This window comes from Demequina sp. (assembly GCF_049841215.1).
GTDB lineage: Bacteria > Actinomycetota > Actinomycetes > Actinomycetales > Demequinaceae > Demequina.
In genome coordinates, this window is the sequence record NZ_JASGEO010000021.1 from 1 (window position 1) to 56233 (window position 56233).

General features: G+C 66.5%; 56 protein-coding genes, 1 rRNA gene and 1 pseudogene (1 of these 58 cut by a window edge). 21 read left to right on the forward strand and 37 right to left on the reverse strand.

Features of this window, described 5'->3' with window-relative positions:
- The 6 genes from QM618_RS10115 to QM618_RS10140 all read right to left on the reverse strand — a co-directional run.
- Positions 1-389: ribosomal RNA gene (locus QM618_RS10115) — 16S ribosomal RNA — on the reverse strand; the annotation flags it as partial.
- Between the two features lie 537 nt (positions 390-926).
- A complete protein-coding gene (tyrS, locus tag QM618_RS10120; RefSeq protein ID WP_428098167.1) occupies positions 927-2195 on the reverse strand; it encodes a tyrosine--tRNA ligase in 1269 nt (422 codons plus the stop codon).
- A 7-nt stretch (positions 2196-2202) separates the two neighbouring features.
- A complete protein-coding gene (locus QM618_RS10125; protein WP_428098170.1) occupies positions 2203-2706 on the reverse strand; it encodes a GNAT family N-acetyltransferase in 504 nt (167 codons plus the stop codon).
- Positions 2699-3301: a hypothetical protein gene (locus QM618_RS10130; protein WP_428098173.1), complete on the reverse strand. Its 603-nt coding sequence runs from the start codon at positions 3299-3301 to the stop codon at positions 2699-2701. Before QM618_RS10130 ends, QM618_RS10125 begins: the two co-directional genes overlap by 8 nt.
- A gap of 25 nt (positions 3302-3326) precedes the next feature.
- Positions 3327-3962 carry a uridine kinase family protein gene (locus tag QM618_RS10135; RefSeq protein ID WP_428098176.1) on the reverse strand — a complete coding sequence of 212 codons (636 nt, stop codon included), beginning with the start codon at positions 3960-3962 and terminating at the stop codon, positions 3327-3329.
- A gap of 9 nt (positions 3963-3971) precedes the next feature.
- Entirely contained in the window at positions 3972-5213 is a 1242-nt protein-coding gene (locus tag QM618_RS10140; protein WP_428098179.1) for an MFS transporter, read from the reverse strand.
- A gap of 22 nt (positions 5214-5235) precedes the next feature.
- On the opposite strand from QM618_RS10140, the gene QM618_RS10145 reads away from it, so the two are divergent.
- On the forward strand, positions 5236-5706 hold the full coding sequence (locus QM618_RS10145) for a YbaK/EbsC family protein (protein ID WP_428098182.1): 471 nt from the start codon (positions 5236-5238) through the stop codon (positions 5704-5706).
- A 55-nt stretch (positions 5707-5761) separates the two neighbouring features.
- Here the strand turns inward: QM618_RS10145 and argH are convergent, their stop codons facing one another.
- From argH to argC, 8 genes are read right to left on the reverse strand one after another with little or no spacing between them, the layout of a single operon-like run.
- Entirely contained in the window at positions 5762-7186 is a 1425-nt protein-coding gene (argH, locus tag QM618_RS10150) for an argininosuccinate lyase (RefSeq protein WP_428098185.1), read from the reverse strand.
- Positions 7187-7188: 2 nt separating this feature from the next.
- Complete coding sequence (locus QM618_RS10155) at positions 7189-8394, reverse strand: argininosuccinate synthase (protein WP_428098189.1); 1206 nt, start codon at positions 8392-8394, stop codon at positions 7189-7191.
- A gap of 15 nt (positions 8395-8409) precedes the next feature.
- A complete protein-coding gene (gene argR / locus QM618_RS10160; protein ID WP_428098192.1) occupies positions 8410-8895 on the reverse strand; it encodes an arginine repressor in 486 nt (161 codons plus the stop codon).
- Positions 8892-9836: an ornithine carbamoyltransferase gene (gene argF, locus QM618_RS10165; RefSeq protein WP_428098195.1), complete on the reverse strand. Its 945-nt coding sequence runs from the start codon at positions 9834-9836 to the stop codon at positions 8892-8894. Before argF ends, argR begins: the two co-directional genes overlap by 4 nt.
- Positions 9833-11053, reverse strand: coding sequence for an acetylornithine transaminase (locus QM618_RS10170; protein WP_428098198.1), 1221 nt, complete (start codon positions 11051-11053; stop codon positions 9833-9835). The genes argF and QM618_RS10170 overlap by 4 nt, the downstream gene beginning before the upstream one ends.
- A complete protein-coding gene (argB, locus tag QM618_RS10175; protein ID WP_428098201.1) occupies positions 11050-11961 on the reverse strand; it encodes an acetylglutamate kinase in 912 nt (303 codons plus the stop codon). Before argB ends, QM618_RS10170 begins: the two co-directional genes overlap by 4 nt.
- On the reverse strand, positions 11958-13133 hold the full coding sequence (gene argJ / locus QM618_RS10180) for a bifunctional glutamate N-acetyltransferase/amino-acid acetyltransferase ArgJ (protein WP_428098204.1): 1176 nt from the start codon (positions 13131-13133) through the stop codon (positions 11958-11960). Before argJ ends, argB begins: the two co-directional genes overlap by 4 nt.
- Before the next feature lie 28 nt (positions 13134-13161).
- Positions 13162-14211, reverse strand: coding sequence for an N-acetyl-gamma-glutamyl-phosphate reductase (gene argC / locus QM618_RS10185; RefSeq protein ID WP_428098733.1), 1050 nt, complete (start codon positions 14209-14211; stop codon positions 13162-13164).
- A 90-nt stretch (positions 14212-14301) separates the two neighbouring features.
- Between argC and QM618_RS10190 the strand changes: the two genes are divergently transcribed.
- Positions 14302-14802 (forward strand): GNAT family N-acetyltransferase, encoded by a 501-nt coding sequence (locus QM618_RS10190; protein ID WP_428098206.1) that lies wholly within the window; start codon positions 14302-14304, stop codon positions 14800-14802.
- A gap of 3 nt (positions 14803-14805) precedes the next feature.
- On the opposite strand, the gene QM618_RS10195 is transcribed toward QM618_RS10190, so the two are convergent.
- The 4 genes from QM618_RS10195 to QM618_RS10210 form a co-directional block, all read right to left on the reverse strand.
- Positions 14806-15690, reverse strand: coding sequence for an EamA family transporter (locus tag QM618_RS10195; protein ID WP_428098211.1), 885 nt, complete (start codon positions 15688-15690; stop codon positions 14806-14808).
- A 26-nt stretch (positions 15691-15716) separates the two neighbouring features.
- On the reverse strand, positions 15717-17219 hold the full coding sequence (locus QM618_RS10200; RefSeq protein ID WP_428098214.1) for an MFS transporter: 1503 nt from the start codon (positions 17217-17219) through the stop codon (positions 15717-15719).
- Positions 17216-17818 carry a PadR family transcriptional regulator gene (locus QM618_RS10205; RefSeq protein WP_428098217.1) on the reverse strand — a complete coding sequence of 201 codons (603 nt, stop codon included), beginning with the start codon at positions 17816-17818 and terminating at the stop codon, positions 17216-17218. Before QM618_RS10205 ends, QM618_RS10200 begins: the two co-directional genes overlap by 4 nt.
- A gap of 123 nt (positions 17819-17941) precedes the next feature.
- Positions 17942-18586 (reverse strand): hypothetical protein, encoded by a 645-nt coding sequence (locus QM618_RS10210; protein WP_428098220.1) that lies wholly within the window; start codon positions 18584-18586, stop codon positions 17942-17944.
- Between the two features lie 48 nt (positions 18587-18634).
- On the opposite strand from QM618_RS10210, the gene QM618_RS10215 reads away from it, so the two are divergent.
- The 4 genes from QM618_RS10215 to QM618_RS10230 are packed head-to-tail and all read left to right on the forward strand — an operon-like array spanning position 18635 to position 21701.
- Entirely contained in the window at positions 18635-19660 is a 1026-nt protein-coding gene (locus tag QM618_RS10215) for an NAD-dependent epimerase/dehydratase family protein (RefSeq protein ID WP_428098223.1), read from the forward strand.
- 53 nt (positions 19661-19713) lie between these two features.
- Positions 19714-20406: a hypothetical protein gene (locus tag QM618_RS10220; RefSeq protein ID WP_428098226.1), complete on the forward strand. Its 693-nt coding sequence runs from the start codon at positions 19714-19716 to the stop codon at positions 20404-20406.
- 42 nt (positions 20407-20448) lie between these two features.
- Positions 20449-21042: a hypothetical protein gene (locus QM618_RS10225; RefSeq protein ID WP_428098231.1), complete on the forward strand. Its 594-nt coding sequence runs from the start codon at positions 20449-20451 to the stop codon at positions 21040-21042.
- Positions 21043-21044: 2 nt separating this feature from the next.
- The gene (locus QM618_RS10230) at positions 21045-21701 is read left to right on the forward strand and encodes a metal-dependent transcriptional regulator (protein WP_428098234.1); all 657 of its coding nucleotides are present in this window, start codon (positions 21045-21047) and stop codon (positions 21699-21701) included.
- Here the strand turns inward: QM618_RS10230 and QM618_RS10235 are convergent.
- Together QM618_RS10235 and tal are read right to left on the reverse strand one after the other, a co-directional pair.
- Positions 21685-22929: an Nramp family divalent metal transporter gene (locus QM618_RS10235; protein ID WP_428098237.1), complete on the reverse strand. Its 1245-nt coding sequence runs from the start codon at positions 22927-22929 to the stop codon at positions 21685-21687. The two genes, QM618_RS10230 and QM618_RS10235, sit on opposite strands and share 17 nt — an antisense overlap.
- A gap of 56 nt (positions 22930-22985) precedes the next feature.
- The gene (tal, locus tag QM618_RS10240; protein WP_428098241.1) at positions 22986-24098 is read right to left on the reverse strand and encodes a transaldolase; all 1113 of its coding nucleotides are present in this window, start codon (positions 24096-24098) and stop codon (positions 22986-22988) included.
- Positions 24099-24191: 93 nt separating this feature from the next.
- Between tal and QM618_RS10245 the strand changes: the two genes are divergently transcribed.
- From QM618_RS10245 to QM618_RS10260, 4 genes are all read left to right on the forward strand, one after another.
- Positions 24192-25187 carry a phosphotransferase family protein gene (locus tag QM618_RS10245; RefSeq protein WP_428098244.1) on the forward strand — a complete coding sequence of 332 codons (996 nt, stop codon included), beginning with the start codon at positions 24192-24194 and terminating at the stop codon, positions 25185-25187.
- 31 nt (positions 25188-25218) lie between these two features.
- Positions 25219-26610, forward strand: a complete 1392-nt coding sequence (zwf, locus tag QM618_RS10250) for a glucose-6-phosphate dehydrogenase (RefSeq protein WP_428098247.1) — start codon at positions 25219-25221, stop codon at positions 26608-26610.
- On the forward strand, positions 26610-27632 hold the full coding sequence (gene gnd, locus QM618_RS10255; RefSeq protein WP_428098250.1) for a phosphogluconate dehydrogenase (NAD(+)-dependent, decarboxylating): 1023 nt from the start codon (positions 26610-26612) through the stop codon (positions 27630-27632). The genes zwf and gnd overlap by 1 nt, the downstream gene beginning before the upstream one ends.
- 193 nt (positions 27633-27825) lie before the next feature.
- Positions 27826-28329 (forward strand): hypothetical protein, encoded by a 504-nt coding sequence (locus QM618_RS10260; RefSeq protein WP_428098252.1) that lies wholly within the window; start codon positions 27826-27828, stop codon positions 28327-28329.
- A 37-nt stretch (positions 28330-28366) separates the two neighbouring features.
- Here the strand turns inward: QM618_RS10260 and QM618_RS10265 are convergent, their stop codons facing one another.
- The 4 genes from QM618_RS10265 to QM618_RS10280 all read right to left on the reverse strand — a co-directional run bounded on the left by QM618_RS10265 (position 28367) and on the right by QM618_RS10280 (position 29709).
- Positions 28367-28582: a hypothetical protein gene (locus tag QM618_RS10265; protein WP_428098255.1), complete on the reverse strand. Its 216-nt coding sequence runs from the start codon at positions 28580-28582 to the stop codon at positions 28367-28369.
- A gap of 307 nt (positions 28583-28889) precedes the next feature.
- A complete protein-coding gene (locus QM618_RS10270; protein WP_428098258.1) occupies positions 28890-29189 on the reverse strand; it encodes a hypothetical protein in 300 nt (99 codons plus the stop codon).
- On the reverse strand, positions 29186-29521 hold the full coding sequence (locus tag QM618_RS10275; protein ID WP_428098261.1) for a YidH family protein: 336 nt from the start codon (positions 29519-29521) through the stop codon (positions 29186-29188). Before QM618_RS10275 ends, QM618_RS10270 begins: the two co-directional genes overlap by 4 nt.
- Before the next feature lie 29 nt (positions 29522-29550).
- A complete protein-coding gene (locus tag QM618_RS10280) occupies positions 29551-29709 on the reverse strand; it encodes a hypothetical protein (RefSeq protein WP_428098265.1) in 159 nt (52 codons plus the stop codon).
- A 65-nt stretch (positions 29710-29774) separates the two neighbouring features.
- On the opposite strand from QM618_RS10280, the gene QM618_RS10285 reads away from it, so the two are divergent.
- A complete protein-coding gene (locus tag QM618_RS10285) occupies positions 29775-30671 on the forward strand; it encodes an SDR family oxidoreductase (RefSeq protein WP_428098268.1) in 897 nt (298 codons plus the stop codon).
- 181 nt (positions 30672-30852) lie between these two features.
- Here the strand turns inward: QM618_RS10285 and QM618_RS10290 are convergent, their stop codons facing one another.
- The 4 genes from QM618_RS10290 to QM618_RS10305 form a co-directional block, all read right to left on the reverse strand.
- Positions 30853-31656, reverse strand: coding sequence for a DUF559 domain-containing protein (locus QM618_RS10290; protein ID WP_428098271.1), 804 nt, complete (start codon positions 31654-31656; stop codon positions 30853-30855).
- Positions 31657-32368: 712 nt separating this feature from the next.
- Entirely contained in the window at positions 32369-33994 is a 1626-nt protein-coding gene (locus tag QM618_RS10295; protein ID WP_428098274.1) for a cation:proton antiporter, read from the reverse strand.
- Positions 33995-34028: 34 nt separating this feature from the next.
- On the reverse strand, positions 34029-35102 hold the full coding sequence (locus QM618_RS10300) for an Rv2578c family radical SAM protein (protein WP_428098277.1): 1074 nt from the start codon (positions 35100-35102) through the stop codon (positions 34029-34031).
- 45 nt (positions 35103-35147) lie between these two features.
- Positions 35148-36623, reverse strand: coding sequence for a fibronectin type III domain-containing protein (locus tag QM618_RS10305; RefSeq protein ID WP_428098281.1), 1476 nt, complete (start codon positions 36621-36623; stop codon positions 35148-35150).
- Between the two features lie 195 nt (positions 36624-36818).
- On the opposite strand from QM618_RS10305, the gene QM618_RS10310 reads away from it, so the two are divergent.
- Together QM618_RS10310 and QM618_RS10315 are read left to right on the forward strand one after the other, a co-directional pair.
- Complete coding sequence (locus QM618_RS10310; protein WP_428098284.1) at positions 36819-38708, forward strand: DUF4914 family protein; 1890 nt, start codon at positions 36819-36821, stop codon at positions 38706-38708.
- A 30-nt stretch (positions 38709-38738) separates the two neighbouring features.
- Positions 38739-39641 (forward strand): cation diffusion facilitator family transporter, encoded by a 903-nt coding sequence (locus QM618_RS10315; RefSeq protein WP_428098287.1) that lies wholly within the window; start codon positions 38739-38741, stop codon positions 39639-39641.
- Here the strand turns inward: QM618_RS10315 and QM618_RS10320 are convergent.
- On the reverse strand, positions 39631-40095 hold the full coding sequence (locus QM618_RS10320; RefSeq protein WP_428098291.1) for an AAA family ATPase: 465 nt from the start codon (positions 40093-40095) through the stop codon (positions 39631-39633). The two genes, QM618_RS10315 and QM618_RS10320, sit on opposite strands and share 11 nt — an antisense overlap.
- Before the next feature lie 442 nt (positions 40096-40537).
- Here QM618_RS10320 and QM618_RS10325 point away from each other — a divergent pair, with 442 nt between their 5' ends.
- The 5 genes from QM618_RS10325 (at position 40538) to QM618_RS10345 (ending at position 48570) form a co-directional block, all read left to right on the forward strand.
- Entirely contained in the window at positions 40538-41080 is a 543-nt protein-coding gene (locus tag QM618_RS10325; protein ID WP_428098294.1) for a sugar O-acetyltransferase, read from the forward strand.
- A 63-nt stretch (positions 41081-41143) separates the two neighbouring features.
- Entirely contained in the window at positions 41144-42040 is an 897-nt protein-coding gene (locus QM618_RS10330) for an ABC transporter ATP-binding protein (RefSeq protein ID WP_428098298.1), read from the forward strand.
- On the forward strand, positions 42037-42723 hold the full coding sequence (locus QM618_RS10335; RefSeq protein ID WP_428098303.1) for an ABC transporter ATP-binding protein: 687 nt from the start codon (positions 42037-42039) through the stop codon (positions 42721-42723). The genes QM618_RS10330 and QM618_RS10335 overlap by 4 nt, the downstream gene beginning before the upstream one ends.
- A complete protein-coding gene (locus QM618_RS10340) occupies positions 42716-45892 on the forward strand; it encodes an FtsX-like permease family protein (RefSeq protein ID WP_428098307.1) in 3177 nt (1058 codons plus the stop codon). The genes QM618_RS10335 and QM618_RS10340 overlap by 8 nt, the downstream gene beginning before the upstream one ends.
- Entirely contained in the window at positions 45889-48570 is a 2682-nt protein-coding gene (locus tag QM618_RS10345; protein WP_428098310.1) for a hypothetical protein, read from the forward strand. The genes QM618_RS10340 and QM618_RS10345 overlap by 4 nt, the downstream gene beginning before the upstream one ends.
- Before the next feature lie 32 nt (positions 48571-48602).
- Here QM618_RS10345 and QM618_RS10350 read toward each other — a convergent pair whose 3' ends face one another.
- The 5 genes and pseudogenes from QM618_RS10350 to QM618_RS10370 form a co-directional block, all read right to left on the reverse strand.
- Positions 48603-49094 carry a hypothetical protein gene (locus tag QM618_RS10350; protein ID WP_428098314.1) on the reverse strand — a complete coding sequence of 164 codons (492 nt, stop codon included), beginning with the start codon at positions 49092-49094 and terminating at the stop codon, positions 48603-48605.
- Between the two features lie 12 nt (positions 49095-49106).
- Positions 49107-50441: pseudogene (locus QM618_RS10355) on the reverse strand (DEAD/DEAH box helicase); the annotation flags it as partial.
- Positions 50442-50644: 203 nt separating this feature from the next.
- A complete protein-coding gene (locus tag QM618_RS10360; protein ID WP_428098317.1) occupies positions 50645-51394 on the reverse strand; it encodes an alpha/beta hydrolase in 750 nt (249 codons plus the stop codon).
- 21 nt (positions 51395-51415) lie between these two features.
- Positions 51416-51838, reverse strand: a complete 423-nt coding sequence (locus QM618_RS10365) for a polynucleotide kinase (protein WP_428098320.1) — start codon at positions 51836-51838, stop codon at positions 51416-51418.
- Positions 51835-52608 (reverse strand): nucleotidyltransferase domain-containing protein, encoded by a 774-nt coding sequence (locus QM618_RS10370; protein ID WP_428098323.1) that lies wholly within the window; start codon positions 52606-52608, stop codon positions 51835-51837. Before QM618_RS10370 ends, QM618_RS10365 begins: the two co-directional genes overlap by 4 nt.
- Positions 52609-52669: 61 nt before the next feature.
- On the opposite strand from QM618_RS10370, the gene QM618_RS10375 reads away from it, so the two are divergent.
- From QM618_RS10375 to QM618_RS10385, 3 genes are read left to right on the forward strand one after another with little or no spacing between them, the layout of a single operon-like run.
- Positions 52670-53101: a nucleotidyltransferase family protein gene (locus QM618_RS10375; RefSeq protein WP_428098326.1), complete on the forward strand. Its 432-nt coding sequence runs from the start codon at positions 52670-52672 to the stop codon at positions 53099-53101.
- The gene (locus QM618_RS10380) at positions 53098-53445 is read left to right on the forward strand and encodes a HepT-like ribonuclease domain-containing protein (RefSeq protein ID WP_428098330.1); all 348 of its coding nucleotides are present in this window, start codon (positions 53098-53100) and stop codon (positions 53443-53445) included. Before QM618_RS10375 ends, QM618_RS10380 begins: the two co-directional genes overlap by 4 nt.
- Positions 53442-54047, forward strand: coding sequence for a hypothetical protein (locus QM618_RS10385; protein WP_428098333.1), 606 nt, complete (start codon positions 53442-53444; stop codon positions 54045-54047). The genes QM618_RS10380 and QM618_RS10385 overlap by 4 nt, the downstream gene beginning before the upstream one ends.
- Here QM618_RS10385 and QM618_RS10390 read toward each other — a convergent pair.
- The 3 genes in view from QM618_RS10390 to QM618_RS10400 are tightly spaced (at most 21 nt apart) and all read right to left on the reverse strand, a layout consistent with a single transcriptional unit that may run on beyond the window.
- Entirely contained in the window at positions 54044-55375 is a 1332-nt protein-coding gene (locus QM618_RS10390; RefSeq protein ID WP_428098336.1) for a PQQ-dependent sugar dehydrogenase, read from the reverse strand. The two genes, QM618_RS10385 and QM618_RS10390, sit on opposite strands and share 4 nt — an antisense overlap.
- A 21-nt stretch (positions 55376-55396) precedes the next feature.
- A complete protein-coding gene (locus QM618_RS10395; protein ID WP_428098339.1) occupies positions 55397-56071 on the reverse strand; it encodes a hypothetical protein in 675 nt (224 codons plus the stop codon).
- Positions 56072-56080: 9 nt separating this feature from the next.
- Positions 56081-56233, reverse strand: partial view of a PQQ-dependent sugar dehydrogenase gene (locus QM618_RS10400; protein WP_428098342.1) — the final stretch only. Its footprint extends 825 nt past the window's final position; only the last 153 of its 978 coding nucleotides appear in the window; the start codon falls outside the window, past its right edge — the gene reads right to left on this strand; it ends in the stop codon at positions 56081-56083.

Sequence of the window (56233 nt, forward strand, 5' to 3'; positions counted from 1 at the left end):
ATCAGGCTTGCGCCCATTGTGCAATATTCCCCACTGCTGCCTCCCGTAGGAGTCTGGACCGTGTCTCAGTTCCAGTGTGGCCGGTCGCCCTCTCAGGCCGGCTACCCGTCGTCGCCTTGGTGAGCCGTTACCTCACCAACAAGCTGATAGGCCGCGAGTCCATCCCAGACCGATAAATCTTTCCAGACGCATTCCATGCAGAAGCGTCTCGTATCCGGTATTAGCCCCGGTTTCCCGAGGTTATCCCAGAGTCTGGGGCAGGTTACTCACGTGTTACTCACCCGTTCGCCACTGATCGCCCGGAGCAAGCTCCAGGGTCACCGTTCGACTTGCATGTGTTAAGCACGCCGCCAGCGTTCGTCCTGAGCCAGGATCAAACTCTCCGTTAATGTTTGATAGCAATCCGACCGAAGTCGGTTCACATACATACGAAGTGGTTCCGAGGAACCGGTTTAATCTCTAGCAAATGAACAAATGTCACTGACATTTAATTCTTTACCAAAGGAATCCTGCATCGCTTGGAGCCGAAGCTCTGTCGCGATGCCGGAGATTTGGCATCGACATGTGGCACACTGTTGAGTTCTCAAGGTTCGGACGCGCACCGCACTCAACCCTCTCGGGCCTCGTTTGGGGCAACCCTTCTAACTTACTCCCCTTGATCCTTCTTGTCAACTCGCCTCATCGGCGTGTCTCCAGTCTGGAGGGGCCCTCTATCGTACCTCTGATTGGGCGCGCATGCGACCGCTCATCGTTGCGATGGAGTTGCTGTCTCAGGTGACTCCCGCGGCCTTCTTCAGTCCTGCGGTAAGTGCTTCCGTCGTCGGCAGCAGACAAAACATTACGGGCTGGTTACGCCCAGGTCAAATCGCCCGAATCTCGGGCGTGTCGCGACCATCCTGCCTGGTAAACACGCATTTTGCTACCAGTCACGCGCTCGTGACGCGCACAAGCCCCACAGATTTTTTTCCTCTTCTTACGACGATCCAACCGCCCGCAAGCGTGGCCGCGCCACCCAAGATGAGCTCTTCGTCATCGACACGCTCATTGTTGACGTACGCGCCGCCCTCGGAGATCGCACGGCGCGCCGCCCCACGCGACTCAACGATGCCCGTTTCAACGAGCGCGTCAACCACCGTTGCGCCGGCCGCGAGGTCCGCGCTCGGCACCTCCTTGGCGACACCGTCAAGAGTCACAGCGTCGAGTCCACCGAGCTCTCCCCTACCAAAGATTGCCTGGCTGGCCTCTACAACGGCGCCTACAGCGTCGGGCCCATGAACGAGAGCGGTGACCTCAGCGGCAAGGGTGCGCTGCGCCTCCCTCTTGAAAGGCTCTTCGGCGACGACCGACTCCAAGTGTGCGATCTCGTCTCTAGACAAGAAGGTGAACACCTTGAGGTAGCCGATGACGTCAGCGTCGGCGCTGTTGAGCCAGAACTGGTAGAAGGCGTAAGGAGAGGTGAGCGCGGCATCGAGCCACACGGTGCCGGATTCGGTCTTGCCGAACTTGGTGCCGTCCGCCTTGGTGATGAGCGGCGTGGCGAGCGCGTGCACTGACGTGCCCTCCGCCTTGCGAATCAGCTCGGTGCCCGCGGTGAGGTTGCCCCATTGGTCTGAGCCGCCGGTCTGGAGCGTGCACCCGTAGCGCCGGTACAGCTCCAAGTAATCCATGCCCTGCAGCACCTGGTAGCTGAACTCGGTGTACGAGATCCCCTCGTCCGAGTTGAGCCGCCGCGCCACCGTGTCCTTCGCGATCATCGTGCCGAGGCGGAAGTGGCGGCCGACGTCGCGCAGGAGTTCGATCGCCGACATGTCTTTGGTCCAGTCAAAGTTATTGACCATGCGGGCGGCATTGTCGCCCTCGAACGACATGAAGGGCTCGATCTGCGCGCGGATGCGCTCCACCCATCCGTGCACCACGTCCACCGGATTGAGCGTGCGCTCTCCCGCCATCTTGGGGTCACCGATGAGACCCGTGGCGCCGCCAACGAGAAGGAGCGGTTTGTGGCCCGCGTCCTGGAGCCTCCGCACCGTGAGGATCTGCACCAGGTTGCCGATGTGCAAGCTGGGTGCCGTGGGATCAAAACCGCAATACAGCGTGACCGGGCCCGTGCTGAGGGCGTCGCGCAGCGCGTCATCGCCCGTTGTTTGCGAGACGAGCCCGCGCCAGGTCAGTTCATCAAGAATGTGCTCGGTCATGATGGACCTAGTCTGCCAGCGCGAGGTCCAGTCCCATGCACGTGCGGCCTTCAGCGATGTAGTCCGCGGCTGGCTTGAACCCGATCCCCCTAAACAGCGAGATCGCCTCGCGCCTGCCCGGCAAGAGGCCGATCACTACTCGCCGTACGCCGTGCTCGCGTCCCCAGATGGTGGCTGCGGCGATGAGCGCGCGCGCCACGCCTTGCTCGCGCTCGGCAGGCAGCACATACATGCGCTCGAGCCGCACCACGCCCTCCGCGTGAGGGACCACGAGCACCTGCCCCACCACGTCGTCGGAGCGAAGCGCAAGGAATGTCTCGCCGTGCGGCGGCTGACCATCGTTGGGATAGCCCGCGATGTGCTCCTCGTACTCGGGTGGGAGCGGATCTGGGGCTTCGCCACGAGCCCACGCGTCAGGCAACCCAAAGTATTCGGCGAGGAGCGAGCGCCCGCTCTCCAACAATTGCGGGTGGTCGCTCAGCCGCACAACAGCGGCATGTGGGTTAGCCATAGACGTGCGGCGCTGTCTGTGTGTCGAAGCGGAAGCGCGGCGCCAGGTCCGCACCCCGCACGGAACCGTCGAGGTGATAGGCGATCCCCCACTCCTCGATAAAGCTGCCGTCCGCGAACATGCACGGGGCGAACACCGGGAAGTCGTCGTCGCTTAGGTCCACGAGCCCGCCTCCGTTCGCCCCGGGCCCAAACGAGGACGTTCCGCCAAGCTCCGAGCAAATCGCTGCTGCGGGGTTGCCGCTTGGTGAGAGGTCTTCCGGAAGGCTCGCCTGCGAGTAAGCCAGCGCCGCGAGGGTTGGGTTCTGCGAGTACATGGTGTGAAGGTCAATGAAGATCGCCGTCTCGTCTCCGAGGGTCGATAGCTTGCACGTCCTGATGGGTTGGCCGAAGGGGATCCAGTCGCTCTCGTCGGTGTTGGTGCCGTACATGGGCTGGCGCTCCTGCACCTCGCCTCCTTGCGATTCGCAATACGCCACAGACTCGCCATCGAAGGGATCCACTGGTTCGCCAATCGTTGTCCGCGGTGCCGAACTATCCGTGCAACCAGCGAGTACGAGCACAACAAACGTCGCCGCCGCCACGTGCACTCTCATAGCCCGACGCTAACCCACTCTGGCATCAAACGTCCGGTATTGGCGCGGTTCCGTCGATGATGAAATCGGCCGCGCCGCGAGCACCGGTGAGTTGGTGCCGCGCCCGCTCGTCCCGCTCGAAAGTCTCCCAGAGGTTGATTACGTCGTCGTAGGAGTGTTGGTCCCGTTCCACCCCGCGGGCGAGGCGCGCATCCCATGGCGCCTCCACAAAGACCGTAAGCGAGGCGAGCGTGCGGGCACGCGGAGCCGCAACACCGACTCCCTCGATGATGAGGAACGGACGTTGGGGCACGGCGATTACGTAGGTTCGTTTGTCCTCCAACCAGTCCCACATGCGGAAGTCGCCATCTCCGCCGGCAGCGAGCGGCTCCAGGATCTGCCCCAACAGCACCTCGTCGAGAGTCGCGAGTCCACCCCAGCCTTCGTAGAGGTCGTCTCCATGCACTATCTGAACTGGGGCGTCCGAGGTGAGCGGAGCGTCGGGCATATAGGTGCCCGCCCCCGCAGAGGCCGAGCCGCCGAGCGCCACCGCGAGCCGGTTGGCGAGTGTCGATTTGCCAGCGCCCGCCTGGCCGTCAATCAGGATAAGGCGCGTACGGCCGCACCGCGGCTCGCCTGCGCGTGCGGCGTCGAGGAGCTGCGCAAAGCTGGGATTGGGCATGACGCCACCCTAGCGACGCGTGCGCGCGAGAACCGCGATCGGGATCATCACCGCGGCCAGCAACGCCGCCGCCCAAGCGAGCGTCGAGTAGCCCTGCCAGCTCATCACCACCCCGGCCATGCCCGCACCGGACGCGCCAGCGAGCGTGGTCAGAGCGTCGGACCGTCCCTGGAGCCGCGTGCGCAAGCGAGCGGGAGCGGACGACGTGAGCATCGCAGAGCCGGCAACCATGCCAAGGCTCCAGCCAAAGCCAAGCAGGACGAGGGCGAGCGTCGAGCCCCACACGGACTCAGGATCGACGACGGCCGCAACAACGCCCGAGGCGATCAGCACCCAGCCGGCACCAAACGCCACGAGCACCGAGCCATGCCGATCGACGAGCCAGCCGGACAGCGGAGAGGGCACGTACATCGCGGCGATGTGCGCTGCGATCACCGCGCCAATGGCGCCGATGGCGTGGTGGTGCTCGGTCATGTGCACGGGAGTCATGGTCATGACCGCGATCATTACCGCCTGGGCGATCACCATGATCCCGATAGCGGCAGCGACGCGACCGCGCCACTCGTCGGGGTCTGGATCGTCGGCACTAACGGCCGCGCGTTGACCGTGGAGCTCGCGGACAACGAGCAACGGGTCCGGCCGCAGCGCGAACCACAGGATGGCCGCGCCAACCGCGTAGGCGACACACGCGACGGCGAACGGCCCGAGCAGCGGGTTGAGTCCCCGCTCTTCGACGATGTCCCCGCTCCAACGTGAGGACACCGGACCGAGCACCGCGCCCAGTGTGGTCGCCATAAGCACGATGGACATGGAGCGTGCACGCCGCTCCGGCAGCGCGAGGTCGGCGCCGGTGAAGCGCGCTTGAAGGTTCGCTGCTGAGCCTGCGCCATAGACGAGGAAAGAGAGGAGCATCACGATCGGCCAGTGGTTTGCGACGGCGACGATGATGCCGGCGGCCCCAACCGCGCCGGTGACGTACCCGGCCGCGAGACCTGCCCTACGTCCGTGCCGCTGCGACATCGCGGCGATGCCTAGGGCGGCGACCGATGCGCCGATGGTCATGATGACGGCCGGTGCTCCCGTGAGCGCAGTGCTGTCCCACACGGATGCAGCGAGCAGCGCGCCCACGGTGATCCCCGCGGCGATGCCGAAACCGGAAAAGACCTGCGCAACCGACACCACGGTCAAGGTGCGGCGCTGAACGTGGGGAATGTCGAGACCTTCCTGCGCGGGAGCGCTTGGGTTGGCCACGGGACAAGACTACGGTGAGCCTATGCACCCCTCGAGCGCGCGCATTTTGGACCTGCTGGCCAACTTTGGGCTGAAGAGCGAGGTCAGAACGCTCGCGGACTCCACCCGTACTGCTGCAGAGGCGGCAGCTGCGCTGGGTTGTGACGTTGGCGCGATCGCCTCGTCCCTGGTGTTCCTGGCCGACGGGGTTCCCACCTTGGTGCTGACGTCCGGTTCGCATCGGGTTGACACGGAGCTGCTGGCCGGACAGATCGGCGCGGGCATCATCTCCCGCGCTTCGGCGGAGCAGGTTCGCGAGGCGACGGGGCAGCCCATCGGGGGCGTGGCGCCGCTTGGGCACCCTTCACCTGTTCCTACCTACATCGATGTGGAGCTCAAGAAGCACGGTGAGCTGTGGGCCGCGGCCGGAACGCCAAACTCGGTATTCGACATCTCGTATGACGATCTGAAGCGCGTAACTGGCGCCACCGAGGTGGTTGTCGAGGCGCCTTAGGGGGCCGGACAGGGCGGTCTAGATCCCGGACTCGCGGACCTCTAGCCGCGAAGTGCTAACCGCGCAGCCCAGCGGCAGCAGCGCGCGCCGCCGCGAGTTGCTCCGCAACTCGTTCGGGCGCGGTCCCTCCCACCCCGTTGCGCGCCGCCAGCGAGCCCGGAACCGTGAGCACCTCGAGCACGCCTGGGTTCAGATGTTCAGAGATGGAAGCAAGCTCCGCCGGGGTCAGTTCGCCGAGTTCCTTGCCCGCGCCTTCGCAGAATCGGACGCATGCGCCGGCGACCTCGTGAGCCTCGCGGAACGGCACTCCTTGGCGCACGAGCCACTCGGCAACGTCGGTTGCGAGAGAGAATCCTGCCGGCGCAAGAGATGCGAGCCGCGCGGTGTTGAAGCGCAGCGTGGCGATCATGCCCGTAAATGCAGGGAGCAGCGTCTCGAGCGTGTCGACGGCGTCGAGTGCCGGTTCATGCGCCTCTTGGAGGTCGCGGTTGTAGGCAAGCGGAAGCCCCTTAAGCGTCGCGAGGAGGCCCGCGAGATCCCCGATGAGGCGCCCGGACTTGCCGCGGGCCAACTCCGCGATGTCCGGGTTCTTCTTCTGCGGCATGATCGACGATCCAGTGGAGAACGCATCATCGAGAGCAACGAACCCAAACTCGACGGTTGCCCACGAGATGACCTCCTCCGCGATGCGAGAAAGATCCACCCCGATCATCGCGGCAACCCACACAAACTCAGCGATGACGTCGCGGGAGGCCGTGGCGTCAATGGAGTTCTGCGTGGGCCCACTGAACCCCAGTTCAGCGGCAACGGCGGCGGGATTCAGCCCCAGCGTCGAACCGGCGAGGGCACCCGCGCCATACGGCGACAGCGACGCCCGCTTGTCCCAGTCCGCGAGCCGCTCGGCGCCACGAAGCAGTGGCCATACGTGGGCAAGCAACGCGTGCCCCAACGTGACCGGTTGCGCGTGCTGGGAGTGCGTGCGTCCCGGCATAGGGGCCTCGAGGTGAACCTCCGCTTGGATGGCGAGAGCATCCACGAGGTCCAAGACCAGTGAGGAAATCGCTGCGGCATGGCGTCGCAGATAGCGTCGCTGCAGCGTGGCGATCTGGTCATTGCGCGAGCGTCCGGCCCGCAACCGCCCGCCCAGTTCCGCGCCCACTCGCTCGATGAGAACGCGCTCGAGGGCACCGTGAACGTCCTCATCGGACTCGGCGGCGACAACGTCACCAGACGCGACATCCGCCCGCATCTGCTCGAGCGCCGCAACCATGCGTGACGCCTCGTCATTCGTCAGGAGGCCAGCCGCCAAGAGCGCGTGAGCATGGGCAACAGAGCCCGCGAGGTCGTCGTCGGCGTAGCGCCAATCAAAGTGAGTGGACTTACTCAGCGCGGCAAGGGCCGCATCTGGTCCCGAGGCAAACCTGCCGCCCCACAGCGCTCCTTCAACGGTGCCGCCCTCAACCGTGCCGCCCTCGCTCATCGCTAGAGACCCTGCTGCGCAGCGGCCCGCGCCGCGGCCTGCTTCGCCGCGAGGCCGTAGATCTCGATGAACCCGCGCGCCGCAGACTGGTCAAAGGTGTCTCCCTCGTCGTACGTGGCGAGGTTGAAGTCGTACAGGCCAACCGACGAGCGGCGGCCGGTGACGGTCGCCTTTCCACCGTGCAGGTCCATGCGAATCTCGCCCGTCACGTATTCCTGGGTGTCGTCGATGAACGCGTCCAAGGAACGCTTCAACGGCGACGACCACATGCCGTCATAGACCAGTTCCGTCCACTCGTCAGCGATGCGCTTCTTGAAGCGCGCCTGCTCGCGCTCTATCGTCACGTTCTCGAGCTCGCGGTGCGCCTCGATGAGCGCGATCGCGCCAGGAGCCTCGTAGATCTCGCGGCTCTTGATGCCCACGAGACGGTCCTCGACGATGTCGATGCGTCCCACACCCTGGGCGCCGGCACGGCGGTTCATCTCGACGATCGCCTGGAGCGGCGTCACCGCCTGGCCATCAATGGCAACCGGAATGCCGCGTTCGAAAGCAATGAGCACCTCATCGGGCACCGGCGGAAAGGCCGGGTCATCGGTGTAGTCGTAAACGTCCTTCGTAGGCGCGTTCCAGATGTCCTCGAGGAAGCCCGTTTCCACGGCGCGGCCCCACACGTTCTGGTCAATCGAGAACGGGTTCTTCTTGGTGGTGGCGATCGGTAGCGAGTGGCGCTCGGCGTACTCGATGGCGCGGTCGCGCGTCAGCGCAAGGTCGCGCACGGGCGCGATGCACTTGAGCTCGGGGGCGAGCGAGACAATGCCCACCTCAAAGCGCACCTGGTCGTTGCCCTTTCCGGTGCAGCCGTGGGCAACCGTGGTGGCACCAAATTGCTTGGCCGCCGCAACCAAGTGCTTCACAATCACCGGCCGCGACAGGGCCGATACCAGGGGGTACTTGTCGTGGTACAGCGCGTTGGCCTTGAGCGCCGGCATGCAGTACTCATTCGCGAACTCGTCGCGCGCGTCCGCAACGTAGGCCTCCACGGCGCCACAGTCGAGCGCACGCTGGCGGATGACCTCGAGGTCCTCGCCACCCTGGCCAACGTCAACGGCCACCGCCACCACCTCGGCGCCCGTAGCGTCGGCGATCCAGCCAATCGCCACCGACGTGTCAAGGCCGCCCGAGTACGCGAGCACAATCCGTTCAGTCATTACTTTGGTTACCTTTCAGTGGCCCGACGCTCGGGCAAGAAACTTGGCGGCGAGGCTCTCCCCGCCGTTGGGTTCACGGGAAATCACGATGATGGTGTCGTCGCCGGCCACAGTGCCGAGGATGTCCTCGTCCTCGTGGGAGTCGATGGCCATGGCGAGGAACTGTGCGGCGCCTTCTGGAGTGCGCAGCACGGCGAGGTTCGCGGAGCCTGCCGCCGAATGCAGCAGTTCCGCGCACAAGCGGTTAAGCCGAGTAGAGCCATCCTCAAGCGACTCCACAGTGGCCTGCGTGGCATAGGTGAGCCGGCCGTCGGCCCCGCGCACCTTCACCGCACCCACCTCAACGAGGTCGCGAGACAGTGTGGCCTGGGTGACGTGGATGCCTTCGGCGTCGAGCACTCCCGCGAGTTGCGTCTGCGACTCGACGCCGCCGGCCTCGATGAGGTGGCGCACTCGCGCCTGGCGAGCCGCCTTAGTGTGGGGAATCTGGCCGATTGTCACGGTGTCACCGAACCCCGTGACACCAACCACGTCAGCAGCGCCTTCTGGGCATGCAAGCGGTACTCGGCCTCGAGCCACACGATCGACTGGGGACCGTCCAAGACCTCGGCCGTGATCTCCTTGCCGCGATACGCGGGAAGGCAGTGCAGCACGTTAGCACCGGGGTTCGCGAGCTCGAGCGTGCGGGCGTTCACCTGGTATGCGTCGAATACGCCGGCCCGGGTTCCCGACTGATCCTCGTCACCCATCGACACCCACGTGTCGGTGGCGATGACGTCCGCTCCGCGCACGGCGTCCTCGACGTCCATCGTGACGGTCACGGACCCGCCATTCTCGGCGGCGATGCGCTTGGCGTCGAGCACAACTGCCTCGCTCGGCAGGTAGTCCGACGGCGCGCCCACCCTCACGTGCATGCCCGCCAAGGCGCCACCAAGCAAGTAGCTGTGGGCCATGTTGTTGGCGCCGTCGCCTACGTACGTGAGCGTGAGGCCGGCGAGGGCGTCCACGCCACCCCTGGCGTCGGCCACAGCGGCGAGGTCCGCGAGGATCTGGCACGGGTGGAAGGAATCAGTGAGCGCGTTGACCACGGGGACCCCCGCGTGCTGCGCCATCTCGTCGATGCGCTCCTGGCCAAAGGTGCGCCATACGATAGCGCTCACCTGGCGGCCGAGCACCTTGGCGGTGTCCGCGATCGACTCGCCGCGTCCCATTTGCGACGTAGCGGTGTCGAGCACAAGCGGGTAACCGCCGAGTTCCGCGACGCCAACGGAGAACGAGACTCGCGTGCGCGTGGACGGCTTGTCAAAGAGGATCGCGACACCTTGCGGACCGGAAAATGGCTGGTGCAGCTGCCGGTTTGCGCGGAAGGCGAGGGCGAGCTCGATGACCTCGCGCTGTTCGGCCGCGGTGAGGTCGTCGTCGCGAAGGAAATGGCGCGTCATGAGTTCGCCTCCGAGGCGTAGGCGGCGATGATCGGCGGCACGGCCTGGGTGAACCAGACAACAAAAGTGTCAATCTCTTTGGCGGAGATCGTGAGCGCCGGGACCAAGCGAAGCGAGTCAGCGGTGGGCGCGTTGACGATGAAGCCCGCCTCCAGCGCGGCGGCGGCCACCTGCGCGGCCACGGGAGCGCCGAGTGCGGCACCCAGCATGAGTCCCTCGCCGCGAACCTCGGTGACGAATGGCAGCGCCGCAAGTGCCGAGCGCGTGTGTTCGCCAACATTCTTGACGTTGGTGAGCACGTCCTCTTCCTCAAGGATGCGCAAGGTCGCGAGGGCCGCGGCCGTGGCGAGCGCATTGCCGCCAAACGTGGAGCCGTGCTCCCCCTTGACCAGCAGCGTGCCCGCCCACGGGCCAAACGCGACCACAGCGCCGATCGGCACGCCCCCGCCGAGCCCCTTCGCGAGGGCCATGACATCGGGAACCACGCCGTGGAGTTGGTGGGCGAACCATGCGCCTGTGCGGGCCACTCCTGTCTGCACCTCGTCGAACGCGAGCAGTGCGCCGTGGGTGGTGCAGATGTCACGGGCTAGTTGCAGGTACTCGCTGGACAGCGGGTGCACTCCGCTCTCGCCTTGGATGGGCTCGAGCACGATCGCTGCGAGGTCATCACCCGCTGCCGCGCGCAACGCGTCCAGGTCGCCTCGCGGCACAAACTGCACGCCGGCGGGAAGCGGCTCGAACGGCTTCCGAATCGCCTCCTTGCCGGTGAGCGCGAGCGCGCCCATCGAACGCCCATGGAAGGAACTCTCAAGCGCAACGATCCTGGTACGGCCCGTCTTGCGCGCCATTTTGAAGACGGCCTCCATGGCCTCCGTGCCGCTATTGGTGAGGAACACGCGAGAGCCGGCCGGAGCGTCGGCCAATTGCAAGAGCCGCTCTGCAAGAGCGATCTGCGGCTCCGTGGCAAAGAAGTTTGAGGCCTGCGCGAGCGTTGCCGCTTGCGACGCGATCGCCTGCACCCAGCCGGGGTGGGCGTGGCCGAGCGCGGTCACGGCGATGCCGCCGAGCAGATCCAGGTAGCGGTTACCGTCGGCATCCCACACGTATGAACCCTCGCCGCGAGCGAGGACGCGCTGAGGTGTGCCGAACGTGGCCATGATCGCCTTCTCATAGCGATCGAGGCCCGCCTGGTCCAGGTCGCCGATACCCGCGCTCACGTCCACAGCTCCTTGTCAGGCATGACCATGGTGCCGATACCGGCCGTGGTGAAGATCTCGGAGAGCATCGAGTGCGCCTGGCGCCCGTCGATGACGTGCGCTTGCGGCACTCCCCCGCGCACCGCGCGCAGGCACGCCTCCATCTTGGGCTTCATGCCGCTCTCGAGCGACGGCAACAGCTCTTCCAGCGAGGAGGCGGTGATCTGACGGATCAGCGAGTCGCGATCCGGCCAGTCGCGGTACAGGCCCTCGACGTCGGTGAGCACGATGAGTTTGCGCGCGCGCAACGCCACCGCGAGAGCGGCGGCCGCGGTGTCCGCATTCACGTTGAGCACCGTGGTGGGGTCGTCAATGTCAGGGGCCACCGTAGACACGACGGGGATGCGCCCGGCCTCAATGATGTCCAGCACGGCGGCCGGGTTGACCTTGATGACGTCGCCAACGAGGCCAACGTCGACGGCCTCGCCATCCACCGTTGCGTTGCGACGCTTGGCCTGCAGCAGGCCCGCGTCCTCGCCGGAAAGGCCAACAGCGTGCGGACCGTGGTCATTGATGAGGCCAACGAGTTCGCGCGAAACCTGGCCTGTGAGCACCATGCGCACCACGTCCATCGCCTCGGGTGTGGTGACGCGCAGGCCGCCACGGAACTCACTTTCGATGCCCAAACGCGTAAGCATGTCCGAGATCTGCGGACCGCCCCCGTGCACCACCACGGGGTGAAGTCCCAACAACCGCAAGTGCACGATGTCTTGAGCGAAAGCGCGCTTGAGCGTCTCGTCGATCATCGCGTTGCCGCCGTACTTGATGACCACCACGGCGCCCTTGAAGCGCTCGATCCACGGCATCGCGTCGATGAGCACGCCCACTTTCTGCTGGGGCGTCAGGTCTGGAAGCTGAATCTCGGTCATGTGCTGTACGCGCTGTTCTCGTGGACGTAGTCGTGGGTGAGGTCGTTGGTCCAGATGGTGGCGGTGGCGTCGCCCGCGTGCAGATTGATCTCCACACTCACCTCGCGCTCGGCAAGGGACACGCCATCGCGAGAGTCACCAACGCCTGCCGCACGGCACACCTGCACGCCGTTGATGGCGACGTCGATTTGGGTGGCGTCAAACGGAGCGACGTCCTCGGGCACGGTGCCTGCAGCAGAGATGATGCGGCCCCAGTTGGGGTCGCCGCCAAACACGGCGGCCTTGAAGAGGTTGGAGCGGGCAACGGCACGGCCGACGGCCTCGGCAGCCTCCTCCGATGTTGCCCCAACAACGGTGATCGCGATGTCGTGGGTGGCTCCCTCTGCGTCGGCAACGAGCCCGCGCGCGATCTGCGCGCAGACATCCGTGAGCGCCGCCTCAAACTCGTCAATACCAGGCATAATGCCCGATGCTCCGCTCACCAAGAGCAGCACGGTGTCGTTGGTAGACATGCAGCCGTCGGAGTCCACGCGGTTAAGGGTGGTACGGACGGCCTCCTTGAGCGCGGCATCGGCACGGTCCGGGTCCACGACGGCATCCGTCGTGATGACACACAGCATCGTGGCAAGTCCAGGCGCGAGCATCCCCGCGCCCTTCGCCATACCGCCCACAACCCAGCCCTCACCCTGCGCAACGGCCTGTTTGGTGACCGTGTCCGTGGTGAGGATCGCGTGGGCGGCGGCGTCGCCGCCGTCGGCAGCGAGCGCGGTCGCGGCCCGCGAGACGCCGTCAAGCAAACGGTCCATGTCGAGCCGCAGGCCAATGAGCCCGGTAGAGCACACGGCGACGTCGCCGCTCGAGATGTCCCGGCCGTCGGACTGAAGGACGTTCGCCACGTGCTCGGCCGTGCGGTGCGTGTCCGCGAAGCCCTCCGCACCGGTAGCGGCGTTTGCACCACCGGAGTTGAGAATCACCGCGTCGACGCGGCCGTCCGCGAGCACCTGGCGAGACCACGCCACGGGAGCGGCGAACACCCGATTGGATGTGAACACGCCGGCCGCGACATGCGTGGGACCCTCGTTGACCACGAGCGCGATATCCGGCTTTCCGGACGGCTTGAGCCCAGCCGTGACGCCGGCGGCGATGAATCCTGCGGCAGCGGTGACACTCACTGCGCTGCCTCCACTACTTGCGCGCCGCTCACGGCGCGACTCCAATCGTGGACAACCCGCGAGTCTCCGGCAGCCCAAGCGCGAGGTTCATCGACTGCAGCGCGGCTCCGGCGGTGCCCTTCACAAGGTTGTCGATGGCGCACACCACCACGACGCGCCCGGCGTTACCGTCTACCGCCACCTGCATGAGGGCCGTGTTCGCACCAAGGGTCGCCGCCGTCGAGGGCCACTGTCCTTCGGGCAACAGGTGAACGAAGGGCTCGTCCGCATACGCCTCTTCCCACGCCGCGCGCACTGCCTCAACATTGACGCCCTGAGCCAGCGGTGCCGTGACGGTCGCGAGAATTCCGCGGGCCATCGGCACCAGCGTGGGCGTGAAGCTCAACCGGACCTCGGTGGCGCCTGCGGATTCGAGATTCTGAATGATCTCCGGGATGTGGCGGTGTGACCCACCAACGGCGTACGGAACCGCCGCCCCGAGCGCTTCACTCGCCAGATACGTGGTCTCAAGCTTCTTTCCCGCGCCCGAGTACCCGTTCGCGAGCACGGCAACGATGTCGCTGGCGTTCACAACGCCCGACGCTACGCCTGGCTGTAGCGCAAGCGTCACCGCGGTGACGTTGCAGCCGGGTACGGCGATGCGCTTGCTACCAGGCAAGATGTCCCGCTGGTGGCCCGAAGCGGTGATGAGCTCCGGGAGCCCATACGGCCAGCTGCCCGCGTGCTCGCCGCCGTAATAGGCCGCCCACGCGCCGGGATCGGTGAGACGGTGGTCCGCGCCGCAATCTATGACGAGGGTGTCTTGCGAGAGCTGGGCTGCAATCTGGGCCGACTTGCCGTGCGGCAACGCGAGCACCACCACGTCGTGCCCCGCGAGCGTCTCTGCGGTGGTGTCCGCGATGATCCGATCCGCGAGCGGGACGAGGTGGGGTTGGTGCACTCCAAGTGCGTCCCCAACAGACGAGTGCGCGGTGAGTGCGCCGAACTCGACATCAGGATGCTGGCTGAACACGCGCAGCACCTCGCCGCCCACGTACCCAGACGCGCCAGCTACTGCAACGGAGATCGCCATATGCATAACCATACATCCCCTTGCATATCTGGGCAACGACACGCCACCGTTACATTCGCAAGGCGCCGTTAACATTCGCACGGCACAATGGCGCCCATGCAGAACTTCAGGCTGCGCGTGATGCGGGAATCCGATCTCCCCCAGGTCCAGGAGCTCAACGCCGCCGCTGGCCCCGCGATCAACCCCCTCAGCGAGGACGAGTTGGCGAGCCTGTTCGCCATGTGCGACGTGCGCCTCGTCTCAACCGATCGCAACCACAACCTTCTTGCCTTTCTGCTGAGCATGGGAGGCGGGCAGCCGTATACGTCGGAGAACTACCGGTGGTTCGAGGATCGCGGCGTTCGCCACCAGTACATCGATCGCGTGGTGGTGTCTCCCCTGGCGAAGGGCACGGGCATCGGCAGGGCCCTCTATGAGTCTGTGTTCGAGCGCGCGCGAGAGCGCGGAGCAAGTGAGGTCACCGCAGAGGTCAACGTGCGACCCGTGAATCCTGGATCGATCGCCTTCCACGAGCGGCTTGGCTTCCGGCAGCTCGCCGAGCAGGAGACGCGGGACGGCAGCGTGCGGGTGGCCCTCTTGGCACGACCGGTCTACTAGGGATCAGCTCAACGCCAGCAGCACGCACCCGGCGAGCGCCACGGCGATTCCCGCAATGTGCTTGAGGGTTAGGCGCTCCTCGAGGAAGATCCGCGCAAGCAGGGCCGTGGTCACCGGGTACAGACACAGCACCACCCCAACCACTGCGAGCGGGGCCTCGCGCAACGCGATGAGCAGCAACAAGTTCGCGACCGCGAGGAACAGCCCCGCGAGCATCGCAATGCCGCGCGTGCGAGCGTCCGCCTCTTCGTTCCCTGCACCGATTCCAACCCACGAACTCGCGCGGCGCAGGGACGCCACCCGCGACACCGCGACCGTCAGCAACACCATGAGCACGAGGCCCACCGCTATCTCCACGCCGGCGGTCACGAAGCCAGAATCGGCTGGCGCCGCGTCGAGCGCCACCACGGAGAAGCCGAAGAACGCGCCGGATACCGCTGCGAGCAGCAGCGACCCCCATCGCGCATGAGCTTGGCCGCCCTCGGCCACGCCAATGAGCGCGGCACCAGCCATGGCCACGGCGACTCCGGCCCACGCGAACGCCGTGAGCCCCTCTCGGTACCAGAACACGCCAACGACAACGGGAATCACCGCTTCCGTTGCCCCCACGATGACCGTGGCGACTCCCATCGGTGCCGCCGCGAGGCTCGCGTACAGCGTGAGGAAACCCGCGAGGCCCAGTACGCCAGCCCACACCCCGGCGGAGACCGCGGTGTGTGACCACCCGCCGGGGTACACCACCAGAGCGATCACGGACACGGCCGTCGCGCTCACGAACGACCACAGGTTGGCAACGAGCGCGCTCGACCGTCTCGAGCTCACGCCTCCCGCGAAATCAGAGGCCCCCCAGAAGATGCTCGAGGCGAAGGCAAGCAACACACCAAGCATGCCTCCAGCCTAGCCACGGGAGCCGCTCAGGCCGGGGTGCGCTCAGCCTCTTCGTCGGCGAGAGCCTCACCAGCGTCGGGCGTCTCAAGGTGAGCTGGCCGCACAAACCACAGCGCGATGAGCGCACCAATGAAGAGCACGATCGCGGGCACGATGAGCGTCTGCGTCATGGCCGTGGTGAAGCCCTCCTTGAGAGGCTCCGGGAGCTCGAGGCTCGAGGACTCTCCCTGCGGCGCGCCGCCGATATCGCCAAGGTTTGCGGCGATGCGGTTGACGATGACGGTGGCGATGGCCGCGGAGCCAAGGACACCGCCCACCTGACGGGTGGTGTTGTAGATGCCGGCACCGGCGCCCGCGGCCTTCATGGGGAGGTTGCGCGTGGCGGTGGAACCCAGTGGCGCCCAGATGAACGAACTACCAACACCCAAGAGGAACGGCGGGATCAGCAGCCACCCAATCGCGATGTCCGGGGACAGCATGAGTGACCACGTGACGATCGCCAGCGCACCGATCGCAAGACCGGGCACGGCCACCGCGCGGGGGTGCAGGCGGTCCGCGAGCTTTCCGGCAACCGGGGACAACGCGAGCGTGGCAAGCGCCGTGGGAATGGTCATGAGTGCCGACTGGGTTGGCGTGAGTCCGCGGACCGCTTGGAAGAAGTACACGAGCGGGATGAACATCGACGTGAAGGCAAAGCCGACGGTGGTGATGGCGCCGTTCGCCACGGAGAAGTTGCGGTCCTTAAACAGTTCAAGCGGAACCAAAGGTTCCTTCTTGTTGGCGCGCTGCCACAGCAAGAAGATGCCAAGCACCGCGACGCCGCCGCCGATGCACGCCCACACCCAGCCGTTCCAGTCGTAGGTGTGGCCCTCCTGGAGGCCAAAGACCAGCATGAACATGCCGAGTGCGGACAGTGCAACGCCGAGCCAGTCGAACGAGTGCTGGTGGGTCTCGAGGTGCGGCACCAAGATCTGGGCGGCGATAAAGGCCACCACGCCGATGGGCACGTTGACAAAGAAGATCCACTCCCAGCCCGGGCCATCGACGAGCACGCCGCCGATAAGCGGGCCAACCAGTGTGGCGACGCCAGCAACGGCTCCCCACAGCGCCATGGCGATGCCGCGCCGGGCGGCGGGGAAGGTGCGCGTGATGACGGCCATCGTCTGCGGCGTCATGAGCGCGGCACCAAGTCCCTGCAGTGCGCGGAACGCGATGAGGTTGCCGATGCCGGAACCGGGCAGAGAGTCCGCGAGACCGCACAGCAGCGACGAGACGGTGAAGACAACGAGCCCCGTTTGGTAGACGAGCTTGGGGCCGTAACGGTCGCCGAGGCGGCCCGTAATGAGTAGCGGCACCGCGTAGGCGAGCAGGTACGCGGACGTCACCCAGATGACCTGGTCGATGGAAGCGTTGAGGCCCTGCTGGATCGAGGGATTGGCGACGGCCACGATGGTGGTGTCGATGAGGATCATGAAGAAGCCGATGACGAGCGCCCACAGGGCGGGCCAGGGACTGCGTTCGTGGGTCATGGTTGTTCCTTGAGTGGAGTGGGGACCGGGGTGTCCCAGGACAGATCGCCTGACTCGATGTCGGCGATCACGGAAGAGAGCCACGCGATGTCCGCGCGGGCACGGTTGAGGGCGAACTCGCCGCCGAGGATAAAGCGGCGCGGCAGGCCGCGGCCGTCCGCTCGCTTCATGAGGGCCTCACCGCGAGCGCAATCCGCCTCCAGGATCGCGATGCGCTCGCGAAGAGCGGATACGACCTCGTGGGCCGGCAGGTTGTGTGCCTCGCCTATGGCGACGGTGAACTCTGGATATTCGTCCGACGGCTCGGTCACCATGGACACGACGGATCGCCTCAGCGCGGCGCGCCCTGCGTCCGTGATGGCGTACGTAGTGCGCTCTGGGCGGTTGCCTTCGCGCTCGGTGCCCGTGGCGATCACGAACCCCGCGTCCTCAAGCCAATTGATCGCGTGATACAGCGTGCCGGGCCGCACCTTGACGGTGCGGTCTTGGTTGCGAGCGATGAGAAGTTGGTACATCTCGTAGGGGTGCATGGGGCGTTCCGTGAGGAGCGCCAGAGACACCACGCCAAGCGGACGCAGCGATCCAGAGTGCTTTCCCACAGTCCCTCCCCAGGGTTGTACCGCGTCGATTATTCCAGTTGGAATATTTGGTGTCAACTAGTGCCGAGCGTGCGGCGAAGTTGGCGCAGCTAGCCGCGCTGGAGCAGGAGGAATGGAATGCGGCTACGCGGCGCGAGCGCGAATGAGTTCCCGGATCGCGTGCGACAGGTCGCGATCGTCGAGCGCGAATTTGCGCGCCGTGGGCCGCACCAGGTCGGCGACCTCAGCTGGCGAGAGCTTCTCCCCTACAAGCCGCCCAACAAAGACAACGAACTCTGGATCGGGCCGCAACGGCACCTGGGCAAGCACGCCAATCCAGTCCCACGTGACTCTGCCAAGACCGCGCACGCCGAGTACGGCACCCTCCACAGCGTCGGGCGCCTCGCTGTAGACGCGCCGCAGATCATCGCCGGAGTTCACGCCCAAGCCCACCAGCGCCTGCGCGGCGTCATGGATTACGGCGGCACGCAAGACGGGCACGCCAAGCACGTTGGTGTCTCCCCAGCCTGAGCCGAGCGTCTTCACCACTCCGTCCACGCCGCCCACGATGAGTTCGGGCAGGTCATCGAGCAAGGAGCTAGGACGGGACCTCATCACGTAGTCAACTACTGCGTCCGCGTTCGCCTGCGGAGTCTGCGCGCGAAAAACGCCGGCAATGAGCGCCAACTCCACTTGGTGCGGATAGCCCCACGGCGCAGCGTCTCGCCACCCCGCTGGAAAGAGTTCGGTAAGGCGCTCGTAGAGCAGGCGTGAATGTCCCTCAGTCACAAGCCTCAACTTACCTGCGCCAACACGCGTGCGCCTAGCATCGGACGTATGCGCATCCTCCTGATTGGCGGCACGGGACTCATTTCATCCCAAGTATCCGATTTGGCCCTCGCGGAAGGTCACGATGTCACCCTGGTGAACCGCGGCCGCTCCCTGTTGCCGAGCGCCCAAGGCGCGCACATCATCCACGCAGACGCCACCGATCCGGAGTCGCTGCGCGCGGCTCTGCGGGGGCCGCGCTTGCGCGGAGAACGGTTCGACGCTGTGGTTCAGTTTGTCGCCTACGAACCCCACCAGGTGCTCGACGACATCGAGACGTTCCGCCGCCTCACGGATCGGTACGTCCTCATCGCCACGGCCGCGGCCTACCGCAAATACGACCACCTGCGTCCGCTCACCGAGGACGTTCCGCTCGAGAACCCGTACTGGGAGTACGCACGCAAGAAGATCGCATGCGAAGAGGCCCTGCGCACCTCGAGCGACATCCCGTGGACCATCATCAGGCCAGCGCACACGTACGGTGCGTCGAAAATCCCTGGGTTCACCGGGGTCTCTCGCCACCCGTGGACGCTCGTCGACCGGATGCGGCGCGGCGCGGACATCATCCTTCCCGGCGACGGCACCAGCCTGTGGACCATCACCCACGCTCGCGACGTGGCCGCTGGCATCGTGGGCTTACTCAGCACGCCCGACGCGGTGGGCCATGCCGTGCACGTGACGGGTTCGGAGGCACTCACCTGGCGCGGAATTCACGAGGCGATCGGCAAGGCGGCGGGGGTGCCAGTGGAGCAGTTGCGCGAGCAGTTTGTGTGCGTGCCATCCGACGCGCTGGTAGGGGCGGCACCGTCGCAAGCGGGATCCATCTACGGCGACAAGATGCACCCCGCGGTGTACGACACAAGCAAACTTCGTGCCCTCGTTCCCGCGTGGGAGCAGCGCGTCCCGTTCGCCGACGGTGTTGCGGAGGCAGTGGCGTTCTTCGAGGCTCATGCAGAACTGCGCACCATTGACGACGACGCCAACGCGATGTTCGATGCACTCGGTGCGCGGTATCGGGCGGCATTGCACGCGTAAACCCCCACAAAATGGGGGGTGCGCTCAGATACGTGCGCCGATACCGTTGAGGCATGAAAACCCGCCTTGCAGCCATCGCAGTCGCCGCCCTTGTGCTCGCCGGATGTTCTTCCTCACCCGACGCCACCAGCGCCTCGCCCAGCCCAAGCGATGCGGTGACCACAGCGTCGGCCACTCCAAGCCCTAGCGTCACGCCCTCCCCCACGGAGACGGCTACCGCGATGGACTGCCCCACATGGACGGACGATCCCGACTACACGGCGGCGGCAATTGGACCCAGCAGCTTCGCGGGAGTCTGCATCGGCCAGTCGTTCGCGGAGGCGGAAGCCACCGGCGCCCCGGTGACGGCGCCCGAGTCGTGCCCCTGGTACGGACAGATCGTTGCCCAGGACGACCCCGGCTTCTACGTCACGGCGCTGAGCGACCCCTCTGACCCCGGCGGCCGCATCAACTTCTTCATCATGTACTGGTACGCGGACCCTGCTGACGCCGCGAGCTACGAGATGCCGCGCACTGCAGAGGGCATCACCGTCGGCTCCACGGTGGACGAGGTCATGGCTGCCTACCCCACGGCGTCCGAGGTGTCCTTCGACGACATCGCCCGCGGCGCACGGACACAGCTCATCGTGCCGACGAGCGAGTCCACCAGCTACAACTTCGACATTGTCGACGGCGTGGTCACCGAGGTGTCATGGGGCGAGGGCCTCATGGACGGCGGGCCTAACGGCGATCTGTGCGGAATCTAGCCGCGTACGCTTGGCACAACGGAACCATCGGAGGGAATCATCATGAAGATCGTTGGACTCGCCGCCATCGCGGTGCTCGGAGTCGCCACGCTGGCCGGATGCTCCGGCTCCACTGCGGAAGAGACGAGTGCGGCTCCAAACCCCGCCCCCACGGTTCAGGCGGAGGGCAACACGAGCACCCCAACGCCTACGGTCGGCAACCTTGACGACGCGCTGTGTGCCGCCGCCCAGGAAAGCATCGAAGTCTCCGAGACGCTCGTTGGCCGCACCGACGACCTCACCGCAATGCTGTCCGACCCCTCTTTCCTCACGGCAGAGGACGCCACCGAACTCAACGCGTGGGGCGACGACATGCTGGAACTGTCCAACCAGACGCTCGAGTTCTACACGATTGGCGTCCAGGAAACGCAAGGCGAGGACATCAACGCGGACTTCGCCGCTCTCGAGACCTTCGTCACCAAGTACACGATCACGCTGTCGCAGGATGCCGCAGACGCCGCGTCCCCAGCGGCCTTCGTTGAGAAGATTCAGGTCACGTTCACCGATCCGGACGTCCAGGATGCGGTGAGCGCCGCCCCCGCAGCCAGCGCGCGCGTTGCGGAGTACCTCGCTACCCGCTGCGGCATCACGGGCTGAGCTTGACCGACACCGGAAGCCTCTCGCCGAGTACCCAGGACTACCTCAAGGCCCTGTGGAGCCTCGGCGAGTGGGATCCGGCTGGGATCACCGTGACCGCACTCGCGGAGCGCCTTGGCGTGCGCACCTCCACGGCCTCCGATGGCGTGCGCAAACTCGCGGACCAAGGGTTCGTGGAGCACGCGCCCTACGGGGCCATTGTGCTGACCCCCGCTGGAACGGCTCACGCGCTCGCAATGGTGCGCAGGCATCGACTCATCGAGACCTTCCTTGAGCAGGAATTAGGCTACTCGTGGGACGAGGTGCACGACGAGGCGGAGGCCCTCGAGCATGCCGTGAGCGACACGTTCCTGGCTCGCATCGATGAGCGGCTTGGGCACCCCACCAGGGACCCGCACGGCGATCCCATTCCGCCGGCGAGCGGCCCCCCTCCGGCGCCAGACGCTGTACTCCTGGCATCCGTCACGCCTGGTACCAGGGCAGTTGTGACGCGCATCTCAGACGCTTCACCCGAGCGGTTGCGCGCCTTCGCGGCCGCCGGGATCCTGCCCGACGCTGTGGTGACGTTGCGTACGGACGGCGAGTTGGCCGTCGGGCAGGCTACGTACCTGCTCGCCGAGGGCGACGCGGAAGCCTTGTGGGTTAGCCCCGCACCGTGATGACGACGAGCGCCACGTTGAGGGCGACGATCAGCGCGGTCACGGCGATTGCCACGACCGTCGTGGAGCGGCGGTTGACGTAGTCCCCCAGCACGCTGCGCAGAGCGGTGAGGCGCACGAGCGGGATGAGCGCGAACGGGATGCCGAGGCTCAACACCACCTGTGAGAGCACGAGGGCCCAGGTGGGATCCACGCCGATGGCAAGGATGATGAGCGCGGGGATGAGCGTGACCGCCCTGCGCACGAGCAGCGGGATGCGCCTGAGGAGCAGCCCTTCCATGATCACGGCTCCCGCATGGGCACCCACCGAGGTGGCGGCGAGGCCGGAAGCGAGCAGGCCGACGGCGAAGGCCATCGCGATGCCTGGGCCGAGGTGCTCCACGAGGGCGGCGTGCGCTCCCTCGATCGACTCGGTGCCCTCAACGCCGCGCAGACTTGCGGCAGCCAAGAGGAGCATCGCAATGTTGACACCGCCCGCCGCAAGCATGGACCAGCTCACGTCGAAGCGGGTGGCGCGGAGAAGTCGCTGCGTTGGCTTGCTGTTGGACGTGCCGCGGTGACGATCGCGCGCGAGGGCGGAGTGCAGGTAGATCGCGTGCGGCATGACGGTGGCGCCCAGCATGCTCGCGGCGAGGAGCACGGTTTCGGGCCCCGCGAAGCGAGGTACCAGGCCTGACGCTGCCTCGCCCCAGTCGACCGGAGCCACGAACAGGCCTGCCGTGAAGCCGATGGCGATGATCGCGAGCAGGCCGATGATGACGAACTCAAAGGTGCGCTCTCCACGGCGCGAATGGACGGCGAGCAGCACCATCGACACCACTCCAACGATGAGTCCGCCAAGTGGGAGGGGGATGCCGAACAGCAGGTTGAGGGCGAGCGCGCCGCCGATCACTTCGGCAAGGTCGGTGGCCGCGGCGATCACCTCTGCTTGAGCCCAGAACGCGAGGCGTGACCTCCGGCCCAAGCGCTCCCCGATGAGCTCTGGGAGCGTGCGGCCCGTGACCAGGCCAAGCTTCGCGGAGAGGTACTGAATCAGCACCGCCATCGCGTTCGCCGCCACCAGCACCCACAGCAGCAGGTAGCCGTACGACGCGCCCGCCGTGAGGTTGGCCGCGACGTTTCCGGGGTCCACGTAGGCCACGGCCGCCACGAAGGCGGGCCCAAAGAGACGCCACAGACCCCGCTCCGGACGCGCGGTAGCACGCTCGGCAACGGCATTGTTCGGCATGCCGAACAATTTACTCTTCGTTGCACGTGCCGTTGACCGCGCGTGCGGCAGAGCCGCTACTGCTTGAGCGCCTCGCCCACGATCCCCAGCAGCTCCTCCCACGCCTTGATGAACTTGTCCACGCCCTCTTGTTCGAGCACGCGCGTCACGTCATCGAAGTCGATCCCCACGGCCGCTAGCCTCGCGAACACGGCCCGCGACTCGTCGTAAGTCCCTCGAATCGTGTCCCAACTCGAGGGATCGCTCGGGACGGAGCCGTGGTGGTCGAAGGCATCGATCGTGGCCTGCGGCATGGTGTTCACGGTGCCTGCCGTGATGAGCTCGTCCACGTACATCGTGTCCGGGAACGACGGGTCCTTGGTGGACGTGGACGCCCACAGCGGCCGCTGCGGGCGGGCTCCCTTGGCCGCGAGCGCCTGCCACCGCTCCCCCGCACTCACCTGCTCAAAGTGCTCGAAAGCGAGGCGCGCGTTAGCGATGGCGGCCGTGCCTTTGAGGGCGCTACCAGGGTCTATGGCCTCCAGCCGCTTGTCCACCTCGGAGTCAACCCGGCTCACGAAGAACGACGCCACCGACGCGATGGACGCGAGATCGTGCCCGTTCGTATCCGCCTGCTCCAGCCCGTCGAGGAACGCGTCGAGCACCGCCGCATACCTGTCAAGCGAGAAGATGAGCGTCACGTTCACGGAGATGCCTGCAGCGAGCACATCGGTGATCGCGGGCAACCCCTCCACCGTCGCCGGAATCTTGATGAGCACGTTTGGCCTGTCTACGATCTCCCACAGCTCCTTGGCCTGCGCCACCGTGCCAGCGGTGTCATGCGCGAGCCGCGGATCCACCTCGATCGACACGCGCCCGTCCACGCCATCGGTGCCCTCGAACACGCCCCGCAGCACGTCCGCCGCCGCGCGCACGTCATCCGTGGTGAGCGCGCGCACGGCCTGCTCGGCATCGAATCCCTTCGCGCCAAGGTCCGCGAGCTGCGCGTCGTACTGGGTGGCGCCCTTTACCGCGGCCGCAAAGATGCTGGGATTGGTGGTGACGCCCACGATGTGGCGCTTCTCCACGTCATGCGCGAGCGATCCGGTCTCGAGCCGTTCGCGGCTTAGGTCATCGAGCCAAATGGATACTCCTGCGGCGCTCAACGCACCCAAACGATCGTCGGACATGGCAGTGCCTCCTCGTAGTAGGTGGTTCTCCTCTCACCCTACGTGCGCGCAGCCGCGCACGCGCGCCCAAGAGCGCGCCCCTATAGTGGCGTCATGTTGCGCTCCCAGCGTCCCCTCACCCTGACGGAACTGGAGAGCGTGCTTGCGCCGCTCGGCACCCCCGTGGACCACACCGAGTTGAGCGGCGGCACGTTCAGCGCCGTGCAACTCGTGAACCTCGCGGACGGGCGCGCCGTTGTCGTCAAGACCTCCGTGCCGGACCACAACGATCACAACGCCCTGCTCACGTACGAGCACGACCTCTTGCGCGTTGAGGCGGACATGCTCGCGTTGCTTGGGCCTGTTGATGGCGTACCAACCGCCACGCTGCTGCTTGAGGACTTCACGCGCTCGCACGTTGAGGTGGAGGCCATCGCCACCACATTCCTGGCTGGCAGTCCGTGGGATCGCACCACCCTTTCGCCCGACGCTGAGGCGAGGGCCTCTCGAGACGTTGGCGGGGTCTTCGCTCGCCTTCACCGCCTCACCTCGCCTCGCTTTGGCTACCCGGCTCGCGACTTCGCGCTGGGAGGCGACACGTGGCCGGACGCCTTCAACGCGATCTTCCACGCTCACCTCGCGGACGCCGAAAAGTACGGCGTGGACGTCCGCGCGGACGAACTCCGCGACGTCCTCACGCGCGGACAGGACGCGCTGGGCCAGGTGACCACCGCATGCCTAGTCCACAACGATCTGTGGCCAGGCAACGTGCTACTGGACCCAGCGTCGGGCCGTGTGCAGGGCATCGTGGATTGGGAGCGAGCCCTGTATGGGGACCCACTGATGGACTTTGTTGGCATGGCGGCGTTCAACACAGGGCCGCTCCCGGAGCATCACGTGGCCGGCTACCTCGAAGCCGGCGGCATCCTGACGCTCGACGACGCCGCGGATCAGCGGATCGCGCTGTACCGCCTGGCGCTTGCCACAATCATGCTCGTGGAGGTGCTGCCGCGCGGCTTCGAGGGCGACTGGCTTCCCGAGCACCTGGCCACCACCACTCGCACGCGCGATGAGGTGCTCGCTCACGCGCAAGCCACGTTCCCCGCGTAGGGTGTAAACGGTCACTCATCAGGGAGGTCACGTGTCCACAGTGAAGTCCGACGCCCTCGTGTTCTTTGGCGCGAGCGGCGACCTCGCGAAGAAGCAGATCTTCCCCGCGCTGTACGGAATGGTGGAGAACAGCGAGCTGGACGTGCCGGTGATCGGCGTCGCCTTCTCCCAGTGGACGCTTTCCGATCTCAAGAAGCGCGCCACGGAGTCCATCAAGGCCGCAAGGCCCGACGCTGACAAGGCCACCCTTGACCGCTTGCTCTCCCTGCTGCAGTACGTGGACGGCGACTACGCGGCACCGGCGACCTTCGAGGCGCTCAAGGCGGCAGTTGGGGACGCGCAACACCCCACGCACTACTTGGCGATTCCGCCGTCGATGTTCGAGACCGTCATCAAGGGCCTCAAGACGGTGAAGCTCAACAAGGGCGCGCGCGTGGTGGTGGAGAAGCCGTTTGGGCGCGATCTGGCGTCTGCTCAAGAACTCAACCGCGTGATTTCCAGGGCCTTCCCCGAGGAGGCGGTATTCCGCATCGACCACTACTTGGGGAAGGAGGAGATCATGAACCTGCTGTACTTCCGGTTCGCGAACGCCTTCCTCGAGCCCGTGTGGAACCGCAACTACATCGAATCTGTGCAGATCACTGCGGCCGAGGATTTTGGAGTGCAGGGTCGCGGGGCGTTCTACGAGTCAGCGGGCGCGCTGCGGGATGTGATCGAGAATCACCTGTTCCAGATCCTCGCGCTGCTCGCGATGGAGGCCCCCGCGTATCGCGGATACGCGGCGGTGCAGCAGGCGAAGACGTCCGTGTTCAAGGCGATGCGCCCGCTCACTCCCGACGACCTGGTGCGCGGCCAGTTCGAGGGCTACCGCGACGAGGCGGGCGTGGATCCCAAATCTGACGTCGAGACGTTTGCGGCCGTGCGCGTCTTCATCGACTCGTGGCGGTGGGCGGACGTGCCGTTCTACTTGCGCGCGGGCAAAGCGATGCCCGTCACCGCTGTGGAGATCTTCGTGAGCTTCAAGCGGCCCCCGCAGGCGCTGTTCGAGGACGCCGTCTCTCGCCACCACCACCCCAACTACCTCCGGGTTCGGTTGCAGCCCAACTCGGTGATCGCTTTGGGCGCGCGCGTAAAGGTGCCTGGCGAGGAGTTTGTGGGAGATAAGCGGGAGTTAGTGGTGGATACGGAGCACCCAGACGAGCGCCCTCCGTATGAACGCCTCTTGACGGATGCTCTCGACGGCGACCGCGCGCTGTACTCCACCGAGGACGCCGTGGAGGCAGCGTGGACGGTCGTGGAGCCCGTGCTCACGCAACACCACCGCGCGATTCCTTACGCCGCCGGCACGTGGGGCCCTGAAGAAGCCAATGACCTGCTCATCGGAGACGACACCTGGCGCGTCCCCGTTCTCAAGGAGGACTAATGCAACTCGGAATGGTTGGCCTGGGGCGCATGGGCGCCGGCCTTACGCGACGGCTCATGCGCGACGGCCACGAGGTGGCCGTGAACGACGTCTCGCCCGACGCTATTGCGGCCTTGGCGGCAGAAGGCGCCATCGCGGTGCCTTCGCTTGCGGACTTCGTGACGGCGCTTGAGGCGCCGAGGGCGGTGTGGGTCATGGTGCCCGCTGGCGCGATAACGCAGAAGGTGATCGCGTCGCTCGCGGAGGTGCTCGAGCCTGGCGACACGATCATCGACGGCGGCAACTCCTATTACCGCGATGACATCGCGCACGCGGCAATGCTTGCCGAGAAGGGTCTGCACCTCGTGGACTGCGGCACGTCAGGCGGCGTGTGGGGACTCACGCGCGGCTTCTGCCTGATGATTGGCGGCGAAACCGACGTCGTGGAGCGCCTGGCTCCGATTTGGACCACAATCGCCCCCGGAGTGGAGGGGGCGCCCCGCACCCCGGGCCGATCTGGTGATCCTTCGCCTGCCGAGGAAGGGTGGCTGCACTGTGGCCCCACTGGCGCGGGCCACTTCGTGAAAATGGTGCATAACGGCATCGAGTACGGGCTCATGGCCGCCTACGCCGAGGGTCTCAATGTGCTCAAGAACGCGGGCATCGGGCGGGCGGAGGCATCCTCCGATGCGGAGACCGCGCCCCTGGCGCACCCCGAGTTCTATCAGTACGACATCGACATCGCAGCTGTCTCCGAGGTGTGGCGACGCGGCTCGGTGATCCAATCGTGGCTGCTGGATCTCACGGCAGAGGCGCTCCACGCGGACCCCGAGCTCGAGGGCTTCTCCGGCCACGTGTCGGATTCCGGCGAGGGCCGCTGGACGTCGATCGCGGCGATCGACGAGGGCGTCCCCACACCCGTGCTCACCACGGCGCTGTACTCGCGCTTTGCGTCGCGAGACCTCGACCTCTTTGCGGAGAAGACACTCTCCGCGATGCGCAAGGGCTTTGGCGGACACCAAGAAAAGCCAACGGGCGAGTAGGCTCGCGAACCAACAAGGACGAGGGGGAATGGTGCGGGCGATCATTATTGGGGTGTGCGCTCTCGCGCTTGCCGGATGTACTGGAATGGACTCCGAGCTGTCAGCGAGCACGGTCCCTACCGAGAGCGTCCGCGAATCGCCAATACCAAGCGCAACGCCAAGCCGAGCTCCGAGCCCGACGCCAACGGCGACCATGGCCGTTGCGGACATTCCCTTTGGTGCGATCAGGCTCGGAACCACTCCCGCATCGCTCGCCGATGCACTTGGGATCGAGCCGAACACGTGCGGAGACGCAAGCAACGTGTACTTCGAGTCCGAGGACGGCTGGGAGCTCAACGTCCACACCGACGAGGGCGACGGCACGGGCGACTACCTCGCGTGGCCATTGACGCTCATCGCTGTGAACCAGACGCAGTGGCATGAAAGCGTCGTCGACGAGCCCTTTGGCCCAGTAGGAGCGGGCGGCCTGCAGCTTGGGATGTCGCTTGAGGCTCTGCTCAAATCCGCAGGCGAACCTTCAGCAACGCTGCTCGGCGATACACACGTGTTCCCTTGGGGCGAGGAGACCTTCGATCTCTACGAGTTCGAACGCCTGGACGGCACGCCCTACGTGGTGACAGTCATGGATGGCGCTGTGGTGAGCTTTGTGACGCCTGCGACTGTCGATGACTTCCGCTATTCGCTGTACTGCGATTAGCGCATGGTCGGCGGCACGGCACGAGCCGTGCCGCCCGCTAAGGGGCGACACGGCTGGCCGTAGTAGCAATCGATCGCATACGCGCGGCGCGCGCACGCAGGTAAGCGCGGCGAACCGCCACGTAATACGCGCCGCTGACGCTCGCACGGATTGAGCTCGCGGGCTTGGCCGACGCTCGGGTGGCGTCCTGCACAAGGCGCGCGTGCTCCACGTGATGAAGCGAAAGCAGCGACACAGGGTCGTTGGTGTACATGGTCCTCTCACCTCCCCTCGGCGTGCGAAGGGATGCGCGGGCGCTCGTCAAAGCGCGCTGAAAAGTTGCTTTTGCCTGGTTGGCGGATCGCTCACGCGGTGGGCGTGGAACGGGCGGGCGGCCATGAGGCCGGGGCGGTGTTAGCCGCGCACTCCGCGCTCAAGACGCGAGGGCGCTACGGCGAGATCCGGTGTCATTCCGGTGATGTTCAACATGCCGTGCGCCTCCTTTTCGCGTTGTGGGTTAACTGGACCATCGGAGAACCTATCAGGGGCTCCCGGAGGACAAAAGGGATTTTGCCTAATCGTTACCGGACCCAGAGCCACCACAGTGCCACGAGCCCAAGGAGCCCCGCCAAGCCACACGCCGCGGCGAGCCTAAGTACGGGACTGTGGTCAGCGTCGGGCCGCTTGCCGCCAAGTTCACGGGAGATGTGAATGCTAAGTGCCCCTGACACCAGGATCGTCACGGCGGCGAGCGCTACGGGAATCCAGCCGAGCGCTTCCGCAAAGAGGCGAGCCCCAACCACGGCCACCACCACCCACCGCAGGGAGGTGCGTCGCCACGCGAGCACCGTGAGCTCGCGCGCAGACGTCTCTGGGGTCACGCACCCACCAGCAGGCCAACGCCCACGATGACGACCGCCGCGATGACGCCCGCCACGAGCACGTGCCGCAGTGCGGGCGCGGGCACGGCCTTTCCAGCGCGCGCCGCCGAGTCCGTCGCGCGCCAGCCCACCCATGCCTGCACTGCCGCGGCGATGCCGAGCAGTACAAAGATCGTCGCGGAGGCACGGCGCCAGGTCTCCTGAATGGGGACGTCGAAGGCCTCGAGCGCCACGCCCGTGACGACGAGCGCTAGCGACGTGCGGATCCACGCGAGCAGGGTGCGCTCATTGGCGAGGATCACTTGGGCGCTTGGGGTCTTGTCGTCGGCCACAAGCCTGACGCTATCGCGGGCTGGCGCTTTCAGCCGTCCTTTGTCTCGCCCTTTTCCTTGCGGGTCTTGTTGACGGTGGCTGCGGCGATCTGTTCGGCCTTCTTCTCGCTGCGTCCCTGCTCCAGTTCCGACTCCTTAACGTGCTCGTACTGGCGTTCGCGCTTGTCGGACCATTCCTTGGGGCTCATCTGGCGCCTCCATATGGGGTTGAATAACGTTATCTACGCTAACCCCACGTCCCCTGGAGACACCGATGTCACCCGATCAGCTCACCTTTGACAATCCCGTGACGCGGCACTCGCACATCGTGCCCGAGGTCTCGTGGCAGCCGTTCCCCGGTCTCGACGCCCGCTTGACGCCACGGGCTGATCACGGCGAGACGACGTATCGCGGGACCGGGCGACTTGTGGGGCGCCGAGCGCTCATCACGGGTGCCGATTCCGGGATTGGAGCGGCCGTCGCGATCGCCTTTGCGCGCGAGGGCGCAGACGTCGCCATGTCCTATCTGCCCGCCGAGCAGGAGGACGCGGAGGCCATCGCCGCCCTGGTCCGCGCAGAGGGACGCACGGCGGTGCTGCTGCCTGGCGATATTCAGGATCGCGAGTTCTGCCGTTCCCTTGTGGCCGACGCTGTGGCCGGGTTGGGCGGGCTCGACATCTTGGTAAATAACGCCGCTTACCAGGTGTATCACGAATCCTTCGACTCACTCGATGAGGAGAATCTGGACCAGACCATCCGCACCAACCTCTACGCCATGTTCTGGATCACGCGCGACGCGCTCCCCCATCTTGGGCCGGGGTCCACGATCATCAATTCCACGTCCGTGCAGGGGTACAACCCCTCGCCGATGATCATCAACTACGCCACCACCAAGTTTGGAATCAACGGGTTCACGAAGGCGCTCGCGCACGATCTTGCTCCGCGTGGAATTCGCGTGAATGCGGTGGCGCCCGGGCCCGTGTGGACACCCCTGCAGGTGACCGACGGCCAGCCTCCGGAGAAGCTTGACGGGTTTGGATCCACCTCGTGGCTAGGGCGCACCTCGCAACCAGTAGAGCAGGCTCCGGCGTATGTTTTCCTCGCCTCCCCGGAGTCGTCCTTCGTGGTGGGAGAGGTCATCAACGTCAACGGCGGAGCCAACGTTCCGTGATCTGAGGCGGGTTTCTGCGCGAACTTGGCCACAGCGTCGGGAAGTTTCGCGAAACTTTCCACGCGCGGGCGCGCGTTGCGAGTTCCCGGCCCAGCCACAGCGTCGGCCCGGCCAAGGCTTCGGCCCAGCCACAGCGTCGGCCCTGAGGCGCGAGAAGCGCCCTAGCGGCAACCACCGCGTCCTAAGCGGCTGATGCGACGCGTACGTTGCCGCCAGCGCGCACCGCGATCGCAGCGCGGATGACTTCGCGGCACCAACGCGGCCGCGTCATGACGTCGTCGTAGCCGATTCGGATCGTGAGGTAGCCCATGGTTGCGAGCGCAGCATCGCGCGCATTGTCACGCTTCTTCGCCGCGTGCGTGCCGTGCACCTTGGCCCCGTCGAACTCGATGATGGTGCGCGTGGGCTCGTCGAGCGTGTCGACCACATACTCAGTGCTCATTGCCGGGATGGTCACCTGCCGCCCGAGGTCGCGGAAGTCCGCCGTGTTCAACACTGTGCGCCGGGCGCGGTGCTCGAGGTAGCTCTGGATTCCTTCGCTCGCCGCATGCAGAATCGCGACCAACTCCCGCCGCCGCCTCACTCTCGGCATCTTCGCAAGTTCCCGAAGCACCGCGGATCCCTTGATGCTGCTCCTGCGCATCGCCTCGAGAACAGTCGAGATCTTGTCCACGTCGCGCGCCTCGATCCAGGCGTCGATCAGCGCACGCTCTTTACTGGCACACATGACGCCTCCGCTCACCTGCCGCGTCGTGACCATGCCGCACCTCACCACGCGCAGCCAACTCGGGCCTGTGAGGTGCAAGTTTCTTGGCGTAATCACAGTAACGACGGCGGGTTCAGACTCGCACAGCTCGAAGAGATACAGCGCGGCGAGGCCGCTGACGACGCAACTTCGCGGCAACCACAGCCGCAACGCCTCGACTCGCGTCTCGAAGGAGCGCGCTCTCGCGGGGTGCGCGAAGACCCGCGGAAGGATCTCCACGACATGTCCCTGCGTGACCGCATTTCGAACCACTTTGCGGTCGAAGCGCCGTGCGAGTTGGCGCGATGTCGCGCAGCTCCGCGGGCGATCTAGGTACGCGACGAGCTCGGGGATGCGATTGGGTCTTGGCATCGTCACAGCATTCCGCGCTTCCCAAGCGAGCTGCCGTCGGCTACCTCCGATCTGTGGATGGAGATATCGCGAGGCCGCGCTGTGGATATAACTGCAGTGGAGTCAGGTGCCCTCGGGTGGACTCTCGAGCGCCCCGGGGGGCGCGGATGAGCACCGGGGGCGCGGGTGCGCCCTGGCTGGCACGGATGCGCCCCGGGGGGCGCGGATGCGTCCTGGCGGCAACCACGGCGTCGGAAGAGCCCCTTAGGACCCGCCCCTTGCCGCCAGGAAGCATTCGGGGTGCGGGGGCCGGCGCCAAAGGGCCGACGCTGTGGCTGGCTCGCGTGGGTGGGGGCGCGGATGCGTGCCTTGCGGCCAGGAGGCACGTGGGCGCGGATGCGCACGCGGGCGCGGATGCGCACGCGGGCGCGGATGCGCCCTGGCGGCAACCACGGCGTCGGAAGAGCCCCTTAGGACGCGCCCCTTGCCGCCAGGAAGCATTCGGGGTGCGGGGGCCGGCGCTAAAGGGCCGACGCTGTGGCTGGCTCGCGTGGTTGGGGGCGCGGATGCGTCCCTTGCCGCCAGGAGGCATGCGGGCGCCCTACAGCTCCAACCTCATCTGATCTGCATCCAGGCGCCGCAACTGGTCCTCGAGGGCGGCTGCGCTGAAGGTTCCAAGATCGCGGATGTCGAGCAAGGCCTCGCGGGTGGCCTTCACCAGTTCGAGGCCCGCCGCAACGCGGTCCTCCTTGCTCGCGGTGCTGAGCCGCGCGCGCAGTTCGGCGGTGGCCTCGTTGAGTAGCTCAGCCAACTCGTGGCGCTCACCCTCAAGTTGCTCGGGGGTTGGTCCGGGATCCGGCTTGAGCCACCGCATCACGAGCCCCATGGTGCCGCCCTGGATCCCAAGCGACGCCACCGCCACCAAGAACGCGATCAGCACAAGCATCGCGCGCGAGGGAGCGTCGTGAGGCAACGTCTGCACCGCCGCGATCGTAACCACACCGCGCATCCCCGCCCACACAATGACGGTCCCCTCTCGCCACCCGAGCGGCTGCTCGATCATGTGGGCGATGTCGGCAGACAGCCGGGTAAGGCGCTGGCGCATCTCGTCACGGGACGCCCGCCGCATGCGCCACTTGCCGCGCCGCGGGGGCAGCGGAATGGCTGCGGTGTGCGGCACCGAGTCCACACGTTCGCGGAACTTCTCAATCTTGGGTTGCATCCGTTCTGCGCGGAGCGCGCGGCGATGGAGTTGCCACACCAAGGGCCCTACGAACGCCGCCCTCACGAGCAGCGTCGCCGCGAGCGCCAACGCGGCAATCCACAACGCGCTCGTCACGCCTTGGTGCTTGTCCCTCACCTCGTTGACGACGCCAACAATCTCCAGGCCCATGATGAGATACACGGCGCCCTCGAGCACCATCTCGATCGCCTTCCACGTGGTGCGGTCGGACACCCGCTGTTGCGGAGCAAGCGCCCGCGCCGCACCGGCGCCCGTAACCAGGCCGGCAACCACCGCTGCCACTAGGCCGGAGGAGTTGAGCAGCTCAGCCGGAATTGACGCCACGAACGGCACCGTGAAGGAGATGACAGTGGTGACGACAGGGTCGCTGATACGCCCGCGCACCCACAGATTGAGCCGGCCAATCGCCCACCCGATCGCCGCGGCCACGGCCATCGAGTAGACCAGCTGCAGCGTCACGCCCCACAGGCTCACCGCCACCGCCGCCGCACCAACGGACGCTCTCACGAGCACCAGGGCCACCGCATCGTTCAGCATGGACTCGCCCTCAAGCACCGTGACCACGCGAGGGTTGATGCCAAGACGCCTGATGATGCCCGTGGCCACTGCATCCGTTGGGCTCACAATCGCGCCAAGCGCGAACGCCCACGGAAGCGTCATACCTGGTATTACTGCCTGGAACAAGAATCCGAGCACCACGGTGGAGATGATCACGAGCACAACGGAGAGCCCTGAAATGGACCGGATCTCCCGCCGGAAGTCGGTAGCGGGAATCGACACCGCCGCCGCGTAGAGCAGGGGCGGCAGGATTCCAGCGAGGATGATCTCGGGCTCGATCACGATCTCCGGGACTCCCGGTACGAGGCTCGCCGCCACCCCCAACGCCACGAGCAGCAGCGGCGCTGCGATCCCCAGCCGCGGCCCGGCAAGCGTGGCGAATGCGATGCAAATCAGTCCAAGTACCGCAACTGCCAGCAGTTCCACGCGCGCCTCCTCTCGCGCCATCGTATCGGCGGCGCTAGAACAGCGTGGCGACCTCGTGACGGCCCGACGCTGCGGCCGGCCGGGCACGCCACTCGCCGTCCTCGTTTCTTGCGTGGGAACAGCTGACGGCTCGCGTACCAGTGCCCTCCTGAACCTCCGTGCGGGCCAAGCCGTGTGCGGCGATGAGCGGCCTAATGCGTTCCGCGAGAGCACGCCGGTAGGACTTAGGGGCGTAGGAATCGTCGCGATAGAGCGCTCTGTATTTAGGCACGAGCTCCGGGCGATAACGGTGCAAGAACTGGGCGAACCACTCCTTCACGCCGGGCCGCAAGTGCAGCGCCGAGTACGTCACGGAGGTAGCGCCCGCGGCGCGGATGCGGGACAGCGCGGCATCCAACTGCTCCACCGAGTCCGTGAGGAACGGCAGCACGGGCATCATGAACACCGCTACGTCGAACCCGGCAGCGGCCGCCGCAGAAACAGTGGCCAAACGCGCCGTGGCGGTGGGCGTGCCGGGCTCCACCGCGTCTTGCAGTTCATCGTCAAAGACGGCCACAGACATGGCGAGCGATACGGGAACTGCTGCCGCAGCGTCGGCCAGGCGCGGAAGGTCGCGGCGCAACAACGTGCCCTTCGTGAGAATCGAGAACGGCGTTCCAGACGAGGCGAGCGCGTCGATGATGCCAGGCATGAGGCGGTAGCGACCCTCTGCGCGTTGGTAGGGGTCCGTGTTGGTGCCGAGCGCTACCGGCTCGCCCGCCCAGGTGGAGCGCGCGAGTTCGCGGCGGAGCTGCTCGGCCACGTTGATCTTGACGATCACTTGCGAATCGAAGTCACGGCCGGAATCAAGTTCGAGGTATTGGTGTGAGGGCCGTGCGAAGCAATAGACGCACGCATGCGAGCAGCCTCGGTAAGGGTTCACGGTCCACGTGAACGGCATGGGACCGCCAGCCGGCACCTTGTTCAGCGCGCTCTTGGACATCACCTCGTGGAACGTGATGCCGGCGAACTCCGGGGTTTGCACGGAGCGCACCAAGCCGTGCAGCTTGGCGAGGCCGGGCAGCGCCCCAGCCGCCACCGAATCAAGCCCCTGCGCCTCCCACCTCACCTAGGCATTCGAACACATGTTCGAAGCACAAGCAAGCGCGGCGCCCTACTTGGACTTGATCGCGCTCGAGCTCGCGCTCACCGTTCCCGTGCCCGCCCAGTTCTTGGGGTACACGCGGAAGTAGTAGTACTTCCCGCTGGTGAGGCCCGTGACGGTTGCGGAGCGTGTGGCCGTCACCGAGTCCTTGAACGTCTTCCACGTGGACGAGCCCTTGACTCGGTACTGGACCACGTAGTCCGTCGGCGCCGACGTGCCGTTCGAGGTGGACGGCGCGGACCACGAGATCTTGACCTTCTTGGCGCCCGTCGACGATCCGGAAGGCTTGCCGGGCGCCGAGTTCTTGAGCGGCGCCGTCGTTGGCGTGGCCGCGTAGCCGAAGGACGAGCCCGGCCCAGCCCCCGTGTACGCGGTGGCGGTGTTCCCGGTGCCTGCTTCACCGGAGCCATTGAAGCCCCAACACCACACGCGCCCGCCGTCAGCGATCTCGCATGTGGTGTAGGCGGCGGCCGCCACCCAGGTGGGCTTTGGCTTGCCGTACTCGACCGTCGTGGCGCGTGGCGAGTCGGCGAGCTGCGCGTCGCCGCGCTGCCCGGAGGCCCCGGCTCCCCAACACTTCACCGTTCCGGCTCCCCACGCACACGCGGTCCCGGCGCCAAGAGTGACGCCCGTGGCGCCCGTGACATTGCGGACGGCGGTGGGCGTCCCTACGACGCTTGCGGGAAGGCCCGTGCCGGTAAGGCCGTTGGGGTTGTGCCCCCAGCACACCACGCCCCCGCCTGAACGCACCGCACACGTGGTGTAGTACCCGGCCGTGATTGCCACCGCGTCCGTGAGCCCCGCCACCTTCTTGGGCACGAGGCTTTCACTGACGCCGCCGTCGCCCAGTTGTCCCGACGTGTTCATGCCCCAGCACCACACGGACCGATCCACCTTGATCGCGCACGCGTGCTCGTCGCCAACAGCAATCTGGACCACTGAACTCAAGCCAGGAATCTTGTAGGGGGTCGTCTGGTTTGAGACCGTCCCCGGGAACTGCGCGAATCCCCCGTAGCCCCAACACCACACAGAGCCGTCTTGCCGCACCGCACACGTGGCAAAGCGGCTCAGCGCCATCGTGGAGATCTTCGTGAGGCCGGTGACCGGAGTAGCGCTTTGATACCCCGATGATGTGCCGTTGCCCAGCCGGCCATACCCGCCGTCGCCCCAGCACTCCGCGGTGCGATCCTCGAGCACGGCACATACGTGGTACGCGCTTCCGTACACCGCGGCCGCGTTCGACACGTTGTACACGGGCGCCACGTTGAGGTGCACCGACGTGTCGTTGCGCCCAAGTTGGCCCTCGGAGTTGGCCCCAAAGCAGTACACAAGCCCGTTCTCGCGGACGGCGCACGTGTACCCTCCGGCCGACACAAGCACTGGCTGACTGCCGTCTGGGCCTGGCGATACGCCCGCCTGCGCGCCCGGCGCAAAACCAACGATTGAGATCGCGGCGACCACCGCAACAGCGAGCCACTTCCTCATTGCCACTCCCCAGTTCTCGTGCGTGCGCGCGAGCCCAACCTACTGCGCCACCTTCGTGCGCGCCCAGCGAACAGTGGTCTCACCGGGGTCTCAGAATCGCCGGACCTTCGTCCCAACCCAGCCACAGCGTCGGGCAGGCAAAATCTTTGTCAAGAGACCACAATCGGTGGGTAACGCTCGACGAGGAGGGGAACCATGTTCGAGGCAATCACTCTGGCGCCCGAGGTGCGCGCCGCGCTTGAGGCGGCGCCGTCGGTGATCGTGCCGAAGACGCGGGATGAGCTCTACGAGCTTGCCCTTGGGCCCGACGGCGGGCCCACCTTTGAGGTGACGTACGACGTCGCGGGTGGCCGGGTATGCGAGGCCACTGTCACGCGGTGCCGCAATGGCATGGCCGTGAACTACCTCGAGGACTACATGCGCAGGCGCGATCCACGCTGCATGGTGATCGCGGATGACCGACCAACGGACAAGACGCGCTGGGCATCGCGCTTTCACGGCAGCTTTGCTCCGGTGCGCCAGGAGACGCTGGAGTGGCTCGCGACCCAGCCGCTGGTGGTGGTCCCATTCAAGGCGGGAGGGCCGGTCTACGGTTCCCCGAGCATCGCCATCATCCCTGCTAATGCGGCCTTCTTTGCGCTCGCACTGGTGGACCTGCAGGGGTGGGTGACGTTCGAGGAGGTGGGCGAGTTCACGCCGCGGGCCATCCTCTACGTGGCTCCCCCGTTCCGCCACACGCACTTTGACGGCAAGCAGGTGGTGGTGCACGACCGCAGCGAGTCGCTGCACGAGGTGTTTGCCTACAACCTCTACCCGGGCCCGTCGGCGAAGAAGGGCGTGTTCTCCGTGCTGCTCGATATCGGCGAGCAAGAGGGATGGATCACGGCGCACGCATCGTCGGTGCGCGTCACAACGCCGTATGACAACGACACGGTCATCATGCACGAGGGCGCGTCTGGCGGCGGCAAGTCGGAGATGTGCCAAGACATGAAGCGCGAGGATGACGGCCGCATCCTGCTCGGCACCAACGTGGTCACCGACGAGCCGTACTTCATCACCCTTTCTGAGGCGTCGCAGCTGTTCCCCGTCACCGACGACATGACGCTCTGCTACCCGTCCATTCAGAGTGGCGACGGTCGCATGGTCGTTGCGGACGCCGAGGCCGGCTGGTTTGTGCGCGTGGACAACCTCAAGCAGTACGGCGAGAACGTGGACCTTGAGCGCGCCATCATCCACCCCAGCCGCAAGTTGGTGTTCTTCTCCATCGAGGGCGTCCCCGACGCCACCGCGCTGCCGTGGGAACACATCATGGACTCCACCGGAACGCCGTGCCCCAACCCGCGCGTCGTGATCCCGCGCACTGAGCTGCCGGGCGTCCTCACCGAGCCAGAGCCCGTGGACGTGCGCACCTTCGGCGTTCGCATGCCGGCATGTACCAGGGATAACCCCACCTACGGGATCATGGGCATGACGCATTTTGTGCCGCCGTCCATCGCGTGGCTGTGGCGGCTCATCGCGCCTCGGGGTGACAAGAACCCGTCGATCGGGGAATCGGCCGACGCTGTGGCCAGGTTGGAACACGGCGGCATGGTTGCGGAGGGGGTCGGGTCCTACTGGCCGTTCTCCACCGGCACCAAGGTGGCGGCGGCGAACCTGCTGCTCGACCAGATCCTCGCCTACCCGCGCACCCGCTATGTGCTCACCCCCAACCAGCACATCGGCGCGTACAACGTGGGCTTCTCCGCCGAGTGGCTCACGCGCGAATGGCTGGCCCGCAAGGGTGGCGGGCGCATGCGCGCAGACCAGTTGGAGCCGGCACGCTGCGCCCTGTTTGGGTACTCGCCGCGCGAGATGACTCTCGACGGCCAGCCCGTGCGCCGCACGCTGCTGCGCCCAGAGATGCAGTCATGGGTGGGAGAGAACGCCTACGACGCGGGTTGCGCGATCCTCAGTGGGTTCTTCCGCAGCGAACTGGCGCAGTTCCTCACTCCTGACCTCTCCCCGCTTGGCCGCGAGATCATCGAGGTGTGTCTCGCCGATGGGTCCGTTGAGGAGTACGAGGCGCTCACCCGGATGTATCTCTAGGGCTTCCGCGCGTACACGTACGATCGACCTATGGGGCACTCGCACGGACCGGCTGAGCACGCCGGGGGCCGGCACCGCGGTCGCCTACTAACGGTCCTGGTGCTCGTTGTGCTGTTCATGGTTGTGGAACTTGTGGTTGCGCTGGCAACGGGATCGCTCGCCCTCCTGTCCGACGCTGGGCACATGACAGCGGATGCCGTCACCTTGGGCGCCGCGTACGTTGCGACGCGGGTTGCGACGAGGCCGGACCGCACCGGGACGCGCACCTACGGTTCCTACCGCGCGGAGGTGTTCGCTTCGGGTTTCGCGGTGCTCATGATGCTTGGCGTGGCGGTCTATGTGGGATTCGAGGCCGTGTCCCGGTTTGGGGACGAACCTGCGATCGCCGCGTGGCCACTGCTGGTGGTTGGCGCGCTGGGGTTGGCGGTGAACGCAGTTTCGCTGGTGCTGCTGCACGCAGGTTCCAAGGAGTCGCTCAATGTGCGTGGCGCGTACCTGGAGGTGGCGGCGGACGCGGCCGGTTCGGTGGGCGTCATCGTGGCCGCCGTGCTGATTTCGCTCACCGGCAATGGCGTGTGGGACACGGTGGTGGGCGTGGCGATTGCGGTGTTCGTGGCAGTGCGCGCGGTGCTGCTTGGACGCGAGGTGCTCGCCGTGCTCGGTCAGCACGCGCCGCGCGGCTTTGATCTGGGAGCCGCGACCGCTTCGCTATCCCAAATACCAGGTGTGACGGATGTTCATGACCTCCACGCGTGGACCCTCACCTCGGGGATGAATGTGGCGACGGCCCACCTGTTGGTTGCGGAAGACGCGGACGCTCGAGCGGTGCTGGCCGCGGCCCAAGAGACACTGCGCGAACACCACGACATCGCGCACGCGACGCTTCAGGTGGAGGCCGCGCCAGGGCGCGAATGCCACGACGTCACGTGGTGATGTGCTCAAAGTGGTCGTAGGTTGCCACCTCATCGGCGCTTGGCCGGTCGTACAGGTGTGAGGACCCCTCGACCACGTCTCTCGCGAGTTCCTCCGAGCCGAGCCCGCCCCTTGCTCGCACCCGCGCGGCGCAGGTCTCTACCGAGGCGTCGATGAAGTGCAGTTCGGTTCTACCGCCCGACGCTCCGGCAAGTTCGCGCAGACGATCCCGTTCCTCTCGGGTCCAGGATCCAAACTCGGCGATCACGTCGTGGCCGTCGGCGAGCATCCCCGCGATCCGTGCCTCCACCTCCGGTTGCAATGCGAATCGCGATTCGTAGTCGACGAGGCTGAGGCCCCTCGCCATCACCTCGTCATCCATCGCGACATGAGCCGCGCCGGTGGCGGCCGCGAGCGTGGCCGCGTGCGTGGACTTGCCGGAGCCCGGGAGTCCCGTGAGTACGTAGAGCGTCACGTCGCCGAGAATATCCCGGCGAGCGCTCGCGTCCCCCCACCGCGCCCTCTGCCCCGCCCACGGTCCCTCCCCGGTCCCTCCCCGGTCCCTCCCCCGTCCCTCCCCCGTCCCTCCCCCGTCCCTCCCTCCGCCGAAAGTGTTCCTCAGGTACGGAATCCGGTCTCCAAGGTTCCCTAGATGATCCTGAGGTACGTTTCGGGCCTAGGCCCCGCACCATCGACGTGACCCTGAGGCACAGCCCGCAGCAATAGCCCCGCGCCGTGGTACCGGCCACATGTACCTGAGGAACACACAGGAGCCGCCGGGACCGGGATTCTGTACCTCAGGAACACCCAAAGGTCCCCGCTGCGTTGAGCCCCAGTCGGGCATGCTTGGGGGCATGACGTGGCAGGAACGGAAACACGACCGCCCAACCAAAGACGGTCGAAGCAATCTGGAAAGAATGCGAGAAGGCGACTGGTTCAACGTGCTCGACGGCTTCGAGCTGCTCTCACTCCAGGACGAGACGCTCGGCCCTCTTCGCGCAATCAACGAGCGCTATTGGGACGATCCCCAGGCGGCGGTACGCGCGGTCTCAGAGCTCATTGGCGGCACCGACAACTGGTTCTTCCGGCCCCCGCTCATGTTCGAGTACCGCGAGCGCATCACGATCGGCGAGCGCGCGTTCATCAACGCGGACTTCGAGGCGATCGGCTCGGGCCGTGTACACATCGGCAACGACGTGCTCATTGGGCCTCACGCGCGCTTCTACACGCCCAACCACCCCCTCAACCCAGACTCGAGAGCCGAAGGCTGGGAGATTGGGCTGTCCATCACCGTGGGTGACCGAGTGTGGTTTGGCGGCTCGGTGATTGTTCTACCAGGGGTGACGATAGGTGACGATGCGATTGTTGCCGCAGGATCCGTGGTCACCAAGGACGTACCAGCGGGCGCCACGGTCGCGGGGAATCCGGCACGGGTGATAGGCCGCGCGGGTTTAGTCTGAGACTCGACGCAGGCGGGTCTGGGGAACCTCGCGGCCCGTTCACTACAAGGAGGTAGCGCCCCGATGCCCCCACATTCCAGCGCCACCGTGTCCAATGCGGCAATTACGTGCGAGAGCGTCGTCCGCATTCATCGCCACGGTTCCATCGAGGTGCAAGCACTACAAGGCCTCGACCTCCACGTGGATCGCGGCGAAATGATCGCAGTGGTGGGGCCGTCAGGTGCGGGAAAGTCGACGCTGCTCAACATCCTCGCGGGCACCGACGAACCCACGGCCGGAGTGGTTGACGTCGCCGGTTGGGACCTCACCGCAATGAGCGCGAAGGACCGCGTTCGATACCGACGCAACGCGGTGGGCGTGGTGCAGCAACAGACGTCCCGCAACCTCATCTCCTACCTGACGGCGCGGGACAACGTTTCGGTTCCCCTCTCGCTCGCGGGGGTGCGGCACTCCCAGCGGGGCGCGCGCGCAGAGGCCTTACTCGACCGTGTCGGCGTGGCGCACTGCGCGGCGCGAAAGCCGAGTGAGCTGTCCGGCGGCGAACAGCAGCGAGTGGCGCTAGCTATCGCGCTCGCCAACTCCCCCGCGCTCCTGCTCGCCGACGAGCCAACCGGTGAACTGGATACGGACACGTCGCACGAGATCTTTCGCACGATGCGGTCGGTGAGCGAGGAAGAGGGCACCACCATCGTGGTCGTCACCCACGACCCCGCGGTGAGCGCGCAGGTTGGGCGCACCGTCGCGATCCGTGACGGCCGGACCAGTTCCGAGGTGCTTCGCCGCACGGAGACTCACGACGACGGGCAAACCCACGTGATCGCCGAGGAGTACGCAGTGATGGACCGCGCTGGCCGCGTGCAGGTACCGCGAGAGTTCCGCGAGGCGCTTGAGCTCACGCGCCGCGTGCGACTCGCCCTCGAGGCGGACCACGTCGCGATGTTTCCTGGAGACCGGCCATGACCACAGCCTCTCCCCTCGTAGCGGTGCAGGGCGTTCGCCGCACCTACGGTGCCGGCCACACCGCGGTCACTGCACTGCACAACGCCAGCATCGAGGTTTGCGCGGGCGAGATGGTCGCTCTCGTGGGCCGCTCTGGGTCCGGAAAGACCACGCTACTCAATATCATCGGCGGCCTCGATAGGCCCGACGCTGGCACAGTCCGCGTGGACGGCAGCGAGGTCACGGGTTTGGACGAACTTGAGGCCGACGCTCTGCGCAGGGACACCGTCGCGTTCGTTTTCCAGGGGTTTGGTTTGGTTCCCGAGTTGACCGCGGCGGAAAACGTTGGGCTTCCACTTCGCCTCAAGGACTGGTCGCCTGAAGATCGCGAGCACAGAGTCGCGCTGCTGCTCGAACTCGTTGGGCTCGGTGAGCACGGCGCGCACAGGCCAGACGAGATGTCCGGCGGACAGATGCAGCGCGTTGCGATCGCTCGCGCGCTCGCGTCCTCGCCCAAACTCCTGATTGCGGACGAGCCAACGGGACAACTAGATACCGAGACCGGCCTCGCAGTCATGGCATTGATTCGCGGCGTGGTCGAGGCCGAAGGCATGGCCGCAATTGTGTCGACGCACGACCCCGTGATGATCGCGCTCGCGGACCGGGCCGTTCGCATCGAAGACGGCCGGCTCGTCGATGCCTAGGGCGGCGAGCCCGCCGCGTCTCGCACTCTCTCGCCGCGCAGCGTCTCAACTGCCGCTCGTCGCATCGGTGTGGGTGATTGTCGCCACGTGCGCCGGGCTCGCAGCTTTCGCCGCGGCACTCGCGAGCGCGGGGTACCAGCAGGCTCTCTCTGCGTCTGTCGCTGCGCTCGACGCCAGTGGAACTGACATCGTGACCGTCACCGTATCCGCGAGCGAGCCCGGAACCGGCGCTCCCCTGCCGGCCGCCCAAGCAACGGCGACCGTTGTCGATGCGGTGACCACAGCGTCGGGCGGGTACGACACCGAGGTGAGCGTATGGGCGGCCGGGCGAATACAGCCCATCGAGAGCGAGGCTCGGCTGCGCGGGTACCTCCTTGATGCGGACACCGTGCCCGACCACGCGGACCTCCTCCAGGGAGAGTGGCCGGTCGCGGCAAGCGAGACCGCAATCGCCCAATCGACTGCGAACGCGCTCGGCCTACACGTTGGCGACACCGTGACCCTTGGCGACGAGACCCGCCTCGACGACAAAGCCGCCGAACAAACGACGTTCACTGTCGTAGGTGTTTTCTCTCCGCGAGCGGACGACGCGTGGAGGCGCGACCCATTCGGCGGCACCGGCATGCGCATCGTAGGCACCGCGATCCCCGAGTACGGACCCTTTGTGGTCGCCACCGGTAGCCTCACGAGCACCAACGAGTCGCTGCAGCGCTTAAGCGTCACACTGGACCCAGCGATTGGCACTGACCCGTCAGGCATCCCTGGGCTCGTCAGAAACACCGCGCGACTCGGCGACGACCTCACCGCCGAGTTCGGCGACTCCGCCAAGTGGGTCATCGTGAGATCGGAGCTCCCTACGCAGGCCGCTGCGGTACGCAGCCATATCCAACTATCGACGTCGCTCGCAGTGTCGGTGCTCGCCGTGCTCGTTGCGCTGGGACTCGCGGCCGTATCACTCCTTGCGCAACTCATCGTGCGCCGTCGCGACCCAGAGACGGCCGCGCTTCGCGACAGGGGTGCGTCCACCCCGCAGCTCGCGGCGCGGTCGATAGCGGAAGGACTGCTCATCGGCGCCACCGCCGCGCTCGTCGCGGTGCCGCTCGCGTGGTGGGGGTATGTCGCGGTCGCGACATCCGGCGCACTGGGCGAGCCATGGGATCGTGGAGCCACACCCACAGCGATACCAGGGACGATGTGGGCCGCCGCGGGACTTGGGGGACTCGCCGCCGCGGCACTCCTGACTTTGGCAGCGATCCGACGTCCCGCACGGCGAGGCTCGCGTGGTGGCGTGGTGGCGAGGTCCGGAGCCGATATAGCGCTTGCGGTCGTCGCGATCCTGGGAGCGCTCCAGTTGGCGACGCACACACCCACCGCCGGCCGCGTCGACCCCGTCCTCGTCATCGCGCCGGCGGCATGCGTGCTCGCACTCGCCGCGCTCGTGTCACGGCTCTTGCCCTTCGCGGCGCGCTTCGCGGAACGGATCGCGCAGCAGGCCAAGGGAGTCGCGATCCCCCTCGCGTCCTGGCACGTTGCACGCGGGGGCGCTGCGCGCGGCACGTTCTTGGCGGTTGCCGCAGGAGCCACCGCCTCACTCGGAGTTGTGTTTCTCGCCACATGGTCGCAATCGCAGACTGACCAAGCTGACGCTGCAGTAGGAGCCGACGTTGTGGTCGCCAACGGCGCCATCCCCGGCGGCGTCGACGCTCTCAGCGAGATCGCCGGTGGTGAGTGGGTGCCCATTGCGGCCAGGCCCGTGGTGTTGGGTAGCAGGCCCGACGGCGTGGCCCTGTTTGCGATCGCGTCGAGCACGGTTTCCTCGATGGTGACAGGTCGTCCGGAATCCAGCGACAGTTGGGCGGATCAGGTTGCCGCGTTAGGCCCCGAGCCCGATCCGCTGGAGATCAGCTTCACGGGTCAGACCGTCACGCTGCGCATCTCGGGTGCGCCCCAGCAGGAACCGGGCTTTGGCCTCCCTCCCGTCGCTGTGAGTCTCTCGCCAACGATCGTCGCCGAGGCGGACTCCGGAGAGATTGCGGTGTTCACGGGAGGTGAGATCGAGCTCGACGGGGAGGAGCACACCGTCGAGGCCACACCTCCCCACGGCACCGCGGGGTCGGCGTGGCACGTTCTCGGCTATCAGTTCAGCATCGGCCAACGCGAAACGGGCGACATCTTCAGTTGGGTCAACACCCGTGTCAACGTGGATGTGCGCGTCACCATTGACGGCGCGACTGGCTCACCGTCCGCCGTCAGCACCGTTGGCGACACGAGTTCCGCGCAACTTACTCCGGGCACGGCAGCGATCAGTGGCCACACACTCGAGGTGCCCTTCAGTTACTACCTGTATGGCATCAACGCGATCGACGCGCACCTGACCGTACTGCCCTTCGCTGATCCTGGACCACTTCCCGTGTTGGTCACCTCTGGGCTCGCCCAAGACGCCGGCTTCGCCGTGGGCGACACGATTGCACTGACCAGCAACCTCGTTGGCGTCGAAGCCGAGGTCGCTGGCATCGTGGCGTACGTCCCTGGGTACGTGCACCAAGACGCGCTGTGGGCGGATCGAGAGGCGTTCTCGCGAGCTCTATTGGCCGCGAGCACCCTCGACGCCATAACGGACGCTTGGCGTGGAACGGGTATCGATGCCACGGGCGTCCTGGCGCTGCGTGACGCGGGGCTCGGGAGCGTGACGACGAGAGCGGAAATGGCAACGTCCCTGCGCGAGGACCCCGCCCAAGTGCCGCTGCGCCTTGCGTGGGTACTGGCGATAGCGTCGGCCGTTGTGCTCGCGATTGTGGGCGCGGCCGCTCACGCGACGTCCGAGGCTCACGAGCGCGCCACCACAGTGGCGCGGCTGCGAGCGATCGGCGTGGCTCGGCGCGACGCCTTGCGTAGCCACCTTGTTCAGCACGCACTCGTTGTGGGAGCGGCGCTCGTGATTGGCCTCGCCTTGGGCGTCGCGCTCGCGACGCTCATCGTGGGATCCCTCATCGTCTCGTCCGAAGGCCTTAGGCCGGTGCCTGCGGCCGAGCTCGTGGTGCCGGTCGTTCCGCTTGCCCTGCTATCCGCCGGGGTACTTGCGCTGTCGCTTGCAGCAGGAGTCCCCGCAGCTCGAGCGAGTGTGTCACGGTCAACGGTGGAGGCCCTGCGCGCAGGAGAGGTCGGATGATGGCGACCGACGCTACCGACACTTCCCGCCGTCGTGGGCGCGTTCCCGCTCGCCTGAGCGCCGCGCAAGCACGCGCTGGCCTCGCCGCGAATATCGTGGCGGTTGTCATTGTCGCGGTCGCCGTTCTGCTCACCGCGGCCGTTCCGGTGCTTGCGAACTCGGCGGCGACACGACAGCTGCGAGCCGATGTCGTGACGGCTGATCGCGCGGCGGACGTGGTGGTGACGGTGCCGTACGAGGGCGGTAGCGGCAACTTTGCACTCGCCCCTGACACTGCAGATAGTGCGCGCTACGTCCGCGATGAGGTGGAAGAAGGCATGCCGCGAGAACTCACGGCAGTGCTCGAACCACCGATCACTACGCTCGTTGGGCCGGAGCTCAAAGCGGGGGTGGTGGACGGCACCCCGGTGCGCGTGCGGTTCGCCTACGTCGACCACGGCGAGACGGCAGCGGTGGACTGGGTGGACGGGCGCCCGCCCGCGGCCACCGGCACTGCCGCAGACGTCGCCCGCACCAACCAAAAGCTCCCTGTGGAGGTTGGGGTCTCGGAGTCGGCGGCAACCGCTCTCGGCGTGACGCCCGGAGATCGCCTTCCAGTACAAGATCTCGACGGCGCGCCGCTCGAGGTCACCGTGACGGGCGTCTTCGCACCCCACCGTGGGGCGGAGGCCGCGGTTGACGCCATTCCCACGCTGCTCGAACCCCGGGAAAGCCACGGCGCAGAGCCGCAAACATCAGTGGCCCTGCTCACGACTGACGAATCCGTGCCCGCGGCGAGACTTGCGCTGTTTCCGGGCGACATGACTCGCGCGATTGTGTACCGCACGGACGTCCGGGCGATCACCGCGGGGAACGCAGAACCCGCGTCGGTGGCGGCGCGCGGGCTCGCATCCGGCAAGGAGGTTTTCGACATCGTCGGCGCCTCTGCGTCGGTGAGTACCAGGCTCGACACGATTCTTGACGCGTCGCTCTCGCGGGCGAGCACTGCCACGGCGCAAGCCTCTGTGCTTCTCATCTGTCTCGTGGTGCTGATCGCGCTGACCCAGGTGCTCTCGGCGCGCGCGCTCGTGGACCAGCGGGCTTCCGTCATCGCACAGGTGCGAACGCGCGGAGCGTCCGTTGTCTCCGTGGGACTGTCGTTGCTCGCGGAATCGGCGATCGTGACGGCGCTCGGTGCCGGATTGGGGCTCGCCGCGCAGGCAATCGCGGCACCGGGCCGTCCCACGTGGTGGTGGGTGGTGCCGACACTCCTGATGTCGCTCATCGCGGCGCCGCTCCTGGGAGCGCGAGCGGCGTGGCAACGGCGTCGCCCTCGCTCTTCTCACGACCTGCGCAGGATCACGCGCGAGGTGCTCCTGGTGCTCGCCGCCATCGGTTCCGCTGCAACACTGCGCTCGCGGGGAACTGCGGCGTCGAGCAACTCTGTGGCGGCGGACCTCTTGGTGCTGGCCGCGCCAACATTGTGCGCGCTCGCCGTTGGCGCAGGGGTGGCGCGGCTCATGCCCACGGTCTCACGGTGGCTGCGGGACGCGGCCTCCCGCGGTAGCGCAGCCGGTACCCTCGTTGCCTTCTCCCGCGCGAGTGCAACAACAACCGCGGTCCTCGCATTGGTGCTGGCAGCCGGCACCATTGCGCTCTCGGCGTCGGTCGCCTCGACCGTGCGAGACGGCAGGCTGGACGCAGCTCACGACAACGTCGGTGCCGATGCAATCGCCACGGCGACCTACCTCAGCGGGCTGCCCCCAGAAGTTGCTGGACTCCCCGTGCAAGGGGTAACCACGGCGTCGGCCAGCGACATCGGCGCCGGCTACCTCGCCGGCGGACCGCGATCGCAGACCGTGACCATCGTCGCGGTCGATGCAGCCGCCCTGGCCAGCGTCGTCGCAGCACTGCCTGGCGGCCACCCGGATCCCTGGCGCACACTGGCGACTGCGCCGGAAGGCGAGCCGATTGCCATGCTCGAGACCGCAGACCTCACGCACGTCGATCACGGCGTCATCACCTTCGCGCGAGAATCCGCGCAGGTCACGTCAGTGGGAACCGCCCCCGACCTTCCTGGAGCGGCCATCGCAGGCGAGCGCCTCGTGATCGTCGACCGCGAGGCGCTCGAGGCAGTGACGGGCGAGAGCTACCCGATCACTGCCGCATGGGCGGTGGGCCCAGAAGCCGTCACCGCGCTCACCCGCGCCGTTGGCGACGCGGATGCTGAGGTGGTGACCCGTGACGAATGGATCGAACGCGTCGGGTCCGAGCCGCTTGCCGGCGCCCTGTCGTGGCTGTTCGCAGCCACCGTGGTGGTGGCGCTCGCCTTTGCTGTACTCGCGGTGGCCCTGCTGGCCACCTCGGGCAACGCGCAGCGGCGGCACGCCATGGCGCGGCTCAGGGTCGTCGGCATGTCCGCCGCGCGCGTCTCTCGCGTAAGCCGGCTCGAGGTGCTGATTCCGGTCGCTCTGGTGAGTCTCTTCGGCGTGCTCGGGGGGATCGCTGTGGCACGGCTCACGATCGAGGCGCTCGGTTTGGGCGCGATCACGCGTCAAGCCCACGCGCCGCAGCCAGAGTTCGCATGGTGGGCACTCGCGGTTCCCCTACTGCTGGCCGCGACCGCGTGGGTTGCGGTAGGCCTCGCGGTCAGGTTTGGCAGGTCTCGTCGTCTCAGTGAGGTGATGCGAACGTCGTGATGTCCGCGCGAACCGAGCGCACTACGGGGGCCTTAGCCTCGTTCGATGGCAAACCCGTGCAGCCGCACCCAAGAGTCAAGATGCGAGGCCTGCAACGGGGTCATGGCCATGGCGTCACACAACCGGATCCGCGCGTCACCCTGGGAGGCGAACACTGCCCCGTGGTCCGCGGCGCCCTCGTGCGTGATGACGATGGGCTCGCCCTTGGCGAAAGCCGTGGCGCGGCCGTGGCGAGCGCCGGTGCCGTGGCTCGCGAGCAGCCGGTCGCCGTCGACTGCGAGGAATGTGCTGTCCTCCCACCACTGGCTGATGGTGATCGCGAGCCAGCCAAGGCACGCGATTGCCACCGCCGCAGGGATCACAAGGTTTCCGGAACTCCCGTTGGAGTCCCCTTTGGCCTGTTGCAGCGCGTTGATGAGCACCGCCACGCCGATCACGGCCACCACAACGAGCAGCACGGCACGGTTGCGCAGCTTGCTGCGCCGCCCGCCGTGGAGCACAAACTCATCGTCTGGCGCGCTCATCCTCTTACGTTAGCCCCGGCGGCGTCGGTTGCCCGACGCTGACCTGGCTTGGCCACGGCCGGCACCTTGGGTGCGGTTTTCGTGGGTACGGCCCTCGCCGTTGCGGCGCGGCGCACCGTTGCGTGCGGGGCGGCGGTGGCTCTGGGGCGCCTTGGCGGGCGCCGGGACGGGCTTCACGTGCGGAGCCACGTCACCCACCAGGTCCTTGACCTGCGCGGACGTCGACGAGACGGCCTGCGGCCGCACCTGGATGTTGGCCTTGCGCAGCAGCTGATCGGTCTCACGGCGCTGCTCGGGAAGCACGATCGTCACCACATCTCCGGAGGAGCCGGCCCGGGCCGTGCGGCCCGAACGGTGCAGGTAAGCCTTGTGTTCGGCGGGCGGATCCACGTGAACCACCAGCTCGATGCCGTCCACGTGCACGCCGCGCGCGGCCACGTCCGTGGCCACAAGCACCTTGGCGTCGCCTGCCGCAAAGGTGGCGAGGTTGCGATCCCTTGCCGCCTGCGAAAGGTTCCCGTGCAGATCGACTGCCGGGATGCCGTCGGCCGTGAGCTGGGTAGCCAACTTGCGCGCCTGGTGCTTGGTGCGCATGAACAGTACGCGCTTGCCGGTACCAGAGGCCAAGGTGCGAACGAGGTCCTTCTTGGCCCCAGCGTCGGGCACATGGAAGACGTGGTGCGTCATGGCGTCAACGTGGCTGTCCGCGCTGTCGACCTCATGCGTGACGGGGTCGCTGAGGAAGCGCTTGACGAGCTTGTCCACGCCGTTGTCGAGCGTGGCGCTGAAGAGGAGGCGCTGGCCGCGCGCGGGGGTGGCCGCCATGATGCGGGTGACGCCGGGGAGGAAGCCGAGGTCTGCCATGTGGTCAGCCTCGTCGAGAACGGTGATTTCCACGGCGCTGAGCGAGACGATGCGCTGGCCCATGAGGTCCTCGAGGCGGCCGGGGCAAGCGACCACGATGTCAACGCCGCGCTTCATCGCCTGCTCTTGACGCTGCTGGGACACGCCGCCGTAGATGGTGGCGGTGGTGAGGCCGTAAGCCCTGGCGAGCGGGGCGAGCACGGTGTTGATCTGGGTGGCGAGCTCGCGCGTGGGCGCGAGGATCAGCGCGCGCGGCTGGCCGGGGCGCGCCTTGCCACCCTTGGCGCCAAGGCGAGCGGCCACGGGGATGGAGAAGGCGAGCGTCTTGCCCGAGCCGGTCTTGCCTCGGCCAAGCACATCGCGGCCAGCGAGGGTGTCCGGGAGCGTGTCTTCCTGGATGGGGAAGGCCACGCGCTTTCCCTCGCGCTCGAGGACGTCGGTGATGGGCGTGGGCACGCCGAGGTCGGCGAAATGTGAAGTCATGAGAGGTCTTTCAGTGGTGTGCCGTCGGCGGCACTGGTGGCGAATCGCGAAGGTGTCCGCGTTCGTTCGCCGGAGAGAAGAATCTGCGAGCCTGGCGCTGTCTCCCTGCGGAGCGCGCCGACGAGATGAGAAGCAATCTGCGACGTATCCAGGCCCTTTGCAGTTCCTGGGATGTGTCAAGGATACCAGGTGGCCCCGCGCGCCTACTCGACGGCCGCCGCCCAAGCGAGTACAGCGTCGGCCAGTGGGTCCCAACCGGGGCTGTTGCACAGCAGATGATCGCGGCCCTCGAGGGCGGTGAACTCGGCCTGCGGATAGCGGGCGGCGATCTTGCGCGCGAGGCTCACCGGGATGAGCCGGTCCTTGGTACCGCCGTAGATCGCGAGCGGCGCGGTGAGGTGGGCGGGATCGACCTTGGCGCGGCCAAACAGCGTGTCGAGCGGAACGCCACGCGCCTCAGGAGTGACGAACTGCTCCCAAATAGCGTCCCGCGCCTCGGGTGCGGTGGCATTGCCGAACGTGCGGGCGAATCGCGCCGAGGACATAGGCAACGGCTTGCTGCGCAGCAGCGCATTGGTGTGCGGCAGGTTGGCGCGCAGGAATTCAGGCCGCAGGGAGATCATGCCCGACGGTGGGGCTGGGGAGATCGCAACGCCCGCCTTCCCCACGCCTTGGGCGAGCAGGGCTTGGACCAGGAGGCCGCCGACGGAATGACCGATGAGGATGGCGTCCTTGTGGTCTTCGAGTTCCTTCGCGTGATGCCCCACGAGGTCTGGGAATCCAAGCGTCCTAAGCTCACCTGGCGGGTTCGCGCGCATTGCCTTGGGGTCACCCTCGTGGCCGGGCCACTCCACGGCGATGGTCTCGAAGCCGGCCGTCGTGGCGAGTTCCCGCCACGACTCCCAACTGGCTGCCGTCATGTACATGCCGTGAATGAACGCGAGTGTGGTCATGGTGGGACTCTAGCGAGGTGCCTAGAAATTGCCGGGCGCCACCTGCAGGCACGTGATCCCTAGGGAGCGCCACATCGCCACCACTTGGTCGCGGTCGTCGAGGACGCACAGCACGTCAAAGTGGGGCTCAATGTGCTCCCGGTAGATCTCCTTCTTGATGGTCGCGTCCTTGCGGTCATCGCGATCCGCGCGCATGAAGGGACCCACGAAGGGTGTTGTGAGGTGGCGCGTCAGCCAGAGCTCCGTGTCATCGCGGGCGGCCTCGGTGCGGCCGGAGACGATCACGAGCGTATGCCCGCGCGCCGCGAGCGCGCGGGCAACCTCAATCACGGCGGCGTTGGGCTTGTCTTTGAGAACTCCCTGGTGCGAGTACGGATTGCGATCCGTGATGAGGGCAAGGGTGCCGTCGATGTCGACGATGACCGCGGACGGCTTCGTGGTCACGACCTCTCCAACTCGCCGATGAAGAACCGATCGAACACCGCACCGTCGGCCGCAGGCGCGGACTCAACCACGGCGTCGGCGAGAGCCGCGATCCGGTGCTCGAGGAACTCGGTGACCACAGCGTCGGGCTCATAGAAGGATTTCTCCGCGAGCGTGGACTTGAGCTCGACCAGGGCGTCGATGCGTGCGCGGACGTCTGCGTTGTCGATGAGCGCGTCGGTGAGCGCGTAGAGCGTCATGGGCGGGCGGTCTTCGCGGGTGGCGCACCACTGCGCGGCGAGCGCCGTGCGCAGCGAGTAGAGGAAGCGCTTGAGCCGGCGATCCTTGCCAGACGGCGACTCGGTGAAGTGGTTGCGGGCGAGCGACGTGTAGTGCATAAACGCCCGCTCGCGGCGATACGTGGCGTCGAGGAGAGACCGCATGCGGGCGGCGAAGTCATCGTGGTCTTTGTAGATGACCGGAGAGTCGAGCCACTCGGAGAGCGTCGCGTTTCCGGCCCGTGCCAGGCCCAATGCCTTCCGCAGGTCCCATCCAGCGATGTCCATCTCGCCCGAGATAGGGATGTCGATGACGTCCCTGCGCTGCTCGATGCTGAGGTACCAATCGCGCGGGTGGGCGTAGACGAAGCGGACGTCGAAGTCGCTGTCCGGGCTCGCGAAGCCCCACGCGCGCGAGCCGGACTCGCACGCGAAGAGGACGCGGACGTCGTGCTCGCGCTCGATGGCTGCGAGGTGTGTGCGCACCTCTGCTTGGACTTCTTTGGAGACCATGTTCTGAGACTAGTGAAGAGTTCGTTGCACCATCTGCACCAGATGGTGCACGATAGGAAGCGTGCGCCGCGCCACCGTCACCATCCGCGATGATCTCGAGCACGCGCTCGAGTCATTCGTGGACGCACTGCCCGCCCGGCCTTCGCTCGCTTCAGTGGTCGAGGCGGCCCTCGAGGCATACCTGGTCGAGCCGCATGCGGTGCCCTCGCGTCTTCCCAAGGTCATGCGGAACCGCGCACGGATCAAGGACCTCTCTCTTGCTCGAGGCGTAGATCGAATTGCGCTCTTCGGATCGGTCGCGAGCGGCACGGACGGTCCGGAGTCCGACGTCGACTTCTGGGTTCACGGGACTGAACCAGTTGGGCTGTTCGCTCTGGCGGCCTTGCGGCACGACCTCGCCACCCTGCTAGGCGAACACGTCGACTTGGTGACCCTCGGCGGGCTGCCGCAGGCCGAACGTGACGCCGTGCTCGAGCGATCGCTGGTGCTATGACCTCCCTGCCCGAGCGCGATGCGAGGCGCCTGCGCAACGTTGCTGCAGCTTCGGGCCGTATCGCCAACTACACCGCGCTAGGGCGAGCGTCTCTCGACGACGAGCGCACGTACGACGCCGTGCTCAGGTGTCTCACGATCGTTGGTGAAGCGCTGGGCGCGCTAAGCGACGAGACCTACGCACGGCTACCTTCGGTGCCGATAGGGCTGACGAAGCAGCAACGCAATCTCATCGTTCACAAATACTGGCCGGTGGACCCCGAGGTGATCTGGGCGACCGTTGAGCGAGATGTGCCGCAGCTACTAGGCGACGTGGAGCGAGTGCTCGCTAGAGTGGCGACATGACCGTAACGGGGACGGTGCCTGCGCCTTCATCGCGCGCGTTGCGGGTTGTGGCGTGGATCGCATTCGTGCTGGTCGCACTCTTGATCGCCGCATGGTTTGTGGCCGCGAAGAACCCCCGCCTTGAAGGGGCTGGGATGTCTTCGCAGAGCGGTGAATTTGAGCTGAACGACGAGTCCGACTGGATGGACGCCGACGAAGCCGAGTGGACCGTGTGGGACCAGCCTGGCGGCGCGTGGGCGAGCATCGTGGTCAAGAACGCACGACCGTATCCGGTGACGCTTGCGCCGAGCGACCCAACGCGCTTTGGCGAGGTGCAAGTTGCCGCGTTCGATCCGACGTCTACGGCCTCGACCATGGACGCCGAATCTGTGACGCCCGCTGATTCACTGCGGGTAGAGCCCGGCGGATATGCGCTGGTCTCGCTGCGAGTCACCGCGGACTGCGTGATCCTGAGTCCCGGAGGTGCCATCGGTAGCGATGCCGCCGAGGTGAAGGTCACCACGTTTGGAATTACGTCCACGCTTGAGGTGCCATTCGGTGCGATGTACTGGGCCGGCTGGAGAGGCAGCCACACGCCGGACGCGGACTGTCCCGCGAGTTAGTTGGGCGTGATCCGATACACCAGCCCCGCCGCGTCATCGGTGACATAAAGCGAACCGTCTGGACCCACGACCGAGGCGACGCTCCTCCCCCACCGGTCACCAGCGTCGGACTGCCATCCTGTGACGAGGAACTCCATGGGGCCCAGGGTGCCCGTGGCGTCATCCCAGGGGGCGAAGGCGACGTAGGGCTCCTGCGGCGGCTCGCGGTTCCACGAGCCGTGCGCGGTGATGAGGGCACCGCTGCCGAGCACTGGTTCGAGCGGCGTGCCGGCGGTGAAGGTGAGACCAAGCGGCGCGCTATGTGCGGGCAGGCCCAACTGGATGGTGCCGAGGCTTCGGCAATCCAGGCTTTCACCGTCGGGGTTGTTCTCGGCGTCGTTGACGTACGGGATGTTGGTGTTTCTGGAGTTGTCGCGCGCGTCCGGGAGGCAGAAGGGCCAGCCGAGGCCCGTGCCCTGCTCGAGCCGCGTCACCGCCTCCACGGGGTTCTCGTTGACGAAGTCTTGGATGACGTGGCCGAAGTTTCCGGTGTCGTCGTCGAAGGGGTAGGGCACGTTGTCCATGCCGTTGACGGCCGAGAAGAGGGTTTTATCAGGGGCGATAGCGAGGGCCATGCCGTTGCGGACGCCCGTTGCCAGTATCTGGTTGCCATCGCCGTTGATGCCCACCTGCCAGACGGTGGCGCGCTGGGGGTCGCCGTCGCGGCCGGTGGTCTCGCGGTTCCCCTCCGAGCCGACGCTGTAGTACACCGTGCTGCCGTTGACGGCCACGCCTTTGGCGCCGTGGCCGCTGGTGGGGAGGCTGTCGACGAGCGTTGTTGGGTTGCTGACTGTGCCGTTGGCGTACTCGTATTTCACTATCTTGTCCGCCTCGCCGACCACCAGGAACTTGTCGTTGAGCGCGAAGGCGAGGCCTTGGGGTCCGTTGAGGCCCGTGAGGAGTGCTTCTTGTTCGGGGGCCGTGCCGGGCTCCGTGGGGGTGAGTCTCGTGACTGTGCCAGCGCCGCCGGTGCTGACAAGGAGGCTGCCGTTCGGGTCCCAGGCGGCGAGCCTTGCTCCTGGCACATTTGCCCAGACCTCGGCGGTCCAGCCTTGAGGGATGTTGAGTTGCTTTCCCTCCGCAGGGCCGGGATTGGTGCCGTCGGCGACTGTGAGTTCAGTGGGCACAAGCGGCCCGACGCTGTGGCTGGGTTGCGCTGTGGGCGACGGCGCACCCGTTGGCGCGACGGTAGCGGGCTCCGATGGAACAAGGTCATCAACAGGTTCAGAGCACCCTGCAAGGCCGAGCGCGACGAGAGCGATCGCGATGGAAGGTGTCAGACGCCGCATGCTTCGAGGCTAGACGCCTGGCTAGAACCCGTCGAGCCCAGCCGCGTCGAGACACCCCATCGATTCCCAGTCCTCGGGCGGAGGTGCATCACTTGAGCGGTCGATACCCGTCTCCGAGTAGATGAGCAGCTCCTTGAGTTCGTCGTTCGTGCTCGATTCGTCAGCCGGGATGCCGTGTTCAGTGAGGCATTCGATGATGAGGGGTCGCGCACGGTCAAACTCAGCGTCGGCCGCCTCCTGACCGGCAGGCTGTTGCTCGTACGCGGACTGAATCCAGTAGCTGTTCGCGAAGGCGCAGGCATCCGCGATGGCCTCCATCGCAGAGTCAGTGACCTCTACCGAGAACGGGATCGAGTCGTAGGGATCGTCGGGGTCTCTCGCTTGCTCGATGTAGTGAATGCCTGCGTCGTCGAGGCACGCGAATGTCGCGTCAACCGCAGTGCGGAGGTCCTCGAAGGGGACCGCGCCCGCGACCGCGGCGTCGCGCAGCATCGCGAGCTGTTGGTCGTTAGCGTCATTCTCCTCGGCGAGGCGAAGGATGGATTCGAGGGGCGACTCGCCCTCGCCTTCAGCAGTGCCCGTCGCACTTCGTGATTCGACTGGATGCGCTTCTACGTCGCCCGGACTACACGCGGCCAAGGCAAGCGCGACAGCTGTCGTCGCTAGTACTGCCCACACCAGCCTTCTCTTGACCACGCTTGAACCTTAGGCCGTGAGCGGCGCCAGACACGATTGTTCATCGACACAGCGGAGGTCGATGTTGGTGGGCGTCTCGCGAGTGTCGGGGACGCAGAACGGCCAGCCGAGGTCGATGCCCGGCGTGATGCGGGTGACCTGCTCGATGGGGTTCTCGTTGAT

Excerpts from the sequence above, each read along its gene's own strand:
- QM618_RS10325 (WP_428098294.1), top strand. The coding sequence starts at position 40,538 with ATGCGAGAAGGCGACTGGTTCAACGTGCTCGACGGCTTCGAGCTGCTC.
- QM618_RS10305 (WP_428098281.1), bottom strand. The coding sequence starts at position 36,623 with ATGAGGAAGTGGCTCGCTGTTGCGGTGGTCGCCGCGATCTCAATCGTT.
- QM618_RS10310 (WP_428098284.1), top strand. The coding sequence starts at position 36,819 with ATGTTCGAGGCAATCACTCTGGCGCCCGAGGTGCGCGCCGCGCTTGAG.
- gnd (WP_428098250.1), top strand. The coding sequence starts at position 26,610 with ATGCAACTCGGAATGGTTGGCCTGGGGCGCATGGGCGCCGGCCTTACG.
- QM618_RS10130 (WP_428098173.1), bottom strand. The coding sequence starts at position 3,301 with ATGAGAGTGCACGTGGCGGCGGCGACGTTTGTTGTGCTCGTACTCGCT.
- QM618_RS10315 (WP_428098287.1), top strand. The coding sequence starts at position 38,739 with ATGGGGCACTCGCACGGACCGGCTGAGCACGCCGGGGGCCGGCACCGC.
- QM618_RS10350 (WP_428098314.1), bottom strand. The coding sequence starts at position 49,094 with ATGAGCGCGCCAGACGATGAGTTTGTGCTCCACGGCGGGCGGCGCAGC.
- QM618_RS10145 (WP_428098182.1), top strand. The coding sequence starts at position 5,236 with ATGCACCCCTCGAGCGCGCGCATTTTGGACCTGCTGGCCAACTTTGGG.
- QM618_RS10135 (WP_428098176.1), bottom strand. The coding sequence starts at position 3,962 with ATGCCCAATCCCAGCTTTGCGCAGCTCCTCGACGCCGCACGCGCAGGC.
- QM618_RS10195 (WP_428098211.1), bottom strand. The coding sequence starts at position 15,690 with ATGCTTGGTGTGTTGCTTGCCTTCGCCTCGAGCATCTTCTGGGGGGCC.
- QM618_RS10220 (WP_428098226.1), top strand. The coding sequence starts at position 19,714 with ATGAAAACCCGCCTTGCAGCCATCGCAGTCGCCGCCCTTGTGCTCGCC.
- QM618_RS10380 (WP_428098330.1), top strand. The coding sequence starts at position 53,098 with ATGACCTCCCTGCCCGAGCGCGATGCGAGGCGCCTGCGCAACGTTGCT.
- argC (WP_428098733.1), bottom strand. The coding sequence starts at position 14,211 with ATGCATATGGCGATCTCCGTTGCAGTAGCTGGCGCGTCTGGGTACGTG.
- QM618_RS10285 (WP_428098268.1), top strand. The coding sequence starts at position 29,775 with ATGTCACCCGATCAGCTCACCTTTGACAATCCCGTGACGCGGCACTCG.
- QM618_RS10155 (WP_428098189.1), bottom strand. The coding sequence starts at position 8,394 with ATGACTGAACGGATTGTGCTCGCGTACTCGGGCGGCCTTGACACGTCG.
- QM618_RS10245 (WP_428098244.1), top strand. The coding sequence starts at position 24,192 with ATGTTGCGCTCCCAGCGTCCCCTCACCCTGACGGAACTGGAGAGCGTG.
- argF (WP_428098195.1), bottom strand. The coding sequence starts at position 9,836 with ATGACGCGCCATTTCCTTCGCGACGACGACCTCACCGCGGCCGAACAG.
- QM618_RS10215 (WP_428098223.1), top strand. The coding sequence starts at position 18,635 with ATGCGCATCCTCCTGATTGGCGGCACGGGACTCATTTCATCCCAAGTA.
- QM618_RS10265 (WP_428098255.1), bottom strand. The coding sequence starts at position 28,582 with ATGTACACCAACGACCCTGTGTCGCTGCTTTCGCTTCATCACGTGGAG.
- QM618_RS10200 (WP_428098214.1), bottom strand. The coding sequence starts at position 17,219 with ATGACCCACGAACGCAGTCCCTGGCCCGCCCTGTGGGCGCTCGTCATC.
- QM618_RS10235 (WP_428098237.1), bottom strand. The coding sequence starts at position 22,929 with ATGCCGAACAATGCCGTTGCCGAGCGTGCTACCGCGCGTCCGGAGCGG.
- QM618_RS10370 (WP_428098323.1), bottom strand. The coding sequence starts at position 52,608 with ATGGTCTCCAAAGAAGTCCAAGCAGAGGTGCGCACACACCTCGCAGCC.
- QM618_RS10390 (WP_428098336.1), bottom strand. The coding sequence starts at position 55,375 with ATGCGGCGTCTGACACCTTCCATCGCGATCGCTCTCGTCGCGCTCGGC.
- QM618_RS10330 (WP_428098298.1), top strand. The coding sequence starts at position 41,144 with ATGCCCCCACATTCCAGCGCCACCGTGTCCAATGCGGCAATTACGTGC.
- argB (WP_428098201.1), bottom strand. The coding sequence starts at position 11,961 with ATGACCGAGATTCAGCTTCCAGACCTGACGCCCCAGCAGAAAGTGGGC.
- QM618_RS10225 (WP_428098231.1), top strand. The coding sequence starts at position 20,449 with ATGAAGATCGTTGGACTCGCCGCCATCGCGGTGCTCGGAGTCGCCACG.
- tyrS (WP_428098167.1), bottom strand. The coding sequence starts at position 2,195 with ATGACCGAGCACATTCTTGATGAACTGACCTGGCGCGGGCTCGTCTCG.
- argH (WP_428098185.1), bottom strand. The coding sequence starts at position 7,186 with ATGAGCGAGGGCGGCACGGTTGAGGGCGGCACCGTTGAAGGAGCGCTG.
- QM618_RS10360 (WP_428098317.1), bottom strand. The coding sequence starts at position 51,394 with ATGACCACACTCGCGTTCATTCACGGCATGTACATGACGGCAGCCAGT.
- QM618_RS10125 (WP_428098170.1), bottom strand. The coding sequence starts at position 2,706 with ATGGCTAACCCACATGCCGCTGTTGTGCGGCTGAGCGACCACCCGCAA.
- tal (WP_428098241.1), bottom strand. The coding sequence starts at position 24,098 with ATGTCCGACGATCGTTTGGGTGCGTTGAGCGCCGCAGGAGTATCCATT.
- QM618_RS10385 (WP_428098333.1), top strand. The coding sequence starts at position 53,442 with ATGACCGTAACGGGGACGGTGCCTGCGCCTTCATCGCGCGCGTTGCGG.
- QM618_RS10260 (WP_428098252.1), top strand. The coding sequence starts at position 27,826 with ATGGCCGTTGCGGACATTCCCTTTGGTGCGATCAGGCTCGGAACCACT.
- QM618_RS10280 (WP_428098265.1), bottom strand. The coding sequence starts at position 29,709 with ATGAGCCCCAAGGAATGGTCCGACAAGCGCGAACGCCAGTACGAGCAC.
- QM618_RS10340 (WP_428098307.1), top strand. The coding sequence starts at position 42,716 with ATGCCTAGGGCGGCGAGCCCGCCGCGTCTCGCACTCTCTCGCCGCGCA.
- QM618_RS10345 (WP_428098310.1), top strand. The coding sequence starts at position 45,889 with ATGATGGCGACCGACGCTACCGACACTTCCCGCCGTCGTGGGCGCGTT.
- QM618_RS10190 (WP_428098206.1), top strand. The coding sequence starts at position 14,302 with ATGCAGAACTTCAGGCTGCGCGTGATGCGGGAATCCGATCTCCCCCAG.
- QM618_RS10335 (WP_428098303.1), top strand. The coding sequence starts at position 42,037 with ATGACCACAGCCTCTCCCCTCGTAGCGGTGCAGGGCGTTCGCCGCACC.